Genomic DNA, 57,671 nt, shown 5'->3' on the forward strand with positions numbered 1-57,671 from the left:
CAGGCTCATAACCTGAAGGTCAGAGGTTCAAATCCTCTCCCCGCTCCCAATACTCCAAATATCATCAGTTTAAAGCACAGATAGTGACGATATTATGTTTTCATAGATTGATAGATAATCATTACAAATAGGTCGCTATTTAGATTTATATTTGATCGTCTGGAAACTTGTTTTTTACATTTGGAGGAAGCGTCTCTTAGTTCTGAATTATCTGTGACTGCTACAAAAGTGAAATTAGCTATTAACTTATTGGTATAATTCATATCCACTCAAAATATCGATTTCAGAATCATTAAGTCCATTTATAATAATTATCCCGTATGCAGCAACAGTCATGCCAATTGTGTTGATGTTACTTGACGATCCTTTTTTTAACTACAAGTTGTCCTAGTGAGTTAAATTCTCAGTGTTTTTTTCAATAAAACAATAATATGCGGTGACAGGTCAATTGCTTCACAATTTGTATCTCGAATTCAATTCCAAGACGCTGCCAAGTGTATTGACCATAATTATTGATGTTACTCGTGAGTGAGGCTCTATGGTTACAATACCAAATTCACCGTCCAGACTTGTTTTTGAGCTTGCAAGTCTAAAATTTTATAAGCTGGATAGAAAAGCTGATGAGACCTCGTTAATATTGATAAGGTTGATAGCTAAAATGTTGGTATTGAATTTGAGTCTAGATTTTTTGTCTATCAGTTCATGTTGGTAATAATCTGTGATAAGATTATCAAGTTTATAGTCTGAACAAGGTTTTACCTTAGTTTTCAAGATAGTCCCTATTCTAGGTTATCGAGTTCGAGTGATCACTTCGATATCGATATAGAGCTATTATATAATTTTGAATATTTTTATTATTTTATTGCAACAAAGAATATTTAAAAGAATGCTGTTAGTTTGCGACGCTTATAAAGTTAAACTCCATCGAAAATTTTATTGGATATAGATATCCATATCCAATGCAGATGTTCTCTATTCTTTAGCGATTGGTGTTTGGATAGAAGTTGTATTTTGGTTGCCCTGGATATTAGTAACTGTTCCTTTTACTGTATTAACAGCTTCTCTGTTCATCAAAGCACTATACCTAATTTTAAATTGTATAGTTTGTCCTGGTTTTATTTGGCGAATACGCCCTTGTTCACGTTCTATGCTAGTGGCATAGGCGTAATTTGTGCCAGGTTCGATACCAGTGACGTAACCTTGTTTTTCTGTATCTGTATTCTTCCAAAGAGTTAAGTAGGGAAGTTCATTAGTATTAAATTCTATTGAAACGCCTTTATTTGCATCTTTGTTATGTAAAGCTGCTAGAGTGTAACCATTGGCATCACTATAAGGAACGATGTTAAAAACCATTTCGTCAAAATTCTTGGTAGGTTCTAAGTAAGTTGCCCAATCTTGCAAACCTTTTTGCGCGTAATCATTAAAAGGGCTAATTTCTTTAATTGGGGCGATAAACTGTGCATCTTTTTCCAATAATGGTTTGCTGAAATTGCTGTGATACATAATTTGATAGTCACGAGGGTAATCCGCATGATTGGTTAAACGATCATGGATCGTAAAATTGTAAGTATCAGGAATATAGGAAAGTTCCGCAATGGTTTGCAAATCAGCTTTTTTAAAGGTGCTTTCTTCGATTAAACCTCTGACTTTGATTTCATAAGGTGCTATTTCACTGATTTCAATTTCGACTTCAGAAGCTGGCGTATTGCCTGCTTTGCCATGTAAGGTCAGCATCTCTCCATTTTCAATTCCTGGATGACCTGCCCATTCAAAGCCACATCGGACCATCATTTCGTTAAATCCTTCTAGCCATCCAGCACCGTTGCGGCTCTCAAGATTAATAAAGGCAGGATTAACGACTTCTTTAACTGGAGAATCCCAACCAAAGCGCATTTCTTTACCTGTGACATTCATAATACTCATCCCTCTGGTTGGGCTGAGAGTAATGGTTAATCCATTGGGGCTGGTGAGTATAATAATCTTGGAGCCTTCTTGTTTGCCACCATGGAGAATTTTTTGCTCAATTGTAAAATAAGTATCGATAATGCCCAATTGTGTGCTGTCGATTTTCCAATCTCCGACCTCAATATTATGTTCCGTACTGGTCAAGGTAAATATTCGTGCGTTGGCTTTGGTAGAGTATAACGCGGGAGAAACACTGGCAGCTAAAGATTTATTCATTACATATTCCTTTATATTTTCATAATATTTAATGAGTTAACTGTTCTAAAACTTCTTGAAAATTATCGATATCAATTATACCTTCATAATTATAGAAATCATCTTTTTCTCCAATAATATGCGATAGAAGAAAAGGTGGATTGTGATCGATATCAGTAACTCTGAGTTGATTCCAATGTGGCTTGATGTAATAGTTAAAAGCTTGGACAAGGGCACATTGATCGATACACCAATTGAGCGGATTTTTTGGATCATAGGCGTAATTTACATATTGTTTTAAGAATTGTAAAATGAACTTGGTTTTTTCTAAATCGCCGAGATATAAGATACCTGCTCCGAGACACCATGGCTCTCCCGAGATTTGATTGCCTTTTTGATCAAACGCATAAATACGCAAGCCAAAATCATATTTAGTTTTGATGTCTTGCAATCTGGTATAAAAATCTGGGTAAGCAAACGCATCAATATCGATAATAAAGGTTTGAGTTGGATAAAGTTCAAATAATTCTGGGGCAAATAAATAACGAATACTTGCAAAATAAGCCCCATCTTGATAAGGGCATAATCCATAACCGAAGGTTAAATAAAAATTAGGAATATAGAGATGAATATGCGCTGCGGTCTTGCGTAAAAATCTGATTTGTTCTGGGGATGGATTATCAAGACATATACTGATGACAGTCTTTTCCTGATAGTTGTTTTGCACATGAGCTTTAAGCAATGAAAAAAGAAATTTAGGAAAATATCTAAAATATTTAAAATCACACCCTAAGATAATAGAGGTGTCAGGATGATTCCCTTTTAAGTCAGCATAAGACCATTGCCACATTTTTAATTGAAATGGATCATTGCCCTCTTGAAGTGATGGAAATTTGTTTATTTCCTCATCAGACAACCATGTATAGATGCCACAGTCCGCTGTGGTAAAAATAATATTTTGTTCAATAGAAAGTTTTTTAGCTTGTTTAAAATGCAAGTCAGCTTGTTTTCGGTCCTGTAATATCCAAGCAAGCCTGCCCATACATAAATGATACCACGGACTGGCACCATTTTTATCACATTCAATCTCTAATAATGTCGTTAACTGGCCGTTATCTATCCACTTTAATGTATTACAAAACATCACAAAATAAATGCTATAGTAATATTGTATAATTTGATTTTTATTTGTTAAATCATAGGGCAATACGAATATATTAAAGTCTCTTTGAGTGAGAGGTAAATTAAATTCTTTCAAGAGGCTATCTATGAAAAATACACAGTGTTTTTTAAAATTTTCATCCTGTAAACGGTTCAAAATATGCTTTCTTTGGGTCTCAGAGGTTTGCATGCTTTGTAACATTTTTTCGATTCCTCGCATTGTTGCAGGAATATTTTGTTGTTTAAAGTAAAGAACCGCTTGAAAATAATGATATTCACATTGGTTTGGATATAATTTTATTGCCCAGTCTAGCAATTGAACTGCTAGTGCATAGTTTTGGTGAAAAGCGCAGTATTTGGCTAATTCTTTAATATTATTAACGCTACTTGGGTTTTGTTGAAAACCTTCAATAATAGGAGTGATGTTTTGTAAAGAGTGATCTAATAACACAGGCGGAACGAAATCTTTGTTAGAAGCTACAAAATTTACAATATCATTGGTTAAACAGGCAATATCAGTCACAGCGCCACTCTTTGAATACAGAAAATATCATAATCATTTTAATATATCATAATTATATAATGAAATATTTTATATTTAGCATTTGCTTTGTATATATTGATAAAGCAGGATATACGCTATTATTTAACTATGAAATTCTTAAATATGATATTTTGTCTAGTTGATGAAAATTAAGAATTTATATAGATTCAATCTTTATTGTTTTATACCAAAAAACAGTAAATTTTAAAAAGAAGTTATTTTTCTTGTATTTCAAGTCAATATAAGAATTCTTGTTACATTTGGAATGGTTAGAATGGATATTATATCAGATCGTCTAAAACAAATACAGCCAAGTCAAACATTGGTTATTTCTGCTAAAGCGCGTGAGATGAAGGCAAAAGGACGTGATATTATCAGCCTTTCTGCAGGTGAACCTGATTTTGGCACTCCCGAGAATATCAGCCAAGCAGGGATCAGAGCTATTCAAACTGGACAAACGAAATATACAGATGTCGGAGGAACCTTACAAGTTCGTCAAGCTATCGCAAATCGTTTGAATACAGATTATGGTTTGGATTATACAGCTGATGAAGTAGCGGTTTCCTCTGGCGGTAAGCAAGTTATTTTTAATGCGATGATGGCCAGCATCAACTCTGAAGACGAAGTTATCATTCCAACCCCTTGTTGGGTCTCTTATCCAGATATTGTGACGTTGGCTGGGGGCAAGCCTGTAATGGTGGTTTGTGACGAAAAGACGACAGGATTTAAATTGCAACCTCAACAATTAAGAGAAGCAATTACAGAAAAAACAAAATGGTTAATTATTAATTCTCCTTGCAACCCCACAGGTGTAACATATTCTAAAGAAGAGTTGCGGGCATTATGTGATGTTTTATTAGAATTCCCAAATGTATGGATTCTGACAGACGATATATATGCGAAATTGACGTATGATGGGTTTGTTGCTTCTACAATCGTTCAAGTCGAGCCAAAATTAAAAGAACGCACTGTGACAATGAATGGCGTATCCAAAGCTTATTCTATGACAGGATGGCGTATTGGTTATGCTGCTGCTCCAGTAGAATTTATCAAAGCAATGATGAAGCTTCAAGGGCAATCGACCACTAATGCTTGCTCAATTAGCCAAGCGGCAACGATTGAAGCAGTTTCAGGACCTCAAGACTTTATACAAGATATGACCAGCACCTATCAAAAACGTCGTGATATTGTTTTGGAGCAACTCAATGCTACTCCAGGTCTAAGCTGTATAAAACCAGAAGGTGCCTTTTATTTATTTCCATCTATTCATGACTGCATTGGTAAAACATCAAAGAGTGGTGTTAAGATTGTAGATAGTGAATCTTTTGTAACCGCTCTGCTTGAAGAAGAGGGCGTAGCAGCAGTTCATGGAGCAGCCTTTATGATGGAAGGTTATTTTCGTATTTCGTATGCGACCAGCACTGAATTGTTAAAAGAAGCATGCACGCGGATTAAACAATTTTGTATGAATCTTCAATAGAACGAAATAGGTTTATTTATGGCTGTTAACTCTTCACAAACTGAGCCAAGCCTTTCTTTGAGAATGGAAGGGTTCGAAGCCCCAGCAACCATTGCCATGTCTATGCGTGCCAGAGAACTGGCCGCACAAGGCAAGGATGTGATTTCCCTTGCCTTGGGGCAACCTGATTTCTTCACCCCCAGAGTGGCATGTGATGCTGCTTATGAGGCTGCATTAGAGGGGAAGACAAAATATACACCGATTGATGGTGTGTTAGCGTTAAAACAGGCTGTTCAAAAGAAATTCAAACTTGAAAACGGCTTGGATTATGCGTTGGATGAAATCATGGTGGCAAATGGTGCCAAGCAGATTTTATTTAATGCATTGATGGCAACGTTAAATCCTGGGGATGAAGTGATTGTTCCTGCGCCTTATTGGACAAGCTATCCAATTATGGCAAAGTTTTTAGGTGGCACTCCTGTTAATGTAATGTGTTCAGAAGAAAATAATTTTTCTTTGAAAGCAGCAAATTTACGCAAAGTTATAACCAATAAAACTAAATGGCTGATTATCAACTCTCCCAGTAATCCTACGGGTGCGGTTTGGTCAAAGCAAGATTTGCTGGAGATCGCAGAAGTCTTGCGCGATTATCCTCAAATTTGGATGTTTGCGGATGAAATATATGAACATCTGATCTTTGACGGGGCAGTTCACTATTCGTTGGCAGCCTTAGCACCCGATTTAAAGGATCGGATTTTAACCGCTAATGGTGCATCAAAAACCTTTGCGATGCCTGGCTGGCGTGTGGGATATGCGGGTGGCCCGAAACGCTTGATCAAAGCGATGATGAAGATTCAAAGCAATTCGACCTCAGGCGCATCCAGTATCAGTCAGGCTGCTGCAACCGCAGCCTTGCATCATTGTGCGAAGGATGTCGAGGAAATGAGACAAGCCTACGATCGTCGTCGTATTATGATGAAAGAGGCTTTCTCAAACATGCCTGGTGTGACCTGTGCCGTGCCTCAAGGGGCATTTTATGTCTATCCTGGGATCAAAGGCTGCCTTGGTAAAACCAGTGCAGGCGGACGTAAAATTGAGAATGATCAAGATTTTGCCGAAGCTTTGCTAGAAGAGCAATATGTTGCTGTCGTTCCAGGCCATGCTTTTGGGTTAAGCCCATATTTGCGGATTTCTTATGCTGCGGACGATGCGGTGTTGGAAGAAGCTTGTAAACGTATAGGATATTTTATTGACACTCTAAAAGCATAGTAGAGTAGTTGATTGTAAAGTAAAATAAGGTATATTTATTGTAATTATAAATATACCTATTTAAAAATAATGACGTTTAAATAATAATTTCATTTTACCAAAATAATTGATATAATATAAATGCATTTATTTAATAGTAATTAAATGCATTTTATTTAAGAAAATTATTTTATAAGGTAAATTTAAATGACAATTTTTAACCGTGATTGTAAATATAAAGAATTAGTTCCTGAAATATTTAAAGATATTCCTAAGCCTCCTACGCATTCCAAAGCATTGATTATCGGCTCAGGTTTTGGTGGTGCTATTACTGCTTGGCGTCTTGCACAAGCAGGTATTGCCTCTACAATTTTAGAAAGAGGATCATATTGGCCTATTTCTAAAGATAGAGAAATCTTTACGAATGAAGTTTTACCCGATGGTCGAGGGTATTGGCATAAAACAAAGCTTAAGCAATTAAGTGGGTTGCCTGCTATTGTTGATGATTTTGGTGGGGTTATGGATGTTACCAGTTACGAAAATATTGACGTGTGGCGTGGTGCTTGTGTTGGCGGAGGATCCATTATTTATACAGGTGTTATGATTCAGCCTGAAAAAAAATATTTTGATGCTTTATTCAAGGGTAAGATTAGTTACGATGAAATGGATAAAAAATACTATCCATTAGTTAGAAAAATGTTAAATCTAAATCCAATGCCTGATGATATTTATAAGTCGAGTCCATTTGGGCATTCTCGTGTATGGGATAGCCAAAGTGTTAGAGCAGGATATCGCCCTTATTCAGTTGATTCTGTTTTTAATTGGGATGTTATTCGTGATGAACTTAATGGAAAAGTCAGGAAATCAGCTATTGTTGGTGAAAGTACACTGGGAAATAGTAATGGTGCTAAATTCGATTTAACGCAAAATTATTTAAAATATGCTCAAGATAGTGGTCTAGCCACGATATATCCAGGACATCAAGTCGAAAATATTTCTTATAAAGGGGGTATTTATGAAATTGATGTAAAAAAATTAAATCCTCAAGGTGATGAGATAGATCGTTATAGGTTAACATGTGATTATCTCTTTATGGCAGCAGGTTCTATTGGAACGTCTGAATTGCTTGTAAAAGCAAAGGCACTTAAAACACTTCCTTTGTTAAATTCTTATGTGGGTAAAGCATGGGGAACAAATGGTGATGCTATTGTTGTTCGATCTATGTCATTTTCAGAAGGGCTTGTTCAGGCAGCACCATGTGCATCTAAAGTTGATGATGAAACAATTGCAGGCATCCCCGTTACTTTGGAAAATTGGTATGCTCCAGGTATTCCTGTGAATATTGGGATCGTTGGTTCTTTGGGAATGTGTTATAATAAATCCCGTGCTAATTTTCAATATAATTCAAAAACGGGCAAAGTTGACTTGTTATGGACGAAAGCTAATTCTTCTGAAACAGAAACCGCAATCAGAAAGTTAAATGATAAGATTGCTAAACATTCTTTGGCCGTTCCAGGAGTACCTTTGATTATTGATGATGTGCGTGCAGACTTTACAGCACATCCTTTAGGAGGGGTTAACATCGGTGAGGCAACAGATAATTATGGGCGTGTAAAAAGCTATAAGAAACTATATGTTATGGACGGAGCCTTAATTCCGGGAAATACTGGGCTTGTTAATCCTAGCTTAACAATTTCAGCATTAGCAGAACGTAATATTGAAGCAATTATCAAAAATGATTTTAAATAAATAATTGTATAGACCTATTTCTGATAATTCGGTATAGGTCTTTTTTTTGGTATGTGTCATGGTCGTTTATATAAAGGCGATTAATATCATGTAAATAGTATTCTTTTGAATCGTCTTTTCTCAGATTGCCTCTATTTTATTATGAATATCATCGTTGCTTTGGGTTTTTAGAATCAAACAGTGCCGCCAACTCTTGCATCATTGTGCCACCTAATTGTTCAGCATTCGTGATGGTGACGGCATTTTGGTAGTATCGAGTGACATCATGCCCAATGCCAATAGCGGTGAGTTCAATGTCAGGTTGAGATTCAATGCGAGCAATCATACGTCGTAAATGCATTTCCAAATAATCTGGATTATTACTGGACAAAGTGCTGTCATCGACTGGCGCACCATCGGAAATAATCATCAGGATTTTACGCTTTTCTGGACGAGCGCGGAGGCGTTGCCAAGCCCAATGCAAGGCTTCTCCATCGATATTTTCTTTGAGTAATCCTTCTTGTAACATTAATCCCAGGTTTTTACGTGCATGTCGCCAAGGTTGATCGGCGGATTTATAAATAATATGACGCAAATCATTTAAACGACCTGGTTGCGCAGGTTTACCATTTTTAAGCCATTCTTCACGGCTGCGCCCGCCTTTCCATGCACGGGTAGTGAAGCCTAAAACTTCGACCTTGATAGCACAACGTTCCAAGGTTCTGGCTAAGATATCGCCACACATGGCTGCAATCGTAATGGGTTTACCCCGCATAGAACCAGAATTATCAATTAACAAAGTAACGACGGTATCTTTAAACTCTGTTTCTTGTTCATATTTATAACTCAGCGAATACATAGGATTAGTGATAATGCGAGGCAGCTTGCTGGCATCTAATAACCCTTCTTCTTGATCGAAATTCCACCGTCGTCTTTGTTGTGCCATGAGTTTACGTTGCAGACGATTGGCAAGCTTCGCAATAATATTCTGCATTGTTTGGAGTTGTTGATCGAGTTGTTGTCTTAGGAATGCTAACTCTTCCGCGTTACAAACTTGATCGGCAGAAATGATTTCATCAAATTTTTTGGTATAAATATGATACCTAGCATCTTCCACTTCACTTAAAGGCGGCAATTCACCTTCTTTGGGGCCAGCAGGGGTGTCTTGTGTTTCGAATCCTTCCCCTTCATCAGCATCAGAAGAGTCATTACTATCGATCCCTTGGGCGACCTGAGGGGATTGTTCTTCTGGTTGTTCTTGCTCTTGTTCTTCTTGTGTATTCTCTTCCGAAGGATTATCTGATGTTTCAGAAGAATCTGGATTTTCATTCTCTTGGTCATTAGAGGAATCTTGTTCTTTTTCCTCTAACTCTTCCATAAGCTGATAGGCTGTTAATAATTGTTGAGATGCCGCAGCATAATCTTTTTGACTGTTCATATGCTGAACCATTTGGTCCAGTGCTTCTTCACCACTTTTTGTTAAGCGATTGCGCCATAGTTGAACAATGCGTCGAGAAGCTTTTGGAACAGGTTCACCCGTCAACTTTTCTCTGGCTATTAGTGCTAATGCTGTTTGAGGAGGCAGTTGTTCGGCTTTGTCCATTCGTGCATGCCCTTCGGCATGGCTGTTATATTCTTGAACAGATCGTAAGTTAGCTGCCACCCCTTGCATGTATCGACTTCCTAATGCCTCAACACGAACTTGTTCCAATGCGTCGAATGCAACTCTGGCATCGGCGATTGTGGGTTGAGTTGTTTCGTGTAATTTTTGGTTGTGATATTTTAATCTTAACGCAATTGCATCTGCTGCGCCCCGTAACTGGTTCATCATGATGGGATCATGAATTTCAGGTGGGGTCGGTAGATGCACAGAACTTGGATTGATTGTATTTTGTGGGGTGTGATTGCGTAAAGAAGATCCAGAATAAAAATGGATGTTTGTATCTTGACGGCCACTGAGTGCATGAATCACCCCGATCGTGGCTTGTTTAAATTGTTCGGGGTTATACTCATTGTTATCTGGAGGAAGTTGAGGGGAAGATTTGGGTGTTTTGGACTCTTCTGACATAAGTTCCTCCTGTGATAGATTAAGTTAGATTAAGTCAGCAATTAAGGGATTAGTATTAAAGCAGCGTTGATAATATTCTGCAACTGTCTGACGTTCTGCTTCGTCACATTTGTTAAGAAATGTCAGACGGAAAGCAAGGGGTAAATCTTTGAATATCTCAAAATTTTCTGCCCAAGTAATGACTGTTCTTGGAGACATTACGGTAGAGATTTCACCTGTTGCAAAGCCATTACGTGTCAAGTTTGCTAATGCCACCATTGAATCGATCATTTGTGTTGATTCATGATCGTCTTTGGTAACTCCCATTTTAGACATAATAATCTTGGATTCTTGTTCATGGGGTAGGTAGTTCAAGGTTGCAACGATGCTCCAACGATCCATTTGCCCTTGGTTAATTTGTTGAGTGCCATGATAAAGCCCCGTTGTGTCGCCTAGACCAATCGTGTTGGCGGTGGCAAATAAGCGGAAATAAGGGTTGGGGCGAATAACTCTATTTTGGTCTAATAAAGTTAACTTTCCTTCGGCTTCAAGGACACGTTGAATAACAAACATGACGTCAGGACGACCTGCGTCATATTCATCAAAAATCAATGCACAAGGATTTTCCAATGCCCAAGGCAATAACCCTTCTTGGAATTGGGTAATTTGCTTGCCGTCTTTAAGAACGATAGCGTCCTTACCAATCAGATCAATACGAGAAATATGGCTGTCCAAGTTGATACGAACGCAAGGCCAGTTTAGGCGAGCTGCAATTTGTTCGATATGAGAGGATTTTCCAGTTCCATGAAACCCTTGAACCATAACACGGCGATTATAACGAAAACCTGCCAAAATGGCTTGAGTAATCTCTTTGTCAAAGCAATAGCTGGCATCAAGGTCAGGGACTAGGGACGTTTTAATTGAAAAACCTGGAACTTCCATATCCAGATCAATATTAAATGTCTTTCTGACATTATACTGAACATCAGGTTCAGAAAGAACAGAAGTCGAGGGAAGTTCAGCGTTGAGGTCTTGTATTGGCTGTGCAGGCTTTTCGGTCATTCTTTAACAATCCTTTTGCGTGGTTTTTCAGTCATTCATATAAGTAATGAAGTATAAATTAGACTATATTTCAACAGAATTCATTAAATGAGTTCTTAATTGTGAGTAAGCAGCGTTAATATTTTTAAATTGTTCCGTTAAGCTTTTGTCTTTATGGTTCGTATCGGGATGATATTTGCGTGCTAAAACGGTATATCGTTTTCTTAAATCCTGTAAAGAAATTGGCCAAGTTAGTTCTAGAGTTTTCAAAGAATGCTGTAACTCTTTTGGTGCTTTAGGGACTTGTGGACTGGTTTGTGTATTGTTGAAACCTGGATGGTCTTTAAATACTCCCAAAGAATCTTTGAAATATTGTTCCTTTAGAAGATCTGCTTTACCTAATTGTCCCAATTTCCAAGACGGCTTATCCCACACGGTCGAAGCTCTGAGATGATTTTCAATTTGAGCGGGGGTCATCCCTTTACAATAATCCCAATTTTTATTGTATTCTCTGATATGTTCCAAACAAAACCAGTAATAATCATTTAATTGCTGACGTGATTTGGGGGCTTTATATCCAGCAGGCTGATCGCAACTAGGCATGTCACAACATTTATTGTTGGGACAATCAGGATCAGGATCAAAGGCACGAAAACGTTTTTTATGAGCAGTCATTCTATAAGAAATTGTTAAATTTTGAAAATGTAAAAGAAGCTACTCATATCATATTATATTAAAATCATAAAAAACAATATGTCTATGACGGTGATTACTCTAAATAAAAGAGGCTAAGCCTTTATAATAATTTTATAAAAAAATTCGAAAGAGAAAAACTCTTAATAATCAAATTTGTTTTGCTTTAAGGGAATTGCAGCTATGATGACAGTTCTTATTAAAAAGCATTTGAGTATATCGAATAAAAACTAAAGAGGGAATAACATGAAGTGGATGCGAAAAAGCATATTTCTTTTGCTACCAATCTTATTGGCAGCCTGTCACGGTGGAAAAGAATTGCGTCCAACATGTGAGCTAACAGCAATTTCACAAGTGGAATCTAGTTTGAACAATCCCAAAGGATTTACAGGACAATTCACGCAGACTTGGCCTGATGGGGGAAAATCCACAGGGCGTATTATCTATGAGCCAGGTAAATTAAGATTGAATTATGATTACCCATCTCCAATGGTTGTGGTTGCCAAAGATAAAAAAATGGTGGCAAAGGATTTCAGCAACCAATCTGTGACCCATATCGGATTATCCCGTAACCCGTTGGGATTGATGCTTAAAACACCTGTGCATTTGTCTAATCCTATCTTGGTCACAAATATTCAACACAAAGATGGAATGTTACAAATCTCATTAGCCAGTTCAGATAATCCATCACAAGGATTATTAACATTATTATTTACAGAAGCCGAGGGCAAGTTGGCCTTGCGCCAAATGCAAGCAGTAGATGTAAGAAAACGGCGCAGCATTATGGATATTGAAAATGTTCAAGAAGGGATCCAAGTTCCAGCAACCTTTTTTGCTTATCCTGATGGGCAATAATACTTATGTGAACAGTTTTTTTTCTTGCAGTGAATAAGGGAAAATATAATTCCATTGTTCAAGTAAAACCTGATCCACCTCATCCATAGAACATTTCACCCCTAATTTTTCCATACTGGTAACGCCAAACTCAGCCAATCCACAGGGAATAATACCAGTATAATCGTTTAAATTGGGGGATATATTGAGCGCAATTCCATGCCAACTGATCCAACGCGTTAATTTGATACCTAAGGCCGCAATTTTTTCTTCTTTTTTAGTGATCGGGTCAATGACCCATAATCCTATACGATCTTTGCGCTTTTCCGCATGAATATTAAATTGCCTTAGGGTTAGGATAACCCAATCTTCAATAGCATTTACAAACGCATGAATATCTCTGGATGGGAAAGCCTGATGATCCTTCCTCAGATCCATCATTATATAGATAATACGTTGTCCAGGCCCATGATATGTCCATTGCCCACCGCGATTTGTATAAAAAGTGGGATAATTTTGTGTGTTGATTAAATCATAATCTTTCGCTGACGTTCCCGCTGTATATAAAGGGGGATGTTCAAGAAACCATAAGCATTCCGGTTGTTTTTCATTATAAATGTCTTGTACATAACGTTCCATATGCTGTATCGCATTGGGATAGGAAACAAGTTTTTTACTTTTTTGTATAAATATAGGATGAAATGCCATTGCATGAAATCTTTTGATCGGTTATAGAGATACCATATTCGATGATACCACCATATAGAATGGTTGTCATGTGCGGTCGTGGCGGAATGGTATACGCGCAAGCTTGAGGTGCTTGTGGGGGCAACCCCGTGGAAGTTCGAGTCTTCTCGACCGCACCATATTTTCCAATTGTCAAAAAAGAGTGATTTTCCTTTTCTTGTATCTATTTTAAGATATAGTGATGCTTTGAACTTAACCATCAACAGAGGAAAACATGGATCAAAAATTTAAACAGGAAGCACTCGATTATCATCAATACCCAAAGCCAGGGAAATTAACGATCACGCCAACGAAAAGAATGGCAACACAACGTGATTTATCCTTGGCATATTCTCCTGGTGTGGCCGCTCCGTGTTTAGAAATTAAAAGAGATCCTTCATTAGCAAGTAAATATACAGCCAGAGGTAATCTGGTTGCCGTTATTTCAAATGGTACGGCAGTATTAGGATTAGGGAATATTGGCGCATTAGCAGGTAAGCCTGTGATGGAAGGTAAAGCGGTTTTATTTAAAAAATTCGCTGGTATTGATGTTTTTGATATTGAAGTTGACGCAACAGACCCAGAACATTTTTGTAACGTTGTTGCTGCATTAGAACCTACATTTGGTGGGATTAATCTGGAAGATATCAAAGCACCGGAATGTTTTGAAATTGAGAAAAATTTACAATCTAGAATGAGCATTCCCGTATTTCATGATGATCAGCATGGAACGGCTATTGTTGTAACCGCAGCATTGGTGAATGCGCTACGCATACAAAATAAAAAACTTGAAGACGTTAAATTGGTGACTTCTGGTGCTGGCGCTGCAGCCATGGCTTGTGTTGATTTGATGGTTGGTATGGGGTTGAAGGTTGAAAATGTAACCTTAACCGATATTGATGGTGTGGTTTGGAAAGGTCGTGATCCAAACATGCCAGAAAACATGGCACGTTATGCCAAGGAAACGAATGCGCGTAAATTACAAGAAGTTATTAATGGGGCCGATATCTTCCTTGGATTATCTGCAGCAGGTGTATTGAAACCAGAATATTTGGAGCATATGGCACCAAAGCCTATTATTCTGGCATTGGCTAATCCAGAGCCAGAGATTACACCAAATGAAGTCAAAAAAGTCAGAACGGATGCTATTATCGCTACGGGACGTTCAGACTATCCGAACCAAGTCAACAATGTTTTATGTTTCCCTTTTATTTTCCGCGGTGCTTTGGATGTTGGTGCCAAACAAATCAATGAAGAAATGCAACATGCTGCTGTATATGCATTGGCACAATTGGCAACTTTGGAAGCCAACGAAGCCGTCATTGCTGCTTATGGTGGAGATGCGCCTTCTTTTGGTTCAGAATATATTTTACCAAAACCTTTTGATCCAAGGTTAATTTTGCATATTGCCCCAGCCGTTGCAAAAGCAGCGATGGATAGTGGTGTTGCTACACAACCGATCGAAGATTTCCAAGCTTATACCGATCATTTGCAAGAGTTTGTATTTCGTAGCAGTCAAGTCATGCAGCCTGTTTTCGAAGCTGTACGTAGACAACCTGAATTGAAAAAAATTGTTTTTTCAGAAGGGGAAAGCGGTCGCGTATTACGTGCAATACAAACATTAGTGAATGATAAGCTTGCTAAACCGTATGTCATTGGAAATAAGGAACTTATTCAGGCAAAAATTAATAGTCTTGGTTTAAGTTTACGTGTTGATGAACATGTTGGTGTTTTCGAACCTAATAGAAATGATCCATTATTACAATCTTTGGAAGATCCTTATAAAAAACTGGTTGAACGGCAAGGGATTCCCCCGTCTTTGGCTTATGAACAACTTTATCGTCGTAAATCTGTAATGGCTGCTATGTTGTTAAGAGAGGGTCATGTTGATGTTTCATTAATTGGTGGTTATGGAGAATGGTATCGACACTTTAAATATTTAAAAGGAATTATTCCAAGACGTCCCGATGTTAAAAAATTTCATACTATTTCAGCATTGATTCAATCTAATGTTGTATTATTTATGGGAGATGCCTATTTAAATCTAAACCCATCTGCGGAAGAAATTGCGGAGTTAACTTTGTTGGCTGCCGAAGCAGTTTCTAAATTTGGTCTTCCCCCACGTGCAGCATTACTGTCTTATTCTTCGTTCGGAACAGGTAAGTCAGGTTCGGCTCAAAAAATGCGTGAAGCATTGGAAATGATTAAAAGTAAGGATCCTCAATTAGAAATCGACGGTGAGATGCAAGGCGATGCAGCACTAAGTCCAACGGTGCGTAATCGTCTGATTGATGATTCACCTTTGACAGGTAATGCTAATTTGTTAATTATGCCTTGCTTAGACTCTGCGAATATAGGTCTTTCTCTAAGTCGTGTCGTTGGTGATGCGTTGCAAATTGGTCCAATAACTCTTGGCGCAACGAAACCGTTACATATTTTAACAGAAAGCACAACGGCACGTGGAATTGTTAATCTTGCAATGATTGCCATTAAACAATCATTATAATTATTATATTTAAATGCTCTATTTTCTTTCTTTTAAATAATAGAATAGAGCGTTATTTCAAATAGTAACTTTATTCAATAATGTGTGAATACCGTCCTAAAACTCTTATAAAACTACCAATTTTTAATCGAAAGTATGGTGTTTATTAATTTTTTTAGATAATAGATGGGTGTAATATAATATTTATTAATATAGATAGAAAGTAAAATACTTTAAACTATTAACAGTTTTTGGTATATCTAAATACAAATGAAAACTAAATTAAGGTAAAATTTTGTGATTAAACCTCTACGTAAGGCTGTATTGCCTGTTGCTGGATTTGGTACGCGCTTCTTGCCTGCAACTAAATCTATGCCTAAAGAAATGTTGCCTGTTGTGGATCGTCCATTAATTCAATATGCAATTGACGAAGCAAGAGCTGCTGGCATTGAACAATTTTGTTTGATTACTGCACGTGGTAAAGATTCTTTGATTGATTACTTTGATGTTGCGTATGAGTTGGAAGATACATTACGTCAAAAAGGTAAAAAAGATGCTTTAGAAGCATTGCAACCATCAAGCATCCAAGCAGGTTCCTTAACCGCATTGCGCCAACAAGATCCCTTGGGATTAGGGCATGCAGTATGGTGTGCACGTACTTTCGTAGGGGATGATCCTTTTGCCGTATTATTGCCAGACGATTTGATTTTAAGTGAACGTGGCTGTTTATCGCAAATGGTAGAAGTATATAATCAGTACGGTGGTAACGTTGTTGCTGTTTCAGAAGTGCCAAAAGAAAAAACCTCAAGTTACGGTATTATTGATGTCGCTTCAGATGATGGACATTTAGTAAAAGTATCTGGTGTTGTTGAGAAACCAGAACCAGAAGATGCGCCTTCTAATTTATCCGTTATTGGTCGTTATATTTTGGCGCCAGATATTATGTCTCATCTTTCTAAAATGGAACGCGGTGCGGGCAATGAAGTGCAATTGACCGATTCTATGACAAAATTAATTGGGCAGATGCCGTTTCATGGGTTGCGTTATGAAGGCACACGTTATGACTGTGGCAGTAAAGCTGGTTTCTTAGAAGCGCAAATTGCTTTTGCTTTACAACGCCCAGATTTGGCATCTTCTATGCGTCAAATCTTAAAAAAATATGCTCATGAAGGTGAAAAATAATGGAACATCAAAGAAATATTGATTCCAGTATTCTGCGTGAATATGATATTCGTGGTGTATATGACAAAACTTTTTTCATCGAAGATGCTTACGCAATCGGACGTGCTTTTGGCAGTCTTATCGTACGGAATAATGGCAAAAAAGTTGTCGTTAGTTATGATGGACGTGTCAGTTCACCTGATTTAGAAGCGGCTTTGGTTGATGGACTAAAAAAATGCGGATTGGAAGTTGTTCGCATTGGTCGTGGTCCGACACCAATGTTGTACTATGCTGCCACAATGATGGAAGCAGATGGCGCGGTGATGGTAACAGCCAGTCATAATCCAAAAGAATATAACGGCATGAAATTCATGTTGGCTGGAAAATCTTTTTTTGGTAAGCAAATCCAAGAACTTGGCGCTCAAGTCGCTAAAGGCGATGTTGTTCCAGAGGGAATTGGCAGTGTTCGCAAAGTCGATATCGTTGATGAGTATGTCACACGTCTTTTAAAAGATTTTGGTATCACTGATCGTAAGCTAAAGGTAGTTTGGGATAATAGCAATAGTGCTGCTGGTGAAGTATTAACAAAATTAGTACAACAGCTTCCAGGCGAACATATCGTATTGAACGGTACGATCGATGGTAATTTCCCAGCACATAGCCCAGATCCAACCGTTCCAAAAAATTTAGTACAACTTCAAGATGAAGTGGCTAAACGCCAGGCTGATATTGGGATCGCGTTTGATGGTGATGCAGATCGTATTGGTGTTATTGATGACAAGGGCAATATCTTATGGGGCGATCAGTTAATGATCGTCTACAGTCGCGATATTTTACCTGATAATCAAGGCGCGACCATTATTGCAGATGTCAAAGCAAGCCAAATTTTATTTGAGGAAGTAAAAAAAGCTGGCGGTAATCCATTAATGTGGTGTACAGGGCATTCTTTGATTAAATCAAAGATGGCAGAAACCAAAGCATTATTGGGTGGGGAAATGTCAGGGCATATTTTCTTTGCTGATAAATGGTATGGTTTTGATGATGCACTTTATGTAGCGGTTAGAACCTTGGATATCGTTAGCCGCTTAAAAGGGCCACTTTCTGAAATTACAGAGTCATTACCAAAAGCGATTTCTACGCCTGAAATTCGATTTGATTGTCCAGATGATCGCAAATTTGATGTGGTTAGAGAAGTTGCTGCTCGTCTGCAAGCTGAAAAAGCCGATGTCGTCACAATTGATGGTGTTCGTGTGAATACTGCTGATGGTTGGTGGCTACTAAGAGCTTCTAATACTCAAGCATCTTTGGTTGCAAGAGCTGAAAGCACAACAGGCGACGGTCTTGAAAATCTTAAAAATGCACTAAAATCTCAATTGAGCGCCTCTGGGGTAGAATTACCAGAAGTCTAAATTGAATATTAAATGATTTATAATAAAGGCGCAGCTGTAAAGGTTGCGTCTTTATTTATTTATAGGGTATTATTTATCTTTGAATTGCATAGATGTTAGAGATATTTAAAGAAGATGACTGTACCTGTTATATTTAATCGCAAACTTGTTCGATATCATCGTGACAGGGCAGCATATCATCATGAGACAATACAAGATATTGTTCAAATTGGTGCAGACAGATTATTAGAACGCTTGGATGATATTCAACGTTCCTTTACGGATGTATTGGAAATTGGTGGAAGAGGGGTCGTCGCCCCTATATTGCAATCCAAGGGAATGAATGTTGTTTCTGGCGATTTATCTCATCGATTGGTTTCCATAAATTCAGCACCGTCAGTTTGCTTAGATGAGGAATACTTGCCTTTCAAAGCGCATAGTTTTGATTTAGTGATTGCAAACTTTAATCTACATTGGGTGAATGATCTGCCCGGTTCGTTATTGCAAATAAAGAACATATTACGCCCCGATGGTTTGTTTTTAGCATCAATACCGATATTACCGACTTTATCGATGTTACGTCATGTGATAACAGAGGAGGAAATGGAGTTGTGTGGCAGAGTTTTCCCTCGCATATCGCCCTTTCCAGATTTGCGTGCTTGTGCCACCTTAATGCAGCGTGCAGGGTTTGCTTTGCCTGTCGTAGATAAAGAAGAATTGCTTTTAGTCTATCGCTCAGCAATGGCGTTAATGAAAGATTTGCGGTTTGCTGGTGAAACAAACGCATTGATGGAGCAGCAAAAGACATTTACGAACAAAGATTTTTTGGCAAGTTGCATCACTAAATTGCAAGATCAAAATGAAATAGCCGTTCCTTTGCATTTTGCAGTGTTAACAGGATGGGGGCCAGATTCATCGCAGCAACAGCCCTTACAGCCAGGACAATTCTCTGTGTCTTTGGAAGACGTTTTAAAAAATTAAAAGAGTTAAGGCTTTTAAGTTCATATATTGCCATTTAAGCGATCTTTAATATCTATTTTTAATTTGTAAATGATTAATATTCTTGTCTATTGTTGAATAGAGAGAAGTAATGCATATACTATTATTGACATTATTTTCTTGTGAAAAGGATATCCAGAGAATGCAGGAATATATCCCAGTTATTGATATTTCTGATATCTATCAAAGTGATAAAAATAAGCATCTGCAAATTGCGCAACGTGTTGACGAGGCATGCCGTCATTCAGGCTTTTTTTGTATTACAGGGCATCATATTTCACAGAAAGATATCCAAAGGATTAAAACTCTTGCTCGTCATTTTTTTAGTCTTCCGATGGAAGATAAACAAAGTATTAGTATTCTAAATAATCAGATCTATAGAGGGTATAGCAGTCATGAGATGGAGCAGTTAGATTACCAACGTAGTATTGATTACAAAGAAATATTTGATATGGGCTATCACCTAGATGCTGACCATCCTGAAGTGCAAGGAAAAGAGCCTTTTCGTGGTTCTAATCAGCACCCAGAACATTTGATTGCAGGCTGGACAAAGCTGTTTGAGACACATTATCAAAATATGACAGAGCTTGCTAAAGTGTTGTTTCGAATAATTGCTTTGGGATTAAAACTAGAAGAGAATTTTTTCAATGATATGTTTTTTGAATCGTTAAGCACCTTTAGAATTATTCATTATCCAGGTTTGCCCAAGCAACGTAATCGCGTTGTTTGCGGAGCGCATACAGATTATGGGATTTTAACGATTCTGCACCAAGATGATGTTGGTGGATTACAAGTGAGAAGTAAAGATAATCAATGGATTGATGTTCCGCCAATCACTGATGGTTTTGTGGTAAATATCGGGGACATGATGGCGATGTGGACGAATGATCGTTATAAAAGTACCTCGCATAGAGTATTAAATATTGGTCAAGATCGTATCTCTATGCCGTTTTTTACGGAACCCCATCCAAGTCAACTGATACAATGCTTGCCGCAATGTTCGGACGAACAAAATCCACCTAAATATCCTCCTGTGATTTGTAGGGATTGGTTATTGAAACGCTTTAAAGCGGCTTATAATGGCTAAGTAGATATTAAGAAAGCATAAAATATGTCGAACATAGAAAACCCACTGGTTTTTATAAGTTATACAGTAAAAGATCGTGAAAGAGTGTTGCCTTTTTATAATTATCTTGACCAGTTTGGGATTAATGTTTGGATGGATTTTAAGCGATTAAAAGGTGGGTAACAGTGGGATTTCGAGATTAATAAGGCATTTCGGCAAGCTGCACTGGTGATTATTTTCCTTTCTAAAAATTTTGTCGAGAAAAGAGGATATAATCAAAGAGAAGTTAAAATGTCTCTTAAAAATTTAGAATAGAAATTAGATGATGATATCTATATTATTCCTGTATTATTGGATGATGTAGAACAAGAACAGATAGAACGACCTGTTGCTCTACAGCATATACAAATGATTAATGGATATCATGCTGAGGATAAGGAACAAATATTAGATTCGATTAAAACGCAATTTGAGAAAATGAAGATTGAATTAAAGCATATTCAAGAAGAGGCAAAAGTATTTTAGACCGTCAAACCTGTTAAAAAAAGTTGGGATGAGTTTCCTGGATATAAGATCAATTTTGATTTTATAGAATTTCAATCAAATCTCTATCAAGATATTCATTATATAGCTAATATTATTAATGGTAAGCTCAGGGAAAAACTTTTAGAAACCATGTCTTATAGATTTGAGCAAGACATTAATTATTATCAAGATGAATATCGTCGAGATTGTTCAACTGACTATAGAACATATCGATATGAGGATAGGCTGCATAATGTAAAGATCATAGGAAATATTATTTCAATACAGTATGATTTTGATGCATATAGGGCAAGTGGAAACCACGGAACACAATGGACAGAATATTATAATTTTACGTTAAGTCCTTTAACTAAAATAGAATCAATTTTATGGTTATTAAAAGATGAAGAAAATGAGTTTTCTGAGTTGCAGCAGATTGTTAGAAATAGATTAATTCAATATTTACACGCGGACGATGATGATTGGCAGATTGTAGATGGGACTAAGTTTTCTGAGGATCTAAATAGCTTTGCTTTGGCAGATCGTCATATAGAATTTAAGTTTCGTAATTATCAAGTATGTTGTTATGCGCAGGGTAACCCATCAATTTCTATTTCTTACGGTGAAATAGTTCATTTACTTTCTAAACATGCCAAGGTGCAGTTGGGTTTAGAGAAAAATTAGATGAATTTATATGTTTTCCAAGAATGTTTATTTAAAATACCTGTCGATAATGCTATAAAATCAGCAAATATTTAGATTTTAGTATGAAAAGAGAAAAACTATGGCAGAAAAAAAGGTGAACAAAGTCGTTCTTGCCTATTCTGGCGGATTGGATACTTCAGTAATTTTGCGTTGGTTGCAAAAAACTTACGAATGTGAAGTCGTCACGTTTACTGCGGATTTAGGGCAAGGTGAAGAACTCGGGCCTGCACGTAAAAAAGCTGAAATGTTTGGTGTAAAAGAAATCTTTGTAGAAGATTTACGTGAAGAATTTGTTCGTGACTATGTTTTCCCGATGTTTCGTGCCAATACCTTGTATGAAGGTCAATATTTGCTTGGAACCTCTATTGCACGTCCATTAATTTCAAAACGTCAAATTGAAATTGCTGAACAAGTGGGTGCTGATGCGGTGGCTCATGGGGCAACAGGCAAAGGAAATGACCAAGTCCGTTTTGAACTGGCTTATTACGCATTAAAACCAGATGTCAAAGTGATTGCGCCTTGGCGTGAATGGGAGTTAACCTCTCGCACCCGTCTGTTACAATTTGCTGAAGAAAATCAAATTCCAATCGCACATGATAAACGTGGGGAAGCACCATTCTCTGTTGATGCGAATTTGTTGCATTCTTCTTCTGAAGGTAAATTGTTAGAAGATCCAGCTGTTGCGCCAGATGAAATCGTTTTCCAACGCACGATTTCTCCTGAAGATGCACCTGATAAAGCCACTGAAATCACCATTGATTTTAAATCTGGTGATCCAGTAGCGATTAATGGGGTGGCAATGTCCCCAGCAACCTTGCTAACTCGTTTAAACGAGTTAGGTAAAGAAAATGGCATTGGTCGTTTGGACTTGGTTGAAAACCGTTTTGTGGGCATGAAATCCCGTGGAATTTATGAAACCCCAGGTGGAACCATCTTGTTATTTGCTCATAGAAATATGGAATCTATTACCTTAGATCGTGAAGCTGGGCATTTAAAAGATAGCATTATGCCTCGTTATGCTGAATTGATTTATAATGGGTTTTGGTTCTCTCCAGAACGTCGTATGTTGCAGGCTTTAATTGATGAAAGCCAACATTCAGTGAATGGTCGTGTGCATTTAAAACTTTATAAAGGTAATATTATCCTGATGGGTCGTGAAAGCCCCAATAGCTTATATGACATGCGTGTGGTAACCTTTGAAGATGATGAAGGCGCGTATAACCAAGTAGATGCGCAAGGCTTTATCAAATTAAATGCATTACGTTTACGTCTGGGTGCACAAGCAGGACGCCGTGGTGGCAGTTTATAACTCTGTAAATAGGAATTGACGATCATGAAAAAACTCTTTGCTTTTGCGGCTCCAGCATTATTGGCACTCTCTTTGACTGCATGTGGTGGTGATAAAGACGTTCAGTTAACTTCTGATCAATTTATGAAAAAAGTTTCTGCTGAGTCTGGTGTGAAAACACTCCCCAGTGGTTTAGCTTATCGTGTCATTAAATCAGGGGATCCTAATGATGCATCTCCTACCAAAGGTGATCTTGTTTTGGTTGAATATGAAGGGCGTTTGCCTGACGGCGTGATTTTTGATGCTTCTGATCGTCATGGTGGTGGATTGATGCAAATGCCAGTCGACGGGTTGATTCCTGGATGGATGGAGGCATTGCCGATGATGCATCCTGGTGATACATGGCAGTTGTTTGTTCCTGCTAATCTTGCTTATGCAGATAAAACTATGGGAATTATTCCTGCAAATAGTCCATTAGTCTTTAAAATCCACATGGTTGGGGTTACAAAAGGCTCTGGTGACAATGGTAGTAATTTAAGATAAAGGTATTTCATTATGTCTAAACCGTTAGGAAAAAGAGTTTTTTCTGGCATTCAACCCACAGGGATTCCTCATCTAGGAAATTATTTGGGAGCTATTCGTCACTGGGTTGATATTCAAGAAGGGAATGAATGTATTTATTGCCTTGTGGATATGCATGCGTTAACGGTTTGGCAAGATCCTGCACAATTGAGAAAGCAAGTAATTGAACAAGCAGCGATTTTAGTTGCAGCAGGCATTGATCCACAAAAACAAATTTTGTTTAATCAATCAGCGGTTTCAGCGCATGCGCGTTTGGCATGGATTTTTAATTGTGTGGCGCGTATTGGCTGGATGAACAGAATGACCCAGTTTAAAGATAAAGCTGGTAAAAATAGAGAGGCTCATTCCGCTGGCTTATATGTTTATCCAAATTTGATGGCGGCTGATATTTTGGCTTATAAGGCAACTTGTGTGCCTGTTGGTGAAGATCAACGTCAACATCTAGAATTAGCCAATGATATTGTTCAGAAATTCAATCATGATTATGAGACAGATTTCTTTCCAGAAGTACAAGGCTATATTCCGACAACCAGTGCTCGTGTGATGAATTTACGTGATGGCAGCAAAAAAATGTCCAAGTCTGATCCTTCTGAACAAGGGCGGATTGAGTTAATGGATGAAGATGATGTCATTGCAAATAAAATCAAACGCGCCAAGAGTGACTCTGAACCTTTGCCTTCGGAAAAAGAAGGGCTGGAAAATCGTTTAGAAGCATTGAATTTGGTTTCTATATACTCGGTGATGTCAGGCAAAACAGTTGATGAGACGTTGCGAGAATTTGCAGGACAGGGGTTTAGTGGTTTTAAAACCGCTCTTGCTGATGTATTAATTCAACATATTGCGCCTATTCGTGAGCAAACAAAGAAATTATTATCCGATCAAGCGCATATTCATGCTATTTTGAAACAGGGCGCTGAAAAAGCGTCAGCGATTGCAGAGCCTATTGTCTCTGAAACAGAAGCAATTGTAGGATTTATAAAATAATGATGATGAAACAGCAAACGAGTTTTCTACAGATTCAAACACACGGTCAAGGGCTTACGATGTTGAATGTAGACATATCAAACTGGATTCTTAAAACAGGAATTGTTACTGGTTTGCTGACTTTATGGTGTAAACATACGTCTGCATCTTTTATTGTGCAGGAAAATGTTGATCCTGATGTGCGCCATGATATTTTGCACTATTTGAATGATTTAGTGCCTGAAAACCGGTCTTATTTACATAATAGCGAGGGTAAGGATGACATGCCTGCTCACATTAAGACAATATTAACTCAAACACATCTTTCTATTCCAGTAGTGAATAGGCAAATGGTTTTGGGAATGTGGCAGGGTATATATTTATTTGAACATCGTAAGCATCCGCATTTACGAGAAATAGCACTGCATTTACTGGGCGAATAATATTTATCGTCAGTTTCTTTTTTTTTGTATAAAAAAGCAGAAAGAAATTAATAATAATTTTACAAAATTTTCTTGATTTTCTTATACCTCCGCGATGTCTCATGTGTAATCATATAGTGCTAGACGCTGGACAGGTATGTGCGCATTGTTTTAAACAGCTGCATTTTATAGAGTTTCCATATTGTCGTTTATGTGCTCGTCCATTTGCTTCGCAGGATGAAGCAGGGAAGAAAAATATTTGTTTAGATTGCGATACTTCTTACGTTTCTTGGCAACATTGTCGGGCAGCTTTTGTCTATAACGAGGGTTTTAAAAAATTGATTATGCCTCTGAAATATGGCGATCAACAAAAAAGCCTTCAATTCCTTTCATATTTCATGTATCGATCCGCTCAAGATTTAATTACAAAAGCAGATTATATTATGCCTGTTCCTTTACATAAAATGAGGTTGAGATATCGTAAATATAATCAGTCTGCTTTATTAGCATGGCAATTGGGGCGTAAGGGCAACACTAGGGTCTTGCCTATGGGACTAATGCGCATCAAAGAGACCATTGTTTTGGGCCACCTTAGCAAGAAAGAGCGACGAGTATTGCTCCAAAATGCTTTTATAGTGCATCCAAAATATAAGCAATATTTAGAAAATAAGAGAATTATATTAGTAGATGACGTGATGACGACTGGGTCTACGATGGCGGAATGTGTGGAAACGTTATTAAAGGCAGGCGCAAAACACATTGATATTATTGCAGCAGCAAAAGTCAGTTAACGTAACAAAATAGATTTTAATTCATATAGAGGTCTTGTTTTGTAGTTATGTGTTGTCTATGTTTTATAATATTATGTATTTATTAGGAGTTAACAATGGCTAAAGTTGAAATTTACACGCAACCTGGTTGTCCGTATTGTCAAAAGGCGTTGATGCTTTTACAAGCTAAGAACGCAGATTTCCAAGAAATTAGTGCTCCCAAAGGAACTCCACAACGTGAAGAAGCAATTAATCGTTCCGGAGGAAAAACAACAGTACCCCAGATCTTTATTGATGGTAAGGCGATTGGTGGGTGCGACGATTTGATGGCGTTGAATCAATCTGGTGAACTACAAAAATTGCTTGCAGTCTAATCAGCTTTATTTTTTAATTACAGGTTAGTTAAGTAAAGGCGGTAAAATTTTATGTTATATATATATATCAAAATTAAAACACTAAATTTTATCGCCATTCTAATAATTTTATTGTTTACTTTCTGTAACGCTGTTTTTGTCAAAGCACAACCAGTCAATACTATTCCAGAGGTTGGTTTATGGGCTACTAAAGAGAACGATGGCGTTTTTAACATTTATGCTTGTGGTCAAAAATTATGTGGTCGTTTTGTTGGAATGCAATATACAACGTCGATGCCTCCTGATACCAAATATGGGCATTCACAATGCAATTTCTTGATGTTGCGTGACTTCGAGCAAGATAAATCTGGAAAACGCTGGCGAGGGACGATATTAGATCCAAGAGATGAAAAATCCTATAATGCTAAAATATGGCTTACCAATAAAAATGAGCTACGTTTGCGTGGCTATTTAGGAATTAGTTTATTTGGTGAAACACAGGTTTGGCATCGTTTTACAGGAAAAATACAATCTCATTGTAAGTTGTCAGATTAGGGATTAAAGCCCGTTTCTTGCGGAGCTCTTAAGACGTACTTGCAAATTAAAATGGTCTTTATTAGCTAAAGATGGTTATCGTCATGGTGCGATCCAATAAGTGTACAAAAATTTATAAGCATAATATATTAAAATCGGACGAAGGGATGATCGATAGAAGCTATGGTTTTCGAGAGGAATCGTGTGAGGCTTTGGCAAGATGTGGCACTTTTTAACGCGTAGTTAAAATAAGATTTGGATATGGGAGGCTGTATATTCGGATTTTATCATGACTTTGATTGAAATTATGAGGGGTTATAATAACATAAATTGTGGTACAATTATGCAACGATAAAGTGTACTAAATATTCTTGTTTTTGGCTGTATCGTTGGTGAGCTTGTAAAAGCTCATTATCTTAAACTCATTAGTTCGAATCAAGACGTAAGTCTATGGAATAAAACGGAATAATTTTCAGGTAGAGGTGGAGATTTCAATGTTGTATGCATAAAGTTCATATTCACGCGGTTTAAGTATATTATTGATATTACAATGTTTTATTTATTCATTTCGAAGTTGTTATTTTTAAATAAGAAGTAAAAACAATTTTTAATCAGTATACTCAGAATTAAAACCTTTAAGTTTTCCTTATCTATATTGATGAATATATTGATTTTATTAATAAAGTTCTATATACTTAGTGTGTATAAACATTTATTAACTGTAATGTTAATGATTGTTGGATAGTTTATCTTGCAATGTGTAGGTTAAGCTATTTTATTTTGTATGGGCTTTAAAAGGGGGTGGGCATGGCTTATGTAATGACACAAGTTTTTTCACCAAAAGAAAAGTGGGGAAAACTTACTAAGTCAGTAAAAGAGCAAATTTTACAAAGAATGATTGTAAATTTGTCTTCTTTGGCAGGCGGAAATTTGGTGCGACTTATCGCGGCTGGGCAAATTGATGGTGGAATTCCTAGGGTGGTAGACTCTGAGTTTTACGTCGTTTGGTCTGTTGAATTAAATGAAATGAGTAAACATATTGCACAACATTTACGTGAAAGTGAATGGAATGAATATTTTGACGTTGTGAACGTCGGAGGGCGCGCTCTTAGTGTTCCTGAATTTGCTGATGTAGTTTTGGCAGATTTAGAGAGATCGTGATCTTTGCGGGTATAAGCGATTTAAAATTTTCACCAAGTGAATAAAATAAATAAAACAAATAAATATAATAATAATAAATAAAAATACAGAAATTGAATAAAATAAAGTGGGTTAATAGTTAGTTTTAAGGTATTTCAATGTCTGATGATAATATAATATCAAGTAATGAACAGTTGGCCACTGTTGCAGTTGCAACAGATGACAACGTTTCTTCTTCATTAAGTGATTTGGTTTTAGGAAGTTCCGCAGGCAGTCTTGTCAGCGGCGGTTCATTAAGTAGTGATTCATTAAGCAGTAATGGTTCGGCTGCTTTATCTGATTTGGTGTCTGCAGGTGAGTTGGGGTCTGATGCTGCTGCATTTACTTCTATGTACAGTGCTGCGGCAACGTCTATGTTGGATCAAACTTTCTATGCAGGATCTTTGAATAGGGCTGCCCAGCTTAAGACAGCAGGGATGCCTGACTATAATGTCGTTAGTACTGTTGCTCGCGCGTTAAATAATGTCACTATTAGTAATGCTCCTAATGTTGGGGATACATACAAGTACACCTATAATGCAGTGCAGTCTGTGACTGCATATGCTGGCATTGGTTATAATGGTTCAGGTCATGCGATTTATCAGACCAATTCAGCGATAAGCGTCACCAGTACTGGTGTGACGCAAATTGCTGCTGGGAATAGTCTGTTAGTTGGTAGAGCGGGTGCGACTGATGGGACGGCTAATTTTGGCCTTCAATACAGACCTGATGGTAGCGCCAATTTTATAATGGATCAGGGGTCTTATTTAAGTGCCAATGGTTACGTTGGTGGTGTTGCCGATAAATCTCAGGCAGGAGCGGCTGTGGGTGCTGGTGACAGAGGTCTGCGTACGGGTAACGTTTTGGCTGCTGATAACGTAAGTGCCGATGTTGTAGGTGACTGGGGGATTATTGGTGATGCCGCGACAGGATTAAATCCCACAACCAACAAATTTGGTAAGAATGCCCATCTTAATATCGGTGGTAACCTTGGTATCTTCATGAATGCCTCTGCAACTTATGACGAAGGGCTGCAAGTCAATGTAGGGGGAGGTATATCAGCAGGTAGTGGTGTGTTTGTCGGCTCCGGTGGTTATATGTCAGTGGGTAATAATGGCAGATTTAATATCACTGGTGGTATGGGTGCTGCCTATTCTGGTGGGTATACTGGAAGCAATGCAAGAATGTATTTAGGGAGCGCCAATAGCGTCCACTTAGATCAGGCGAACTGGGGCAACTTTGCCGCGCAGGCCGGTGCCGTTATTTCGGCTGGTGATGATTTTAATTTGCGTGCTTTAGAGATATCTGTTGGATATGGTCAGGTAGCTAGCACGGGTGGTATTCTTGGTGATGATCCTGCGTCTATGATTATCGGCAGCAACGCTATTATCAGTTTGGCACAAAAAGGTTTGTCCGATAATGGTTTAGAGTTTTATTTGGGCTCCGATGGCGCGATTGTAGTGGATGGATCTGCTGCTAATGCTATCTCAGGAAATAAATTAATTATTGGTAATGGTGCACAAATCGGTGCAAGCACAATTTCTCTGGGGAATTATGCAAAAGATTACTCAGGGGTGGATCCTCGGTCAAGTCCGCCGGTTGCAATGAGCTACTCTTGGTATCATACGGGAAATAATAACAGTATTACTATTGGCTCAGGTGCTACAATTAATCTTTCTGGCGGTATTGAATTAGATGGAAATAATAACGTTCTAACAATGAATGGTGGTGGTACTAGTGGTAATATTTTAAACGCTGGTTATATTAGTGCAGGTCGTTTTTACCAAGAATATCAGATACCGCTTGTTAATAGCAGCTCTACTGCGGGCGGAACTAAATATAACTATGTATACGACAATACTTCTGGTGCTAATGTAACATTTGGTGATGGGTATATTATTACATTAACCTCTGGTATAACTTCTACTGGATTAGCAAATATACCAGTTATTAGTAACAATGGTAACTTGATGGCGACTGCCAATAGAGATATATTTACATTTGGTAGTAATGTTACATTAAATGCTAACTCCGTTGTCGTGGGTGATTATTCTCTCGTAGCATCAAATACAAAGCCTGGTGTAAATCCCTTTGTTTTTTCCAAAGTGGAATTGACGTCAGGGGCCTCCTTAACATATGGAAATAACACTAAACTAAATCTATCTGGTGCTGTTTTATTAAATGGTTCTGGAAATGCGATGAGTTTTGGCGATCAGTTGACGGCCAACGTCTCAACAATGTCGTTTGGTGTTGGTCCAGCAGGTGGCGTTCAGCGTAACAATATTTTCTCTGCGGGTGCTCTTGCTAGTATTACGGTATCTAATGGGCTAAGCAATAGTTTAGTTAACGGAACGTTCAGAGTTAATAATAATGGTTATATTCATCTTCTTGCAGGTGATTATGTTCTGAATGGTGCGGGAACGGCTGCAGCTTCTAACAATAATGTTGCAATGGGAGATAATAGCCAATTATTGCTTGATACAGGGTCTATTTTGGTTAGTGGTCAATGGCAAACCTTTACGATGGGAGCTACCGCTCAAGTTTCTGCTAAGGATTTTAATGTATCAGGTACATCTCAAACACTATCTTTTGGATCTAATACAACTGTAAATCTAAATGGTGCTACTTCTTTTGTTGGTTCTGCCAATAAACTGACTTTCGGTGATAATTTAACCTTTAATGGAGCTGTGCAAAATCTAACTAATGGCACGGGCTTAAATGTTACTGGTAAATCAGAAGTGCTTACTTTTGGTAATTTAACGAGCATGAATCTGCATAATGGTAATTTTTTATTACAAGGTTCTGCTAACCAAATGAACTTTGGTACTAATTTTACCTTAAATGCAGGTTCAATGTATCTTGGTAGTGATACGACATTAGCGGGTACTCAACAGGGGAATATTTTCTCTGCGGGTGCTTCTGCCAGCATTACGTTAAGTAACGGGTTAACCAACAGCCTTACATCTGGAACGTTCCAACTTAATAACAATGGATATATTCATCTTCTAACGGGTGATTATGTGCTGAACGGATCAGGGACGGGCGCTGCTGCAGCTGCTAATAATAAAGTCATAATGGGGGATAACAGCCAATTATTGCTTGATACAGGATCAATTTTGGTCAGTGGTCAATGGCAAAACTTTACAATTGGTAGTAGTGGGAAGGTTGTTGCGAATACGTTAAGTGTTGGTGGAACTTCACAAACTTTCACGTTTAGCAATGGCGCTAATGTTACTTTAAATGGTGGTCTTGTTGTCGATGCGAATACAACGACGATGACATTTGGTAATGACGTTGCATTGACTGTTGGCACTTCTGGTATGACATTTAATACCTCAACCCAGTTTGCTGTTGGTACAGGTGGTTCTGTTGACGTTGCAGGTGATATCACTTTTGGTTTGAATGCAGCTAGAACGACATTTAATGTCGGGGCAAACAAAACCGCATTTAATGCTAGGAACATTATTCTGAATGCAAACAGCCCAGCGTTAACGTTTGGTGCAGGGATTAATTATGGTGTTGCTGGATGGAGACTGAATGGTGCTTCAAATCAGATTACGTTAGGTGATGGTGCTACAGGATCGATCGGGGACATCACTATTGGTGGTAATGCAACTGGTGCCTTCTTTAATACTGGCAACGCAACGGATCTTAGTTTTGGTAATGCAACATTTATAAATGATGCTAAATTTACTTTGAACGGTAAAGTTACGGGACAATCATTAAGTTTGGCTGGGACGACAACGGTTGATATTACTGCTGGTGCAAATGTTAATATTGGTAGCCTTTCCCTAGATGGTACCAAGCAAGTTATTATCAATGTTGCTGCTGGTGCAACTTTAAACGTGGATTCAGTCTCAACATTCGGTGTAGGATCTAACAATAAACCTGTCATTAATATCAAAGGTGGTACGGTTATTGTTGGTGGTCAGAAAGCAAGAGCATTAAGTTCTGATCAGTATGTTGTTGATTTTGGCACTGCTGCACAAAAGGGTATTTATAAATATGAAGGTACTATCCAAGAGAATAGTGGTAAAGTCACTCTACAAAACTTCGATTTAACAGATGAGGCTGTATTTGAGATTGGTGATAGTTATCTTGATCCAAACCGTTACCAAACAAGTGTTGTAGATGGCGTTTTATATGTCGACTATATCACGGAAGCTGGTCAACGGGTTAATTTAGCACAATTCAATTATTCACCGACTGTTGCAGGTGCAGTTCCTAACGTTGTTATTAAAGATGATAGCTCTAGCTCTACTGGGCATACGATTACGCTGACTAAGTGTTTCGTAACGGGAACTCATATTTTAACGCCAGATGGTGAAGTGACCGTTGAAAACTTACAAGTTGGAGATCAGGTTGTTACGTTGCAAGACGGACGACAAGTCACCAAAACGATTGTTTGGGCTGGTCATATGGATGTGGATGTAAATCATTACGAACATAAAGATACCTTATATCCAGTTTGTATTAAGGCACATGCATTTGGTTTAAATCAGCCTTGTCGCGATTTACTGGTAACACCAGAACATACAATCTATGTTGATGGTGGGTTAATCCCAGCACGTATGTTAGTTAATGGACGTTCTATTATCGTAGATAAATCTATGGATCGATTTACTGTTTACCATATTGAGACAGAAGAGCATTCAATATTGTTGTCAGAAAATTTAACAACAGAATCTTATCTAAATACTGATGATCGTCATTTATTTAATGGTGATGCGGTTAATCTGCACTTGACCTTTGATGAAAATGCGGGACATCAAAGTTGGGAAAATGATGCTGCTGCACCATTGACTGTAGCAAGACATCAAGTGGAACCTATTTGGCAACGCTTGGATCGTCGTGCAACACAACAAGGTTATGCCCCTGTAATCAAAAAAGAGATTACAAGAAATCCAGATCTTTGTTTGATTACACAAAAAGGAATAAAACTTCAACCTATTGATATCAAAGGAAATGTCTACTCCTTCTATGTTCCTGCTAATGCCCGCGTGGTTGCGATGTATTCAAAAGCAGCGTTGCCATCAGAGGTTGTTGGTCCATTCTTAGACGATCGTCGTATGTTGGGTGTGTTGGTTGCTAAAATCAGCGTGCTTGGCGAAAAGTCTTTTGATATTTTACCATCTGATATGACTGGTCTTTCTGGTTGGCACCCTGCTGAGTTGAACAGAACAGATCGTTGGACACAAGGATTGGCAACGTTACCCGCAGTTGTTTCAGAAATGAGCAATCAGGTGAAGTTGGTAAAAATTGAATTGACCACTACGGCAGAGTATTTTGTAGATATCATTGAATGTGCAGAACAAATCGCATAGACTTGGTTTTTCTATGAAAAATGATATGATTTAATTAAGTTAAAACTTTCCTTTTTGAAATTTCAAAAAGGAAAGTTTTTCTTATTATATGGTGGAGATTTTTAGTATGTACGATCGGTTTATAGAGCATGTTGCGAGAATAGCTCCAGGTAAGGAGGCAATGCTGTCATTTGATGGTTCGGTTACTTTTGCCAAAATGGACGCGGATATTAATCGATTGGCAACAGCATTATTGCAAAAGCTAAACCCATTACCGAAGGTCGTAGCAGTTTCTTATCAACAAATGCATCCTCACTGGATGTTTTTGATGGCATTAAGCCGCATTGGCGTTGCGACAGCATCTGTGGGTGATGACAGTTTAATTGCAGCTAGAGAAATAGCGGTTTTAAAACCAGATTTGATTATTAGTGATGCTTTTTTTGATGTAGAAACCGAGGCTAAAGTTTTAGTTTTAGATTTGGAATGGTATTCTCAAATTGTAGATGGATCTGATGTAGAGCCTTTACGTTTTGCACTCCCACGTGACCGTGTGGTAAGGGTTGCAATTGCTGCGGGAACCTCTGAGAAAAAGCACAGAGTCGATTTTACAGCGCCGATGATTGAGGCAGCTGTTATTCGCCATGCTCATCAAGAATATATTGAATGGGAAGGTGCAGAGGATGCAGCACAATATCATCGTTTATTGCCTACTTTAGGGACAGGCAGTATCCATGGATTTTTATCTGTGTTGAGTATATGGTATGTATGTGGTTCAGTTATCATGGCTGATAGAGAACAATATCCAGCAGCCATCGCAATGCTAAAACCATCGATAATGATTATTTCGCCGTCACAATTAGAAGATATTTTAAGTCATATGCCTGCTGACGTTCCTTCTGTTACTGGTTTAAGATTAGTAGTTTCGGCTGGATATTTTGCTTCAGCGTTACAAGAAACAGTTCGACGTAAGCTAACACAACATATGCGTGTATTATACGTGACTAGTGAGGCTGGGTTAATTGCCGGTGCCCGTGTTGAACAAATGACACATGACGATATGGCAGGGTGGTTGCTACCATCGGTCGATTTACAAATTGTCGATGATGAAGATAATGAGTTGCCTGCTGGTGAGATTGGGAATATTCGAGTCAAGAGTGCAGAGCTTGTTAATGGTTTTTATGAAGATGAAGAAGCTACAAATCGCCAATTTAAGGATGGCTGGTTTTATCCTGGAGATTTAGGAATATTAGATATTCGCGGGGGCTTGCGCATTTTTGGTCGTGCAGATGAGTTATATAATTTTGGTGGCGACAAATTTTATGCGCACACGATTGATCGTATTGTGCAATCATTACCCGGTGTCAAAGATGCGGCTTTATTTGCTATGCCTAATGAACAAGGTGTTCCTGAACCATGGCTAGCAATTGTTAAAGATGTTGATTTTAATGTGGAAAAAGTAAGTGAAGCTTTAGAAAGTGAATTCCACAACCTACCTAATGTCAGAGCTATGTGGGTCGATACGATTCCAAGGGATGTGACTGATCGTGTATTACGATATCAATTAAGTATGGCGGCAACTCAGCAATATGCCAAAATGCAAAAATAAAATAGTTATTGCTGATTATACAATTACATCAAGTTAAGAACTATATAGTACAAAAGTCGTAAAAGTTGAAAGTAGAATACCCATGAAAATATTAGGTGATAAGCAATATTCTGGTGAAATAGCTATCATTGGTATTGGTTGTCGATTCCCAGGTGGAATTGTTGATTTATCTAGTTTTTGGGAAGCTGTTTGTGGCAAAAAAGAAACTGTTAGTGAAATATTGCCTTCTCGTTGGAACTGGAAAGGGGCTTACGATAAAGACAATACAATGATTGCAAAAAGCTTCTTTAAAAATGGGAGCTTCCTGACGCAGCCTATTGATGAATTTGAACCATTATTCTTTGGTATGTCACCAAAGGAAGCTGTGCAATGCGATCCACAACAACGTGTACTATTAGAAGTTGCTTGGGAAGCAATGGAAGAGGGAGGACTGGTTGCTTCTCACTATGCGGGTAAAAAAGTTGGTGTTTTTGTTGGAATTTTTGCAACTGACTGGTTAATTATGCAATCCAGTCATTATGCAAGTGAAGGAAATGTGGAAACTAATTTCTTGGCGACGACCGCCTCAACAACAATGATCTCTGCTCGTCTATCTTATTTCTTTGATTTTTGTGGACCTTCTTTGGCTTTGGATACAGCGTGTTCTTCTTCATTGACGGCTATTCACTTGGCCTGCCAAAGTTTAAGAGATGGTGATAGCGATATGGCAATGGCTGGTGGGATCAATATTATGTTGACCCCACAGTCAGGTTCATTGGTTGCTAAGGCTCGTTTCATGGCTGAAGACGGCAAAAGTAAAAGTTTTGATGCAGCAGCAGATGGCTATGGGCGTGGTGAAGGCTGTGGCGTTGTCATTCTCAAACGATTAGAAGATGCCATTGAAGACGGTGATAAGATCCATGCAGTCATCAGCGGTATTGGGATTAACCAAGATGGTCATAATGAAGGGATAACAGTTCCAAGTGCGGTGGCACAGGAAAAGCTTATTCGTTCAGTAGCTGAACAAGCAAAAATTGATTTAAAAGATATTGTTTACGTAGAGGCTCATGGTACAGGAACACCCGTTGGTGATCCGCTGGAAGCGCAAGCAATTTCAAATACAATTGGTAAAAGTCGCCCGCAGGAAAGTCCTGTCATTATTGGATCTGTTAAAGCCAATATTGGTCATTTAGAAGCAGCAGCGGGGGTGGCTGGTTTAATTAAGGCTTGTTTATGTCTTGAACATAAAGCCGTACCACCTCAAGCTAATTTAAAAGAGCCCAATCCGAATATTGCATTTACGGATATGAATTTGCGTTTAGTACAAGACGAAGTTGTACCGTTAACAACGACCGCAAAAGACTTATATGCAGCAGTAAATTCGTTTGGATATGGTGGTTCTAATGCGAATGCGATTATTCGCTTACCCCGTAAAGAAGAAGTTGCAACCAGAATCAATTCTGAAGAAGCGCATTTACCTTCTGATAACTATATCTTGTCTCTTTCAACAAAACAGCAACCTTCATTAAAATTAACAGCCGAGGCTTATGCTGCATTTTTAAGAGCGGACAATAGTCCATCTATTGAAGATATTACATATTCTGTTGGAAAGCATCGTTCATTCTTCCAAAGGCATTTGGTCACGTTTGGTAAAACAAAGGAAGAGATTGCTCAGAAATTAGAGGATTTTGCGCAAGACAAACCTAATCCAGATGTCGTTGTTGGTCAGCAACAAATTAAAACCCAAACACAGCCTGCGTTCGTATTTTCAGGCATGGGACCACAATGGTGGGGAATGGGGCAATGGTTGCTAAAAAATGGACCTGCTGAATCGTTAGCAATTGCAAAAGAAATTGATGGTTACTTCCAAGAGCTTTCTGGATGGTCTATTCTTGCTGAATTGCAAAAGACAGAAGAAGAATCTCGTATTCATGAAACTGCTGTTGCGCAACCAGGTATTTTTACAATACAAGTTTGCCTTGCAGAAGCATTAAAGCTTTACGGTATTCAACCTTCTGCGATTGTTGGTCATAGTGTGGGTGAGGCTGCTGCTGCATATGTTGCGGGTGCATTGAGCCTAAAAGATGCAACAACGGTTATTTATCATCGTAGTCGCCTGCAACAGACTTTTGCGGGACGTGGTTCGATGTTGGCTGTTGGAATGCCCCCATCAGCATCAGCTGAATTAATCAAAGATTATGAAGGGGATGTTGCCGTTGCTGCGATTAACAGTCCTCGTTCCTTTACATTATCTGGTAGCAAAGAAAATCTTGAAAAAATTGCTGCTGAATTGGAAAAGCGTTCTGAATTTAATCGTTTCTTAAAAGTTGAATTGGCTTATCATAATCCAATTATGGCTGACATTCGCGATGAATTTGAAGAGGCTGTTGAAAATATTGAACCTAAAGTTCCAACTATTCCTTTATATTCAACAGTGACAGGGCATATTTGTGATGATACGTTCTTTCATGATGCAAGCTATTGGTATCGTAATTTAAGACAAACAGTTTTATTTGCCGAAGCAATTACGACGATGATTCATGATTCCTATTCTCTATTTTTAGAAGTAGGGCCCCACCCTGTTTTATCTGCTTCTGTGAAAGAATGTGCTGCAACTTTAAATGCTTCTGTTGGGACAGCTTACACGTTCCATCGTTCTGAACCAGAAGAGAAATCTTTGGTTAAATCCTTGGCAAGCTTATCTGCTGTAGGTTTAGAATTGGATTGGGATAAAATCGTTTCAGGTAAAAGGGTAGATTTGCCATTTTATTGTTGGGCAAAAGAAGTTTATTTAAATGAAAGTAAACAATTGCGCGCACGTCGTTTGGCAGAGCGTGTTAATCCAGTCCTGGGGAATGTTGATTGGTCAGGTTCTCGTGGTTGGTTATCTGAGCTGAATATTAATTTTATGCCATGGATTGTCGATCATCAGCTTGAAGGAATGAAAGTTTTTCCAGGTGCTGCTTATATTGAAGCTGCAATCGCTGCTCATGCTCAACTGGCTGCTGATGCGCCAAAGGAAATGCAAGAACCAGCTATTGTTGAAGATATTCAATTTAAAAAAGCAATGCTGATTGATGGGAAATTTTATCCATATATCACATGGTCTGTCGATGAATTGACTGGACGGTTCTTGGCATTTGGTCGCACAGAAAATGATTCCCCCAATTGGGAACTATATTCAACGGCGTTGTTACGCCGTACTGCTCCATGGAATGGCGATCAAATAGAAGATATAGAAGCATTAAAAGCAAAAATTACCGAAGAAGTTGATGTATCATTCTATTACGAAAAGATGCATGAATTTGGAATGCAATACGGTCCAGCATTTCAAACCATTAAACAACTTTATCGTGGCAACGGCGTTGCATTTGCACATTTAAAAATTGCAGAATCTGAAAAAGATACTATCGAAGATTATTATATTCATCCAACATTGCTTGATGGCGCATTTCAGTTATTCGGATTGTTAGGCGCAGAAAAGCAGGTGTCTGATACGACCTTTGTGCCTGTTTCGATTGAACGTGTGATGTATTTCGGTCGTCATGAAGGTGAGCTCTATGCCTATGGCGGTAATGTCAGACGAGATGATGAATTCTTAATTGGTGATATTTACATTTATACACCGAAGGGTGAACCCGTTGCGAAGATTACAGGTTTGACCGTCAAAGAATTAGCAACTGAGAGGCAAAAAGAAGCCAAACGTGCACGTTGGTTATATCGTTACGAATGGAAAGACGCTGAAGTTACACCATTATTGGGTGAAATTGCGCGTATTGCTCTTATCACCGATAATGATGCTATTGCCGATCCATTGATTGCGGAGCTTGAATCCCAAGGACTAACTGTCCTGCAAGGAAGGCTTGGAGAAAAATCTGGATCAGAAACGGATAGTATATTCAATATTCGTTATGGCAACGAAGAGGATTATAAGGCGTTTTATTCCTTTGTAGATATTCAAAAATGTCGAGCCTTGGTGTATTTACGTAAAGATAATATTAAGAATAACGATGCTATTGGTTTATCTTTGGTACAAGAGTTATTATGTGTGACCAAGAGCTTACCAGCGTTAGAAGATAAAGACATTACAGATAATTTACGTTGTGTGATTATCACGAATGGTGCTGAGAAAGTTCTTGAAGACGAAAATATCGAACATCTTGGGCAATCTTCTTTACGTGGGTTCATTCGTGTATTTTCATTAGAACGCCCAGAAGTTAAACCTAAAATGGTTGATATTGATGGGAATATGAATGCAGTTGAAATTCCTGTTTTGGCAGCTGAAATTTTATCTGACGACGTAGAGGATGATGTTGCATTAAGAAAAGATAAACGGTTTATTTCACGTTTAGTTCCTTATAAGCATCAAGAGAATGTTACCCCAATTCCATACGAAGAAATCAAAGGAAAAAATCTTGGTTTCCGTTTGATTCCTGGACGTTCGGGGATGTTGGATCAAATTCATTATGAAACTTTTGAGCGACAAAAACCACCTCCAGGCCATATTGAGGTTGAAGTTGTTACGTCTTCTTTGAACTTTAAAGATCTTTTAAAAGTGATGGGCTTGTTGCCCCGTTCAGTTGTAAAGGGAACTTTTCATCAAGATGGTTTAGGAATGGAAGCAGCCACACGGATCGTTGCTGTTGGTGAGGGGGCTGAAGCAGCAGGATATTATGTTGGAGATCGCGTGATTATTTCAACAAAAGATTGCTTGGCTTCTCACGTAACATTCTCTGTTGAAACGTCTTATGCAATGCATTTGGACAAAAACTCTACTATTCGTGAAGCGCACCGTTATAATTTGTCAGAAGAAGATATTGAACGTGTTCGTAAAGAATTAGTGTTTGAAATTCCTGATGCAGAAGCGTCAACAATGCCGACTGTTTATTCAACTGCGTATCATACTTTGCTGGATATTGCTGATATTCAGGAAGGACAAACGATACTGGTTCACTCAGGCTCTGGTGGTTTGGGGCTTGCAGCGATTTCTATTGCCAAAATGCGGAAAGCTAGAATCTTTGCAACTGCTGGTAATGAAGAGAAACGTCAATATCTACGTGATATTGGATGTGAGCATGTATGGAATTCTCGTAATTTAGAGTTTGTTGACGGTGTTAAGGAAGTTACAAACGGAAGAGGGGTGGATATTGTTATCAACTCTTTATCTGGTGAAGCATTACAACATAGTTTAAGTTTGGTGGCACCATACGGATATTTCTTCGAGGTTGGGAAAAGAGATATTGTTGAGGGCAAATGGCTACCGATGCATGCCTTTAATGAAAATATAACCTTCCGTTCGATGGATTTGGATCGGATGTTGGCTCAACGTCCAGAGGAAATTATTCGCATGTTGGCGGCTTGTACGCGTCATATCATGAACAGAGAAATCGTGATGCCGCCTTGTACTGTTATGCCAGCAGCCAAAGCAACAGAGGCTTTCAGGTTGTTAGCGTCTGCTCAGCATATCGGTAAAGTCGTTTTAGATTTCTCTGATACTACGGATTTAATGGTTAATCCTCTTCCGAAAGAAATCCCAACAGTCCAAGAAAATGCTGCGTATTTGGTAACTGGTGCTTATGGGGGAATGGGATTACAATTAGTACAATGGCTGGTATCTATGGGTGCTAAACATCTTGTATTGGTTGGACGTTCTTTAAAAATAGAAGATGAGACAATCCAAAAAGCACTAGATATCCTTGCTTCACATAATATTACTGTTCATCAAATGCAGGCTGATATTGTTGATTACAACAGTATTAAATCTGTTATAGAGCAAGCCACGCAATTGGATGTACCGTTAAAAGGTGTTTTCCATTGTGCGGCCGTGATTGATGATGGTGTGATTACTAACCTTGATAATGAACGTTTATCGAAAGTTATCCTGCCAAAAGCACAAGGTGCATGGAATTTACATGAACTGACCAAGGATATGGAATTAGATCATTTTGTTCTATTTTCCTCCGCTACCAATTTGCTTGGGAATATTGGTCAAGCAGCCTATGTTTCAGCGAATTTCTTCTTAGACGCGTTGGCGAAATATCGTAAGCAAATTGGCTTGCCTGCGCTTGCGATTGAGTGGGGTGCTATTGATGGAGGCAGTATGTATCAAAAAGATAGTCGTGCTGCGAAAAACTTTGAAACCATTGGGGTCACACCTATTCCTATTAAAGAAGCATTATCAACCATTTCCTTGCTTTGGAAAGCAGATCAGCCTTGTGTTGGTGTCTTGGATATTGATTGGTCTAAATGGTTTGGTGTGTTCCCGATGACTCGTTCAGTTGGACGTTATCAAGAGTTATTAACACTTGGTAATTCTTCTTATGAGCAAACTGAAGTATTACGTCAATTAAATGCCTTGCCATTAGAAGAACGTTTACCGTTTGTGGTTAAGAATTTGATTGATATCTTGACTAAAACCTTGCAAATTCCACCTGATAGCATTGATGGAAATACCCGTTTAACAGAACTTGGTATTGACTCACTTGTGGGTGTAGAGCTGCAAATTGCGATCAGTAATACGTTAGGATGTGAGATTTCATTATTACAATTAATGAAAGAGGAAAACCTTCAAGATGTGGGGAAAGTCCTACTAAGAAAGTTGAAAGTATCTTTTGAGAGCAATGAATCATTAATTCTTGATTCTGATGCTGAAGGATCAGAAGAAAAAACAGCAATGCTTGAAGATTCCTCTAGTAAAGAAATGGAATAAGCATACAGTATGGCTCTTATTGTTCCAGATGTTTCCGAGGAAGATTGGGCATGTAAAGTATATGGCATTGTTGATTGGCACACGGCGACTTTGGTCGATATGTTACAACATCGTGCCAAACTTTCCCCATCTATGGTCTTGTATTCCTTATTAGATGGGGATTGCAATATTGTAGATCATTTAACAAGTACTCAGTTGAATGATCTTGCTGCCACGATCGCTGCTGGATTACATCATTTTGGCAAGGAGGGGGATCGTGTCCTCCTCTTATGTGATAATGATTTAAACTATATTTCTGCATTTTTTGGATGTATTTACGCGGGTATGATTCCTGCGTCTGGTGTCCATATTGATGTCATGCGCAGTGATGAACGGTTTGAGATGGTTGCAAATGATGTGCAGCCAAAGCTCATTATTGGTCCACGCAAAATTTTGGCTGATTATAAAGCCAGCCACAAAGAATTAAATTGTAAGCCTATTTGGGTGCCTTTAGAGGTTTTATTTAACGCAAAAAATAAAATCGCAATCAGAGGTAATAATCATGATGTTGCTTTTATTCAATATACTTCTGGAACAACAAGAAATACGAGGGGAATAGAGCTAACACATCGTAACCTGATTTTTAATCTTCGTCATCAAGCCAAGAGCTATGAATATTTAGATGAAAAATATAGTGGTCTTAGTTGGCTGCCTTTAGCACATGATATGGGGTTGATTGGTTGCGTTTTGCTGGCGATAGGGTGCGGTGGGGAGTGTATGTTATTACCACCCAAATATTTTATTGAAAAACCAGCACGTTGGTTACAGGCCTTGTCACGATACAAAGTCGGCATGTCTGGAGGGCCTACATTTGCATATAATTTGTGCACAAAAGAGGTCACTGATGAGGAAATGCAGCAGCTTGATTTATCTTCTTGGGAGTTGGCTTTAAACGGCGCTGATACCGCGCAAGCTGATATTATGCAGCGTTTTTGCCGAAAATTTTCTGTGGTTGGGTTCAAGGCGCGTCATTTAGTTTTCGGGTATGGTTTGGCAGAGGCCACTTTAACAGCCACCAGAACACAACGACGTGTTTTACCTAAATTTAGAAGTTTTTCAAGAAGTGCATTAATGGCTGGTTTTGCATGGCCAAGTATTAATAAATTTGATCGAAGAGAGCTAATCTCCTGTGGGACATCGTTAGAAGACCAAAAGGTTGTGATTGTCGACCCAGAGACAAATATGCCGCTTAGAAACGGGCGTGTTGGGGAAATATGGATCACAGGTCCAAGTATCGCGAAAGGGTATCTGAATAGGCCAGAAGAGACGGAAGAAATTTTCCACGCAAAAATCATAGGGCAAAATGAATCCTATTTACGAACTGGCGATTTAGGTTTTTTATTAAATGACAATTTGTTCTTTTCTGGACGAATTAGTAACGTGATTACCTTACGTGGAAAAACTTATGACCCAGATGATGTCAGTGGTGTTTTAGAAGCAGCATGTTCGGACATTCGTCCAAATGCAACAGCATTTTTCCTTGCTGATTTAGAAGATCCTGTATCAATTACTGTCATCATAGAGTTAATTAAAAAACCAGTAGGTTCATTTGATACAATTGCTCAAATAGCCTATGAAATCATTACTAAAACTTATGATATTTGGCCAAAAACAATTGTGCTGACACGACCAGGTGGGGTATTAAAAACCCCAAGTGGTAAGGCACAAATTGCTAGAACGCGTAAAGCCTTGAACGAAAATGCTTTGCCTGTTATTAAACGATTTGATTATGAGGTTCCTGATCTTCCTCCACCTTTGACATATGAGCAGGCTCGGGTTGAAGTGGAAAAATGGATTGCAGATGCAACAAAAGAGTGGGATGAGGATGTGAAAGAGCTAACGCGTGAAAAGCTAGTGAATAGGGAGGTAGATTCGGAATTGTTGCTCAATTTACGGCGTGATTTTGAATTACATTTTCATATTCAGATTGATCCATCTGAATTTATGGTTGCGTGTCAAAATTATAATGATTTATGTAATTTGTTAGCTAATCAAATAAGTGTAACTGTATCGTAGTTTTACATAATTATAAAAGTTAAGAGGGAATAGAGAATGAGTGAAGATCCTAAAGTTAAAGTTGAAGGCTTTGAACGTATTAAATTAAAAACACGCGAAGAAAAAGAAACGCTTGACTCAACTGAAACATCAAATTTACAGGCAACAAAAGAAGATTCTACAACCCAGCCTATTATTGAAGATCTCGCTAAAAGATTTTCTCCTCAGATCGGTGGGGAAAGCAATGTTTCTAATCAATCCACGCCAGAAGATTCTGTTGGTTCAGCTCAGCCACAATCAAATACAGAAGGAAGTTTAGTTCAACCACCACTAAATCCTACTCAAGATGCAGGTTCAGGAATTGCTTTTGACTTTAATTTTGCGATGCGTGTTTCAGTTCCAAAGCCAGCGGAAGGTGAAGGTTGGCGTATTCAGTTATATGATCTGGATACAGAGGTTGCGCTATTAGATCAGCCCTGTTTTGATGTAGGGCATGCTGCCACAGCAAAACATCATTTTTTAAATGGAAGAATTACAGTTTCAAAGATTCTTAAAAATGGGAAAATCGAAGATGTCTTTACTCACCAGTATAATGCTGAAAATAAGGATGTACTAATTGTTTTTCCAGTAGGATCTCTAGGGGATTCCTTAGGATGGATGCCTTATGCTGAGAAATTTAGAAAAAAGCATCGCTGTAACTTGACACTTGCGATTGCTTTGCCGTTGATTGAGCTATTTGAAAAATCTTATCCCGAAATTAAATTTGTCGATGCTATAGAATATGCGAAAAAAGAGCCAAAAGATCCTTATTATGCCTCTTATTACATAGGATTATTCTTTAAAGACGAAGATAATCATTGGCAACCTGAGGACTTTAGACAAGTTGGATTACATCGTACTGCAGGTTATATTTTAGGAGTGGATCCAACAGAAGAGCCTCCAAAACTTACATATAGTGATGATACAAGGCCGATAGAAGAGCCATATGTTGTTATTGCTTCTCAAGCTTCAACACAATGCAAATATTGGAACAATCCTTTTGGATGGTATCATGTAATTAAGTTCCTAAAGTCAGTTGGGTATCGTGTTATTTGTATTGATAAAGAGGCCGTTTTTGGCCGTGATTTGGTTTGGAACTATATTCCTAATGGTGCAGAGGATCAAACAGGAAATCGTTCTTTGGCAGAAAGAGCACGTTGGTTAAAGCATGCTGAATTCTTCGTTGGATTATCTTCTGGTTTAGCATGGTTGGCATGGGGGGCTGGTATTCCTGTCGTGATCATTTCTGGTTTTACTCATCCATCGACTGAGTTTGATACGCCTTATCGTGTCTTTAGTACTCACGTTTGTAATAGCTGTTGGAATGACGTTCGGTATCAGTTTGATCATAGTAACTATTTATATTGTCCTAAACATCAAAATACACCTCGTCAGTTTGAATGTACGAAAGGGATTTCACATCAACATGTTATTAAAACAATTTTGCAAATTCCAGGATGTCGATCAGAAGTAATTAATAACGCCTAAAGATAAATTAAAAAAACATTCAAGTTATTACACTTGAATGTTTTTAGTTTTGTTAAGTTCTATATTTTAGACAAGCAAACCATATAGTTAATCTTTACATTTTGTGAGATTTTCCACCCATTAGGCCTCATTGCTAAACCAGCCATGTCGACAACGCGTAATCCTGCATGATGCGCCATCTTTCCAAGTTCAGCAGGTGTAATAAATTGCTTCCAACTATGTGTTCCAATTGGTAGTTTGCGGGTTAAATATTCTGCACCGACTTTGGCGAATAGAAAAGAGGGAATGTTACGGTTAATTGTTGATAGAAACGCGATCCCATTGTCGGTTAAAAGTGCAGAAATATTTTGCACGAATTGTTCTGGGTCATTAACGTGTTCGAGTAGCTCCAAAGCGGTAATGACCTGATATTGTTGTTTTTCTTCCACAAGCGCTTCGATGGTTCCTACACGATACGTAATATGACCACTCTTAGGTGGAAGGGGAATGGTATCCAGATGATGTTGTGCAGCTTGGATCACCTCTTTTCCTGCATCAACACCCAATATATTATATCCCAAAGAAGCAAGACCCTCACTGGCTATCCCAACCCCACAACCAATATCGAGAATAGGTCGGTTAGGATCAAGGGGATATGATTTTAAAAATTGTTGGATCCACTCGACCCGAAGTGCATTCATTTCATGGAGTGGGCTCATTGGGCCTGTTCGATTCCACCATTCACTCGCAATGGCATTAAATCGATTAATTTCATCCTCTTTTACAGAATTCTTTTGATTGTCTGGATCATGTGGTGTAACGGTGGACATAATGTGGCCTTTCACAGGGTCGTCAAGTAAAATTAATCAAATTATAAACAAAAAAAGAAGTCAATAGTTTGATTATCAATTATAACTAGGTTAAGTATTCAGTTAACGATATTTTCAATACATAAAGTTTATATTTTCATTATGTAAAGAGTAATAATGAAAATAATGATTGCGGAGTTTGCTTTTTATGCCTCTTAGTGCCCCTAGAATAGTAATGAAGTTTGGTGGAACCTCTGTTGCCGATCTGGATCGAATTCGCAATGTTGCAAAAACGGTAAAAAAACAAGTTGATGCCGGATGTGAAGTAACGGTTGTAGTTTCTGCGATGTCTGGTGTCACGAACCAGTTGGTTGGTTATTGTGAGTCTTTAAATCCTTTGTTTGACCCTTGTGAGTATGATTCAATTGTTGCCACGGGTGAACAAGTAACCAGTGGATTATTGGCAATCGCGTTGCAAAATCTTGGTGTTCAATCACGTTCGTGGGCTGGATGGCAAATACCGATCCTGACCGATGATGCACATAGTAAGGCAAGAATTCAATCTATCGATTCGTCTAAGCTCATTGAATGTATGCAATCAGGTGTTGTGCCAGTGGTTGCGGGATTTCAGGGGGTTGATGAAAATGGACGCGTTGCAACCCTAGGTAGAGGCGGATCAGATACATCAGCGGTTGCTTTGGCAGCAAGTATGCAGGCAACACGTTGCGATATTTATACAGATGTTGATGGAATTTACACAACAGACCCAAGAATAGTTAAAAAAGCAAAGCGCATTCCTGCGATTGCTTATGAGGAAATGTTAGAGTTAGCTTCCGTTGGGGCAAAAGTGTTACAAACGCGTAGTGTAGAATTGGCGATGAAAGAGCAGGTTCGCGTCCAGGTGTTATCAAGTTTTGATGATAATCCAGCGCCAATGGAAAATTCGCTGCCTGGATCTTTGGTTGTAAGTGAGGATGAAATTATGGAAAAAGAACAAGTTACTGGTATTGCATATTCTTTAAATGAAGCTAAAGTTGTTATTAAAGATATTCCCGATCATCCTGGCATTGCAGCATCTGTCTTTGCCCCCTTGGCACGTGAAAATGTAAATGTTGATATGATTGTTCAAAGCAGTGGTAGTAATCAAAAAACAGATATGACTTTTACAGTTCCTAAGACGGATTTGTTAAATGTTCAACAAATTCTAGAGCGTGAAAAAGAAAAGATTGGTTTTGCAGAAATGTTAACCGATGATGATGTTGTAAAAATCAGCGTTGTTGGTATTGGAATGCGTTCCCATACTGGGGTTGCAAATACAATGTTTAAAACATTGGCAGAGCGATCAATTAATGTTCAAGTGATTTCTACCAGTGAAATAAAAGTGTCTGTGTTGGTTGCTGCTGAATATGTAGAACTTGCTGTTCGTGCTTTACATACTGCTTATGGATTGGATGCCCAATAATGCAACATAATGCTGTTGATGTGACGGACTTAGATAAAGATGCACAAAGCGAACTTGCTTCTTTGTGGAGCAGAGGAACCGAGTTTTTAGGCAGTGAAGTTGCTATTTTGGGCGGGGCAATGTCTTGGGTCAGCGAACGTAATCTTGTTTCCGCCATTTCGAATGCTGGTGGTTTTGGTGTTATTGCTTGTGGGGCAATGGATCCTACATTGTTAGAAGCAGAAATCGCTGGCACACAAGCCATGACAACCAAGCCTTTTGGCGTTAACTTAATTACAATGCATCCTCAGTTAAATGAGCTGATTGATGTTTGTTTGAAATTACACGTCAAGCATATTGTTTTAGCTGGTGGTGTCCCCTCGGGTGCTGCAATAAAAAAAATCAAAGATGGTGGTGCTCAAGTCGTTGCTTTTGCACCTGCTTTGATTTTGGCAAAACGGTTAATTAAAATGGGTGCAGATGCTATTGTGATTGAAGGGGCTGAGGCTGGTGGACATGTTGGCCCCGTTTCTTTGACAGTGTTAGCTCAGGAGATATTGCCTGTTATTCGTGAGGTGCCAGTATTTATTGCTGGAGGGCTTGGACGTGGAGATGCGATTTTATCTTATCTTGAAATGGGAGCATCTGGAGCGCAATTAGGTACTGTTTTTGCAGCGTCTGTTGAAAGTCAAGCTCACGAAAATTTTAAAAAGGCTTTTGTTAGGGCCGCAGCTCGTGATGCAATTACGACTGTCCAAATTGATGATTCTTTTCCCGTAATTCCTGTTCGTGCGTTGGCCAATCAAGGCACTAAAGAATTTATGAAACATCAAGCAGCCATCATTCAAAAATATCAACGTCAAGAAGTCAGTAAGGAAGAAGCTCAACTAGACATTGAACATTTTTGGGCGGGTGCTTTGCGACGTGCAGTTAAGGATGGAGATATCGAAAATGGTTCCGTGATGGCAGGTCAATCAGTTGGAATGGTTAAAGAAATATTGCCAGTAGAAACAATTATTCATACTCTCGTAAAACAAGCGGTTGATGCTTTGATGGTCAGACGTCAACGGATTAAACATTCATAATTAACCTTAGGTTGAAAGAAGCATGAGCGACTTGAACCAGCTATATTCTGATAAAAATATTGGGGATACACTTAAAACACGTAGAGAAGAGCAAGGATTAAGCCTTGAAGAAGTTTCTCAACGGTTACGTATTCGTTTGGTGTTTTTAAAAGCATTAGAGGACGGGCGTATCGATCAGTTGCCCGGAATTGCTTATGCTTCTGGTTTCTTACGTGCTTATGCTGAATTGTTAAATCTCGATAGTGATGTGCTAGTAAAGCAATTCCGACAAGAAAATAAGGGCAATTCTGAAAAACAACAGCTGATGTTTCCAGCACCCGTTCCACAGAGCGGTGTTCCAGCAGCTGTTATTGTATTTGTTAGTCTTATCATTATGGTTGGTGCTTATATTGGTTGGTATAAAATGTCCGACCATCATCAAGCCCCGCCAGAAGTTATTCCATCACCACCAACTCAAGCTGAGCAAAATAGCGGAACAACTCAACAAATCTCTCCGCAAATAGCCTCTATTATGCCGACGGATCATCCAGCTCCATTATCTCAGGATAATCAACATGTCGAAGCAAATACCGCATCCAATGCGCCTGTGACAAACCAACAGCCTGCCACTGCATTACCGCAGAAGCCACAGCAACCAACAGAGCCAACATCACCACCACCGTCTGCTCCTGATAACAAAGATGTAGCAGCGGCTGAAGCGAAACAACCAGAACAGCCTTTAATGATTAAGGCAATCGCTCCAAGTTGGTTGCAAATCAAGGATAAAGAAGGGCATGTTTTATACCAAAAAGTCTTGAAAACAGATGAAACTTGGCAGGTCCCTAGTGACAAAGATGAAGTCATTATGACGATTGGAAATCCTGGTGTTGTTGTTTTACAGAAGGGTGAAATACAATCATCGCCTTTGGGGAAAAAGGGTAAAACATTACGTCGATTTGTTTTAGATTCATCCAAAATAGACAAATTATTACACCCATCTGATGAGAAAATTGCGGATAAACCCGTATCTAACAACGTGGTAACTAGAAATAAAAAGCCTGTCGTATCAAAACCTGCTACTCGTTCTAACCATGATGTATCTGCGGATGACCTAAACGCAAAGCAACTTAATCGTTGAGGATGTCGTGAAGAAGAATTGTAGTTTCGGTAAGGAATACTTATAATAAATAGACTGGTAAATAGGATTATATAGCGATTTTTTTGGATTATTTGATATATTTAAAGATCATTTTGGAGATTAGAATTAAATGAGTTTACGCCCATATCAGCATATCGAACGCAATAAAACTCGTCAGATTCATGTGGGATCTGTGCCAGTTGGTGGTGATGCACCAATCAGTGTACAAACAATGACGAACACGCTGACCAGTGATGCCAAAGCAACCATTGCACAAATTAAACGTGCAGAAAAAGTGGGTGTGGATATTGTTCGTGTTTCTTGCCCTGATGAAGCAAGCACAGCAGCATTAAAAGAAATCGTTCAAAATGTAAATGTGCCGATTGTTGCCGATATTCATTTCCATTATAAAAGAGCAATTGAAGCTGCTAAAGCTGGGGCTGCATGTTTGCGCATTAATCCTGGTAATATTGGCAGTGCGGAACGCGTACGTGATGTGATTAAAGCTGCAAAAGATTATAACTGCTCTATTCGTATTGGGGTGAATGCTGGATCTTTAGAAAAGCATTTGTTGGAAAAATATGGTGAGCCTAACCCTGATGCGCTGGTCGAAAGTGCATTAGAGCACGCAAAGATATTAGAAGATAATGATTTTCGTGAATTTAAAATTAGTGTGAAAGCTTCTGACGTTTTCTTGGCTGTTGAATCTTATCGTCAACTATCTGAAGCATGTGACTATCCTTTACATATTGGGATTACCGAAGCGGGTGGTAAACGTGCAGGAACCGTGAAGTCTTCGATTGGTTTGGGTTCTTTGCTATGGGCAGGAATTGGGGACACGATGCGTGTTTCATTATCTGCAGAACCAGAGGAAGAGGTTGCTGTTGGTTGGGATATCTTAAAAAGTCTTGGGTTGCGTCATCGTGGGGTTCATGTGGTCTCTTGCCCATCCTGTGCGCGTCAAGGATTCCAAGTTATTCCAACGGTTGCTAAGCTTGAAGAACGTTTGGCTCATATTGAGACACCGCTTTCTCTCTCTGTGATTGGCTGTGTGGTTAATGGTCCTGGTGAAGCAACCATGACAGATGTTGGGGTTACGGGGGGTGGTTCTGGTCGTCATATGGTGTATATGGCGGGTAAACAGGATCATACGGTGCCTGCAGAAGATATGATTGACCATATTGTTGAATTGGTAGAGAAAAAAGCAGCAGAGATTGAAGCTGAAAAAGCCGCAGCCAAAGCTAAAGCAACAACTAAATAATTTTATAAACTATAAGGCAGGATAAAAAGCGTGAGTGTGGTAAAGCCCGTTCGTGGAACGCATGATTTAATTGGTGAAGATTCAAGACGTCATCAACATGTTATACAAGTTGCAAAAAAAGTAACTTCTTTATATGGGTTTGAAGAATGGAGTACTCCTGTTTTCGAAGAAACGACTGTGTTTGCACGTTCTTTGGGGGAAACATCGGATGTTGTTTCCAAGGAAATGTATTGTTTCGAAGATCGTGGGGGAGATTCATTAACATTGCGTCCAGAGGGAACTGCTGGGATTTGTCGTGCATTGGTTACAAATGGACTAACACAGTCTTTACCGCAGAAAGCTTTTTATACAGGCCCGATGTTTCGCTATGAACGTCCTCAAAAAGGACGGTATCGCCAATTTCACCAAATTGGTGCCGAGTTATTGGGAACTTCCACACCTTTTGCTGACGCAGAAATGATTGCGATGGGATATCATATTCTGCGTGAGCTTGGTATTGCGGATGATGTGGTGTTAGAGCTGAATACGCTGGGCGATATTGCCAGTCGCAAAGCGTGGAGAGAAGCTTTAATTTCTTATTTCCAAGCTTTTCAATCTCAGTTATCAGAAGATAGTCGTAATCGTTTAGAAAAAAATCCGCTACGTATTTTGGATAGCAAATCGCCTGAAGATCGGGCATTACTAGCAAATGCTCCAGCATTAAAGGATCATATGACTCCTGAAGCACAGACATTTTGGGATCAATTGAGAGTGGCGTTGGATCAGTTTAAAATTCCGTTCAAAGAAAACCCTTATATTGTTCGTGGATTAGATTATTACAGTCATACGGTATTCGAGTTTGTAACCACCAAATTAGGTGCGCAAGGTACTGTCTTGGCTGGTGGACGTTATGAAGGTCTGGTTGAAGAAATGGGCGGCCCATCAGTGCCATCAATCGGTTGGGCAGCTGGGGTTGAACGTTTGGCGTTATTGTTAGAGGAAAGCCCCAAAGTTGCCTCACCAGTCGTTATCATTCCACTCTCTGACGGAGTGCATGATGTTGCTTTCACCGCATTACAAGCGTTGCGTTATGATGGCATTTATGCCGAAGTTGCCTACAAAGGGAACTTGCGCAAACAAATGGAACGTGCGAATAAACAAAATGCACCATTAGCATTATTAATCGGTGATGACGAAGCACAAAAACAAGTTATAAAAGTTAAAGACTTAATCTCTGGCGAGCAAGCTGAAGTTGCAATAACGGATCTTGTTGCTTATTGTAAAATGAAATTGGCGAAATAATCGATGTCTTCTGAAGAATTTTCTGTAAGTTTTAATGATCGTTTGGATAAAATTGTTGCTCGTTCGGAAGAGCTGCAACATATTTTATCAACTGAGATTTCAGGTGACGAATTTATGGAAGCGTCTCGTGAGTATGCTGACTTAAATAGAATTGTTGAGTTGGTTCATGCGTTGCGTAATGCCGAACAAGAAATCAAAGCCGCTGAGGAAATGTTACAAGATCCCGAGATGAAAGATCTTGCCGAAGCTGAATTGGAATCATTAAATGAACAAATACCACAGTTAAGACATGATATTCGGTTGGCGATGCTTCCCAAAGACAAAGCTGATGAAGGGAATGCTATCTTGGAAATTCGTCCTGCTGCGGGTGGCGACGAAGCTGGGATATTTGCAGCTGAGTTATTTGGTGCCTATCAACGATATGCCGATACAAAAGGTTGGCGTTTTGAAGTGATGGAATATGATGATACAGGTGTTGGTGGAATCAAAGGAGCGATGGCTTCTATTGCTGGAAATAACGTATTTGCACGTTTAAAATATGAATCAGGCGTTCATCGTGTGCAACGCGTCCCTGCGACAGAAAGCCAAGGGCGTATTCATACGTCGACTGTGACGGTGGCGGTATTGCCCGAAGCAGAAGAGGTTGATGTTGATATTGATGAAAAAGATTTGCGTATCGATGTGTATCGTGCCTCTGGTGCGGGTGGTCAGCACGTTAATAAAACCGAAAGTGCTGTGCGTATTACCCATATGCCTTCGGGTGTCGTAGTGGCGATGCAGGAAGAAAAAAGCCAGCATAAGAATAAAGCCAAAGCGATGAAAATCTTGCGTGCGCGTTTATATGAGCAACAACGTGCTTCACTACATGCCGATCGTGCGGCAGATCGTCGTTCTCAGGTCGGAACGGGGGATCGTTCTGAACGTATTCGTACTTATAACTTTCCACAAGGTCGCGTAACAGATCATCGGATCAATTTAACCTTGCATAAAATCGATCGTATTATGCTTGGAGAATTTGATGAAGTTGTCGACAGCTTGGCGCAAGAAGAACAGTCAAGATTGCTTGCTGCTGAAGAAGCAATGTAGTTTGTTTAATTAAGGCTGCTTCATCCCGATTGAGATGGTAAGTTAGTCAATAAATTATTTTTAACTCTGGTGAATTTTACCAGAGTTAAATAGTATTTGTGTAAGTTAAAATACGAGAAGAAAGGTGCCTTTTTTCTTTGTTTTAATGTGATGTTGTTCAAGCGATTAATCTTAATGATACAGTCTTTTAGACGTTAATTTGACGATTAGTTAACCATTCAACAATATTAGGATCTCTGTGAGAGAAAAAAGCGCTAGTGTTTGTATCTAGAGCTGTAATCTTAGTTATTTCTTCTGCAGTTAATTCAAAGTCCAAGATATTTATATTTTCTTGCATACGTGATTTATTGACAGATTTAGCTAATGAAATGATATCTCGCTGTAAAATCCAACGTAGAACGACCTGTCCGATAGTTTTACCATATTTTTTACCAATAGTAGCTAAAACCGGGTGCTCGAATAAGCCGTTTCTTCCTTCTGCAAATGGTGCCCATGCTTGGGGCTGAATATTTTTACTCTTCATCCATGGAACGGCGAAAAGTTGTTGGTTGAATGGATTTACTTCAATTTGATTAACAGTGGGTTTGATTTTATTAAAAGCCATCAGATCTGCAAGTCTATCAGGGTGAAAATTGCTAACGCCAATAGCTCTGATTTTGCCACTGTTGTATAGTTCTTCCATTGCGCGCCATGCCCCATAGATATCACCATAGGGTTGATGGATTAAATAAAGATCAACATAATCAAGTTGTAAGCGATTTAAAGAGCGTTCGAATTGAGACATCGCACCTTCGTAACTAGCCCCTTGCAACCACAGTTTTGTGGTTATAAATATTTCATTACGTGCAATACCACTTTGTTTAAGCGCATTTCCAACCTGCGTTTCATTTTGATAGGATGCAGCAGTATCAATGAGGCGATAACCAGTTTTTATAGCATCAAGGACGGCTTGCTCACATTCCAAAGGATTATTTATTTGGAAAACGCCAAAACCCAGTAAAGGTATTTTGATATTATTATTGAGGGTTACTGTTTGCATGGTAATATCCTAAAGATGATTTAATATTCCAAGTTATTTAATCATATCGTTGAAACAAGTTATATATTGTTTTAAATTCTTTTATTGAAAGTTGTAACTTACTCAGGTGTGAATGCTAGTAAAGTTATATACAAGTTATTAAACTATGGTTTGTTTCTTTAAAATATTGCAGTAAAAAGGCTGAAAAATTTAATCATGCAAGAAATACAAATTCCGCTTGGTCTGTTGATACGTGAGGGTGAGATCTTGCTAAAGGCTGCAGAGATAGAAGATCCGAGGCGAGAGGCTCAATTACTCATTGCCGCAGCTCTGCAAAAAAGCATGACTGAAATTTTCATGATGGATAAAAATACGCTGATAGATCCTGTATTAATCCGCCAATATTTTTCAAGGCGTGGCAAGCGAGAGCCTTTTGCTTATATTGTCAACGAACAAGGATTTTGGAGTTTAGATTTAGCGGTCTCCCCAGCAACACTGATTCCTAGGGCTGATAGTGAGTCTATAATCGAAGTATTATTGGAGTTATTGCCAGATCGTCAAAACGCTTATCGTTTTTTGGACTTGGGAACAGGAACGGGATGTCTATTATTGGCTGCATTATCTGAGTATCCTAATGCTTTTGGTGTAGGGGTTGAGAAAATCCCCCAAGCTGCTTTGTTGGCACATAAAAATGCCCAATATTGTAAACTACAAGATAGAGCTTCATTTGTAATAGGGAATTGGGCAGATGCTGTGCAAGGTGAATTTGATGTGGTTTTGTCTAACCCGCCATATATTCGTAAAAAAGAGCTGTTAGAGTTAATGCCAGAGGTACAGCAATATGAGCCCATGTCCGCTTTGGATGGCGGAGTTGATGGTCTGGACGCGTATCGATATATTTGTAATCAGGCAATTGATTTATTATCAAATAGTGGTATATTGGTTTTAGAGCTTGGTATAAAGCAAGATATAGAGGTTTCTAATATTGCTTTATTAAAAGGGTTATCTGTTGTGAAAAAACAACAAGACCTAAATGGTTGTATCAGGGCTCTTGTTTTATCTCGTTAAACCTTATAAAAGGATGTGGCAATTATAAAATTGCTAGGTAAAATAATTATAATGGATATTACCTAATTAGAGTTAAGTGAATTAATTGTTTTTGTGATGAAATCGCAAATGAAAATCAATTAATATACTGAAAGATTCATATTTTTATTATGACATTTAAATAGTGACTTTTCAGAACTTAGTTCCGAAATTTAAAGCTATTGCGAATAGGAAAGCACAGCGACACCTTATGAATACAAAACGTATGCGAAGCCGTTACCATCGACCTGGTAATGGGGGTTCTCGTCATCAAAATGGACAGACCTCATTTAATCGAAATCATGTTTTCGACAGTAACGGGCCAGATACACGTATCCGTGGAACAGCTCAACAGCTTCATGAAAAATATCTTCAACATGGTCGTGATGCTTTAAGTTCTGGGGATCGCGTCGCTGCAGAGAGTTTTTTTCAATACGCCGAGCATTATTCTCGTATCTTAATTATGATGAATCAATCTGCTCAACAGCGCCAGCAACAACGCCCTCAACATCATAATAATGGTGGATATTCCGAAAACTCTGGTGAGAATACGCCTGCTGTTTCTTCGTCTGAAGAACAATCACAACCACAACCAGAAGAAGTGGTAGTTGAAACAGTTGAAGTTATTGCAGAACAACCTGTTGAAGCCCCCGCCGTTGCTGAAGAAAGTGCCGAGCCAGCACCTGTTCGCCCAGCTCGTCGTGGCAGACCTGCACGCTCTGTTGCAGCGAAAAAGAAATTGCAAGAAGAGAGCAATTAAAAATAATTTTAAAGACGAGCGAAAAATGCTTGACTTTCTATATGAAACAAGAGTAATTAAAGCTCGTCTTTAGATTATATCAAGGCGGCGTAGCTCAGTGGTAGAGCAGGGGAATCATAATCCCTTGGTCGGTGGTTCAAATCCGCCCGTCGCTACCATATAACTATGTTATATGGTGCTTAAACTAAATTATATTTCATTTAAAATGTGATCAGGTAAAGTAAATCGTTTACGAACATTTACATATAAATATTTCTTATATTTTACCGCGCAAATCCAAAATATATTTTCGCTATATTAAAAATCTAACAATTTTCTTTAACTTTTAAGATTTCATACTAAAGTTTTCAATAATTTTAGTAATTAATTATGATTGATTTGCGTACATTAAGTAAGTAATGGTCATATTTATTTCTTATGAAGAAAATAATCTCTTAATTTAAATAAGAAAGTAATAAATATTTTATTTATGGTTAAATGAATAAAAAAATTTTTACTTGCCTATTCTGGTATTTTCTTTGATCGCACAAGCAGCAGACAAGCTAACATAAGCTCCTGAATCAATGATTCAAGCGACAGAAAAAAGGTTTTTTCCATAATATTGCGCTGAGGGAATGAAAAGATTAGCAGCTGATGTTTATGATTGCTATTTACAAACTAAAGATACAGATCCAAAAAAGAAGAATGTATGATTGGCGACTTTATGGCCTCAGGAGTAATTATGCGCGCTAATGAGCGCGCCATCGCATTGGGTAATCCACCCAAATATAACATACCTTTTTTTACATTTTCTAAAATGGAACAACGTGCTGAAAAATTCATTACACAGAATCAAAAATTTAAAAATTATAATCAGCAGGAGTTTATTTATTACTTGTCACAAACACTTGATATTATCATTGATGATTTCCAAAGATTATATAAAAAAACAAAAGGCGATTGTTCTGCTTTTTTCAAACCTTAATAGACATAAATAAATCTTATCATTCTTGCTAATAGTTATTTTAATCATAAGGATTTAACGTCATTTTGGCTTATATTCATTCATATCAATAGGCTCGTTTCAATTTTCGATATGAATGAATAAACAATATTATGATGAGTTAGAATGCAGCTTGGAATCTCGCGGCAACAGCATCCAGATTTCTGCCTCTGATATTCAAAGGATTATTAGGTGTAGAGCTTGTCATGACATGATCATAATTCAAAGAGACTCTGAAATGTGGGTTGGGATACCAGTTTACACCGCCAGTCCATACGGTTTGTTTACCACCTTGCACACCATCAGAAGAGTTTTTATGGCTGTTTAAGTCTAGGACACTCCATCGGCCACTAATTTCCACAGCACCCCAATGATTTTGTTTTGGATCAAAATCATATTCAACTGCGGGCGAACGGAACGCAGCAGAACGAATATCGTAACTTCTTGGCTTACCTAGGATAGTATATGTCAAAGATGTATAATATCCATCGAAATTCAGGCTTCTTTGTCCGCCAGAACGATTGATTCCATATTGAATATATTCCCC

43 protein-coding genes and 2 tRNA genes (1 of these 45 running past the window's edge) are annotated in these 57,671 nt (G+C 38.5%); 36 read left to right on the forward strand and 9 right to left on the reverse strand.

Annotated features, from left to right (window positions below):
* Positions 1 to 972: 972 nt before the first annotated feature.
* Together PQG52_RS10430 and PQG52_RS10435 are read right to left on the reverse strand one after the other, a co-directional pair.
* Positions 973 to 2,181 carry an aldose 1-epimerase family protein gene (locus tag PQG52_RS10430; RefSeq protein ID WP_271829419.1) on the reverse strand — a complete coding sequence of 403 codons (1,209 nt, stop codon included), beginning with the start codon at positions 2,179 to 2,181 and terminating at the stop codon, positions 973 to 975.
* A 28-nt stretch (positions 2,182 to 2,209) separates the two neighbouring features.
* Positions 2,210 to 3,844, reverse strand: a complete 1,635-nt coding sequence (locus PQG52_RS10435) for a tetratricopeptide repeat protein (protein WP_271829421.1) — start codon at positions 3,842 to 3,844, stop codon at positions 2,210 to 2,212.
* 295 nt (positions 3,845 to 4,139) lie between these two features.
* On the opposite strand from PQG52_RS10435, the gene PQG52_RS10440 reads away from it, so the two are divergent.
* From PQG52_RS10440 to PQG52_RS10450, 3 genes are all read left to right on the forward strand, one after another.
* Positions 4,140 to 5,345 (forward strand): pyridoxal phosphate-dependent aminotransferase, encoded by a 1,206-nt coding sequence (locus PQG52_RS10440; protein ID WP_271829422.1) that lies wholly within the window; start codon positions 4,140 to 4,142, stop codon positions 5,343 to 5,345.
* Between the two features lie 18 nt (positions 5,346 to 5,363).
* Entirely contained in the window at positions 5,364 to 6,593 is a 1,230-nt protein-coding gene (locus tag PQG52_RS10445; RefSeq protein WP_271829423.1) for a pyridoxal phosphate-dependent aminotransferase, read from the forward strand.
* 186 nt (positions 6,594 to 6,779) lie between these two features.
* Positions 6,780 to 8,321 carry a GMC oxidoreductase gene (locus tag PQG52_RS10450; RefSeq protein ID WP_271829424.1) on the forward strand — a complete coding sequence of 514 codons (1,542 nt, stop codon included), beginning with the start codon at positions 6,780 to 6,782 and terminating at the stop codon, positions 8,319 to 8,321.
* A gap of 148 nt (positions 8,322 to 8,469) precedes the next feature.
* Here PQG52_RS10450 and PQG52_RS10455 read toward each other — a convergent pair whose 3' ends face one another.
* From PQG52_RS10455 to PQG52_RS10465, 3 genes are all read right to left on the reverse strand, one after another.
* Entirely contained in the window at positions 8,470 to 10,368 is a 1,899-nt protein-coding gene (locus PQG52_RS10455; protein ID WP_271829425.1) for a cobaltochelatase CobT-related protein, read from the reverse strand.
* A gap of 24 nt (positions 10,369 to 10,392) precedes the next feature.
* Complete coding sequence (locus PQG52_RS10460) at positions 10,393 to 11,409, reverse strand: AAA family ATPase (protein WP_271829426.1); 1,017 nt, start codon at positions 11,407 to 11,409, stop codon at positions 10,393 to 10,395.
* A gap of 63 nt (positions 11,410 to 11,472) precedes the next feature.
* Entirely contained in the window at positions 11,473 to 12,063 is a 591-nt protein-coding gene (locus PQG52_RS10465) for a J domain-containing protein (protein ID WP_271829427.1), read from the reverse strand.
* Between the two features lie 264 nt (positions 12,064 to 12,327).
* Here PQG52_RS10465 and PQG52_RS10470 point away from each other — a divergent pair, with 264 nt between their 5' ends.
* On the forward strand, positions 12,328 to 12,936 hold the full coding sequence (locus PQG52_RS10470) for a LolA family protein (protein ID WP_271829429.1): 609 nt from the start codon (positions 12,328 to 12,330) through the stop codon (positions 12,934 to 12,936).
* A 3-nt stretch (positions 12,937 to 12,939) separates the two neighbouring features.
* On the opposite strand, the gene lipB is transcribed toward PQG52_RS10470, so the two are convergent.
* Positions 12,940 to 13,623 (reverse strand): lipoyl(octanoyl) transferase LipB, encoded by a 684-nt coding sequence (lipB, locus tag PQG52_RS10475; RefSeq protein WP_271829430.1) that lies wholly within the window; start codon positions 13,621 to 13,623, stop codon positions 12,940 to 12,942.
* A gap of 72 nt (positions 13,624 to 13,695) precedes the next feature.
* On the opposite strand from lipB, the gene PQG52_RS10480 reads away from it, so the two are divergent.
* The 22 genes from PQG52_RS10480 (at position 13,696) to PQG52_RS10585 (ending at position 45,219) form a co-directional block, all read left to right on the forward strand.
* A tRNA-Leu gene (locus tag PQG52_RS10480) sits at positions 13,696 to 13,781 on the forward strand.
* Positions 13,782 to 13,876: 95 nt separating this feature from the next.
* A complete protein-coding gene (locus PQG52_RS10485; protein ID WP_271829431.1) occupies positions 13,877 to 16,147 on the forward strand; it encodes an NADP-dependent malic enzyme in 2,271 nt (756 codons plus the stop codon).
* A gap of 276 nt (positions 16,148 to 16,423) precedes the next feature.
* Positions 16,424 to 17,308, forward strand: coding sequence for a UTP--glucose-1-phosphate uridylyltransferase GalU (gene galU, locus PQG52_RS10490; protein ID WP_271790395.1), 885 nt, complete (start codon positions 16,424 to 16,426; stop codon positions 17,306 to 17,308).
* Complete coding sequence (gene pgmG / locus PQG52_RS10495; protein WP_271829432.1) at positions 17,308 to 18,696, forward strand: phosphoglucomutase/phosphomannomutase PgmG; 1,389 nt, start codon at positions 17,308 to 17,310, stop codon at positions 18,694 to 18,696. Before galU ends, pgmG begins: the two co-directional genes overlap by 1 nt.
* Positions 18,697 to 18,810: 114 nt before the next feature.
* Positions 18,811 to 19,656, forward strand: coding sequence for a methyltransferase domain-containing protein (locus PQG52_RS10500; RefSeq protein ID WP_271829433.1), 846 nt, complete (start codon positions 18,811 to 18,813; stop codon positions 19,654 to 19,656).
* Between the two features lie 160 nt (positions 19,657 to 19,816).
* Positions 19,817 to 20,761 carry a 2-oxoglutarate and iron-dependent oxygenase domain-containing protein gene (locus PQG52_RS10505; protein WP_271829434.1) on the forward strand — a complete coding sequence of 315 codons (945 nt, stop codon included), beginning with the start codon at positions 19,817 to 19,819 and terminating at the stop codon, positions 20,759 to 20,761.
* Between the two features lie 24 nt (positions 20,762 to 20,785).
* Positions 20,786 to 20,923 carry a TIR domain-containing protein gene (locus tag PQG52_RS10510; RefSeq protein ID WP_271829435.1) on the forward strand — a complete coding sequence of 46 codons (138 nt, stop codon included), beginning with the start codon at positions 20,786 to 20,788 and terminating at the stop codon, positions 20,921 to 20,923.
* A gap of 168 nt (positions 20,924 to 21,091) precedes the next feature.
* Positions 21,092 to 21,265, forward strand: coding sequence for a hypothetical protein (locus tag PQG52_RS10515; protein ID WP_271829436.1), 174 nt, complete (start codon positions 21,092 to 21,094; stop codon positions 21,263 to 21,265).
* 150 nt (positions 21,266 to 21,415) lie between these two features.
* Positions 21,416 to 21,949 (forward strand): RsiV family protein, encoded by a 534-nt coding sequence (locus tag PQG52_RS10520; protein WP_271829437.1) that lies wholly within the window; start codon positions 21,416 to 21,418, stop codon positions 21,947 to 21,949.
* Positions 21,950 to 22,049: 100 nt separating this feature from the next.
* Complete coding sequence (locus PQG52_RS10525) at positions 22,050 to 23,279, forward strand: argininosuccinate synthase (protein WP_271801960.1); 1,230 nt, start codon at positions 22,050 to 22,052, stop codon at positions 23,277 to 23,279.
* A gap of 24 nt (positions 23,280 to 23,303) precedes the next feature.
* On the forward strand, positions 23,304 to 23,801 hold the full coding sequence (locus PQG52_RS10530) for an FKBP-type peptidyl-prolyl cis-trans isomerase (protein ID WP_271829439.1): 498 nt from the start codon (positions 23,304 to 23,306) through the stop codon (positions 23,799 to 23,801).
* Between the two features lie 12 nt (positions 23,802 to 23,813).
* Positions 23,814 to 24,824, forward strand: a complete 1,011-nt coding sequence (trpS, locus tag PQG52_RS10535; protein ID WP_271829440.1) for a tryptophan--tRNA ligase — start codon at positions 23,814 to 23,816, stop codon at positions 24,822 to 24,824.
* A 5-nt stretch (positions 24,825 to 24,829) separates the two neighbouring features.
* Entirely contained in the window at positions 24,830 to 25,246 is a 417-nt protein-coding gene (locus PQG52_RS10540; RefSeq protein ID WP_271829465.1) for a secondary thiamine-phosphate synthase enzyme YjbQ, read from the forward strand.
* Between the two features lie 56 nt (positions 25,247 to 25,302).
* The gene (locus tag PQG52_RS10545) at positions 25,303 to 26,016 is read left to right on the forward strand and encodes a ComF family protein (protein ID WP_271829466.1); all 714 of its coding nucleotides are present in this window, start codon (positions 25,303 to 25,305) and stop codon (positions 26,014 to 26,016) included.
* Positions 26,017 to 26,111: 95 nt separating this feature from the next.
* The gene (gene grxC, locus PQG52_RS10550; RefSeq protein ID WP_271790403.1) at positions 26,112 to 26,369 is read left to right on the forward strand and encodes a glutaredoxin 3; all 258 of its coding nucleotides are present in this window, start codon (positions 26,112 to 26,114) and stop codon (positions 26,367 to 26,369) included.
* A gap of 51 nt (positions 26,370 to 26,420) precedes the next feature.
* Entirely contained in the window at positions 26,421 to 26,903 is a 483-nt protein-coding gene (locus tag PQG52_RS10555; protein WP_271829441.1) for a DUF2147 domain-containing protein, read from the forward strand.
* A 798-nt stretch (positions 26,904 to 27,701) separates the two neighbouring features.
* A complete protein-coding gene (locus tag PQG52_RS10560) occupies positions 27,702 to 28,043 on the forward strand; it encodes a DUF6616 family protein (protein ID WP_271839751.1) in 342 nt (113 codons plus the stop codon).
* A gap of 137 nt (positions 28,044 to 28,180) precedes the next feature.
* A complete protein-coding gene (locus PQG52_RS10565; protein ID WP_271829443.1) occupies positions 28,181 to 33,385 on the forward strand; it encodes a Hint domain-containing protein in 5,205 nt (1,734 codons plus the stop codon).
* Positions 33,386 to 33,473: 88 nt separating this feature from the next.
* Positions 33,474 to 34,970, forward strand: a complete 1,497-nt coding sequence (locus PQG52_RS10570) for an AMP-binding protein (protein ID WP_271829444.1) — start codon at positions 33,474 to 33,476, stop codon at positions 34,968 to 34,970.
* An 82-nt stretch (positions 34,971 to 35,052) separates the two neighbouring features.
* Positions 35,053 to 41,658, forward strand: coding sequence for a type I polyketide synthase (locus PQG52_RS10575; protein WP_271829445.1), 6,606 nt, complete (start codon positions 35,053 to 35,055; stop codon positions 41,656 to 41,658).
* Between the two features lie 9 nt (positions 41,659 to 41,667).
* Positions 41,668 to 43,713 carry a fatty acyl-AMP ligase gene (locus PQG52_RS10580; RefSeq protein WP_271829446.1) on the forward strand — a complete coding sequence of 682 codons (2,046 nt, stop codon included), beginning with the start codon at positions 41,668 to 41,670 and terminating at the stop codon, positions 43,711 to 43,713.
* A gap of 36 nt (positions 43,714 to 43,749) precedes the next feature.
* Complete coding sequence (locus tag PQG52_RS10585; RefSeq protein ID WP_271790410.1) at positions 43,750 to 45,219, forward strand: autotransporter strand-loop-strand O-heptosyltransferase; 1,470 nt, start codon at positions 43,750 to 43,752, stop codon at positions 45,217 to 45,219.
* Between the two features lie 59 nt (positions 45,220 to 45,278).
* On the opposite strand, the gene ubiG is transcribed toward PQG52_RS10585, so the two are convergent.
* Positions 45,279 to 46,028, reverse strand: a complete 750-nt coding sequence (gene ubiG, locus PQG52_RS10590) for a bifunctional 2-polyprenyl-6-hydroxyphenol methylase/3-demethylubiquinol 3-O-methyltransferase UbiG (protein ID WP_271790411.1) — start codon at positions 46,026 to 46,028, stop codon at positions 45,279 to 45,281.
* Positions 46,029 to 46,215: 187 nt separating this feature from the next.
* On the opposite strand from ubiG, the gene PQG52_RS10595 reads away from it, so the two are divergent.
* The 6 genes from PQG52_RS10595 (at position 46,216) to prfA (ending at position 53,278) form a co-directional block, all read left to right on the forward strand.
* The gene (locus PQG52_RS10595) at positions 46,216 to 47,469 is read left to right on the forward strand and encodes an aspartate kinase (RefSeq protein WP_271790412.1); all 1,254 of its coding nucleotides are present in this window, start codon (positions 46,216 to 46,218) and stop codon (positions 47,467 to 47,469) included.
* On the forward strand, positions 47,469 to 48,533 hold the full coding sequence (locus PQG52_RS10600; RefSeq protein ID WP_271829447.1) for an NAD(P)H-dependent flavin oxidoreductase: 1,065 nt from the start codon (positions 47,469 to 47,471) through the stop codon (positions 48,531 to 48,533). The genes PQG52_RS10595 and PQG52_RS10600 overlap by 1 nt, the downstream gene beginning before the upstream one ends.
* A gap of 22 nt (positions 48,534 to 48,555) precedes the next feature.
* Entirely contained in the window at positions 48,556 to 49,650 is a 1,095-nt protein-coding gene (locus PQG52_RS10605) for a helix-turn-helix domain-containing protein (protein WP_271829448.1), read from the forward strand.
* A gap of 130 nt (positions 49,651 to 49,780) precedes the next feature.
* Positions 49,781 to 50,911: a flavodoxin-dependent (E)-4-hydroxy-3-methylbut-2-enyl-diphosphate synthase gene (ispG, locus tag PQG52_RS10610; protein ID WP_271790415.1), complete on the forward strand. Its 1,131-nt coding sequence runs from the start codon at positions 49,781 to 49,783 to the stop codon at positions 50,909 to 50,911.
* A 30-nt stretch (positions 50,912 to 50,941) separates the two neighbouring features.
* Positions 50,942 to 52,192 carry a histidine--tRNA ligase gene (gene hisS, locus PQG52_RS10615; RefSeq protein ID WP_271829449.1) on the forward strand — a complete coding sequence of 417 codons (1,251 nt, stop codon included), beginning with the start codon at positions 50,942 to 50,944 and terminating at the stop codon, positions 52,190 to 52,192.
* 3 nt (positions 52,193 to 52,195) lie between these two features.
* Positions 52,196 to 53,278: a peptide chain release factor 1 gene (gene prfA / locus PQG52_RS10620; protein WP_271829450.1), complete on the forward strand. Its 1,083-nt coding sequence runs from the start codon at positions 52,196 to 52,198 to the stop codon at positions 53,276 to 53,278.
* 187 nt (positions 53,279 to 53,465) lie between these two features.
* Here prfA and PQG52_RS10625 read toward each other — a convergent pair whose 3' ends face one another.
* The gene (locus tag PQG52_RS10625; RefSeq protein ID WP_271829451.1) at positions 53,466 to 54,317 is read right to left on the reverse strand and encodes an aldo/keto reductase; all 852 of its coding nucleotides are present in this window, start codon (positions 54,315 to 54,317) and stop codon (positions 53,466 to 53,468) included.
* Between the two features lie 195 nt (positions 54,318 to 54,512).
* On the opposite strand from PQG52_RS10625, the gene prmC reads away from it, so the two are divergent.
* The 4 genes from prmC (at position 54,513) to PQG52_RS10645 (ending at position 57,106) form a co-directional block, all read left to right on the forward strand.
* The gene (gene prmC, locus PQG52_RS10630; RefSeq protein WP_271829453.1) at positions 54,513 to 55,364 is read left to right on the forward strand and encodes a peptide chain release factor N(5)-glutamine methyltransferase; all 852 of its coding nucleotides are present in this window, start codon (positions 54,513 to 54,515) and stop codon (positions 55,362 to 55,364) included.
* A 229-nt stretch (positions 55,365 to 55,593) separates the two neighbouring features.
* Positions 55,594 to 56,142: a DUF4167 domain-containing protein gene (locus tag PQG52_RS10635; RefSeq protein ID WP_271790419.1), complete on the forward strand. Its 549-nt coding sequence runs from the start codon at positions 55,594 to 55,596 to the stop codon at positions 56,140 to 56,142.
* Between the two features lie 83 nt (positions 56,143 to 56,225).
* Positions 56,226 to 56,300 (forward strand) — tRNA-Met (locus PQG52_RS10640).
* Positions 56,301 to 56,830: 530 nt separating this feature from the next.
* On the forward strand, positions 56,831 to 57,106 hold the full coding sequence (locus PQG52_RS10645) for a hypothetical protein (protein ID WP_271829454.1): 276 nt from the start codon (positions 56,831 to 56,833) through the stop codon (positions 57,104 to 57,106).
* Positions 57,107 to 57,245: 139 nt separating this feature from the next.
* Here the strand turns inward: PQG52_RS10645 and PQG52_RS10650 are convergent, their stop codons facing one another.
* A protein-coding gene (locus PQG52_RS10650) for a porin (protein WP_271829455.1) crosses the window boundary here: on the reverse strand, positions 57,246 to 57,671 show its 3' portion. It continues 1,287 nt past the right edge of the window; the window shows 426 of its 1,713 coding nt (coding positions 1,288-1,713); the start codon falls outside the window, past its right edge — the gene reads right to left on this strand; its stop codon occupies positions 57,246 to 57,248.

It is taken from the genome of Commensalibacter communis, assembly GCF_947179105.1.
Lineage (GTDB): Bacteria > Pseudomonadota > Alphaproteobacteria > Acetobacterales > Acetobacteraceae > Commensalibacter > Commensalibacter communis.

Coding starts and splice junctions, on each gene's coding strand:
- PQG52_RS10520 (WP_271829437.1), top strand. CDS start 21,416: ATGTCTTATAGATTTGAGCAAGACATTAATTATTATCAAGATGAATAT.
- PQG52_RS10485 (WP_271829431.1), top strand. CDS start 13,877: ATGGATCAAAAATTTAAACAGGAAGCACTCGATTATCATCAATACCCA.
- PQG52_RS10460 (WP_271829426.1), bottom strand. CDS start 11,409: ATGACCGAAAAGCCTGCACAGCCAATACAAGACCTCAACGCTGAACTT.
- PQG52_RS10430 (WP_271829419.1), bottom strand. CDS start 2,181: ATGAATAAATCTTTAGCTGCCAGTGTTTCTCCCGCGTTATACTCTACC.
- prmC (WP_271829453.1), top strand. CDS start 54,513: ATGCAAGAAATACAAATTCCGCTTGGTCTGTTGATACGTGAGGGTGAG.
- PQG52_RS10530 (WP_271829439.1), top strand. CDS start 23,304: ATGAAAAAACTCTTTGCTTTTGCGGCTCCAGCATTATTGGCACTCTCT.
- PQG52_RS10585 (WP_271790410.1), top strand. CDS start 43,750: ATGAGTGAAGATCCTAAAGTTAAAGTTGAAGGCTTTGAACGTATTAAA.
- PQG52_RS10500 (WP_271829433.1), top strand. CDS start 18,811: ATGACTGTACCTGTTATATTTAATCGCAAACTTGTTCGATATCATCGT.
- PQG52_RS10450 (WP_271829424.1), top strand. CDS start 6,780: ATGACAATTTTTAACCGTGATTGTAAATATAAAGAATTAGTTCCTGAA.
- PQG52_RS10445 (WP_271829423.1), top strand. CDS start 5,364: ATGGCTGTTAACTCTTCACAAACTGAGCCAAGCCTTTCTTTGAGAATG.
- PQG52_RS10560 (WP_271839751.1), top strand. CDS start 27,702: ATGACACAAGTTTTTTCACCAAAAGAAAAGTGGGGAAAACTTACTAAG.
- PQG52_RS10555 (WP_271829441.1), top strand. CDS start 26,421: ATGTTATATATATATATCAAAATTAAAACACTAAATTTTATCGCCATT.
- PQG52_RS10580 (WP_271829446.1), top strand. CDS start 41,668: ATGGCTCTTATTGTTCCAGATGTTTCCGAGGAAGATTGGGCATGTAAA.
- PQG52_RS10465 (WP_271829427.1), bottom strand. CDS start 12,063: ATGACTGCTCATAAAAAACGTTTTCGTGCCTTTGATCCTGATCCTGAT.
- PQG52_RS10575 (WP_271829445.1), top strand. CDS start 35,053: ATGAAAATATTAGGTGATAAGCAATATTCTGGTGAAATAGCTATCATT.
- PQG52_RS10470 (WP_271829429.1), top strand. CDS start 12,328: ATGAAGTGGATGCGAAAAAGCATATTTCTTTTGCTACCAATCTTATTG.
- ispG (WP_271790415.1), top strand. CDS start 49,781: ATGAGTTTACGCCCATATCAGCATATCGAACGCAATAAAACTCGTCAG.
- PQG52_RS10565 (WP_271829443.1), top strand. CDS start 28,181: ATGTCTGATGATAATATAATATCAAGTAATGAACAGTTGGCCACTGTT.
- PQG52_RS10625 (WP_271829451.1), bottom strand. CDS start 54,317: ATGCAAACAGTAACCCTCAATAATAATATCAAAATACCTTTACTGGGT.
- PQG52_RS10525 (WP_271801960.1), top strand. CDS start 22,050: ATGGCAGAAAAAAAGGTGAACAAAGTCGTTCTTGCCTATTCTGGCGGA.
- ubiG (WP_271790411.1), bottom strand. CDS start 46,028: ATGTCCACCGTTACACCACATGATCCAGACAATCAAAAGAATTCTGTA.
- PQG52_RS10540 (WP_271829465.1), top strand. CDS start 24,830: ATGAAACAGCAAACGAGTTTTCTACAGATTCAAACACACGGTCAAGGG.
- PQG52_RS10605 (WP_271829448.1), top strand. CDS start 48,556: ATGAGCGACTTGAACCAGCTATATTCTGATAAAAATATTGGGGATACA.
- prfA (WP_271829450.1), top strand. CDS start 52,196: ATGTCTTCTGAAGAATTTTCTGTAAGTTTTAATGATCGTTTGGATAAA.
- trpS (WP_271829440.1), top strand. CDS start 23,814: ATGTCTAAACCGTTAGGAAAAAGAGTTTTTTCTGGCATTCAACCCACA.
- PQG52_RS10570 (WP_271829444.1), top strand. CDS start 33,474: ATGGTGGAGATTTTTAGTATGTACGATCGGTTTATAGAGCATGTTGCG.
- lipB (WP_271829430.1), bottom strand. CDS start 13,623: ATGGCATTTCATCCTATATTTATACAAAAAAGTAAAAAACTTGTTTCC.
- PQG52_RS10635 (WP_271790419.1), top strand. CDS start 55,594: ATGAATACAAAACGTATGCGAAGCCGTTACCATCGACCTGGTAATGGG.
- PQG52_RS10510 (WP_271829435.1), top strand. CDS start 20,786: ATGTCGAACATAGAAAACCCACTGGTTTTTATAAGTTATACAGTAAAA.
- PQG52_RS10505 (WP_271829434.1), top strand. CDS start 19,817: ATGCAGGAATATATCCCAGTTATTGATATTTCTGATATCTATCAAAGT.
- PQG52_RS10595 (WP_271790412.1), top strand. CDS start 46,216: ATGCCTCTTAGTGCCCCTAGAATAGTAATGAAGTTTGGTGGAACCTCT.
- pgmG (WP_271829432.1), top strand. CDS start 17,308: ATGGAACATCAAAGAAATATTGATTCCAGTATTCTGCGTGAATATGAT.
- PQG52_RS10440 (WP_271829422.1), top strand. CDS start 4,140: ATGGATATTATATCAGATCGTCTAAAACAAATACAGCCAAGTCAAACA.
- PQG52_RS10645 (WP_271829454.1), top strand. CDS start 56,831: ATGATTGGCGACTTTATGGCCTCAGGAGTAATTATGCGCGCTAATGAG.
- grxC (WP_271790403.1), top strand. CDS start 26,112: ATGGCTAAAGTTGAAATTTACACGCAACCTGGTTGTCCGTATTGTCAA.
- PQG52_RS10455 (WP_271829425.1), bottom strand. CDS start 10,368: ATGTCAGAAGAGTCCAAAACACCCAAATCTTCCCCTCAACTTCCTCCA.
- PQG52_RS10600 (WP_271829447.1), top strand. CDS start 47,469: ATGCAACATAATGCTGTTGATGTGACGGACTTAGATAAAGATGCACAA.